The following is a 57,671-nucleotide window of genomic DNA, read 5'->3' as shown; positions in this document are numbered from 1 at the left end:
AGTACTTGATGGTCTCGTCGATCGCGGCGAGGAACGCCTCCTCGGACCCGAGGTCGTCGACGGTGACCTTGTTGGCGCTCGAGGTGGCCTCGATGCTGCTCGTCATGTGGACTGTTGCTCCGAACGGATGGTGTCGCGGGGACCTGCTGCGCACACGGACCGGCCGTCGGGCACAGCTCTGCCATCGTCGATGATCCGCGAGATGTGTCCGCCGACCGCGGACCTGCTCCCTGCCGAGGTCACAATCCGCGAGTGCATCGACTAGCTTACCGTGCGCATTACCACAGCGTGCAAGCCCTACCGGGGCCAGATGTGCGCGTGTCAACAATCACCAAAAATGTCCCAATAAACCTTTTCCAACCTCCCGCACCGTCCGCCGCCCACCGGGCGGGACGCGCCACGCCGTCCCGGTTGAACGGGGTTCGACCCCGGCGGCCCCGACTACTGTGACCTCCGTGATCGACGAGGACACTCGCGTCGGCCGCCAGCCGGTGACCGAGGCCGAGGCCCGCCGCGCCAACCGTGGCTGGTGGGACGGCGACGCCGACAGCTACCAGGCCGAGCACGGCGCGTTCCTCGGCGAGGCGGACTTCGTGTGGTGCCCCGAGGGCCTCCGCGAGGCCGACGCCCACCTGCTCGGCGACGTCGCCGGCCGCCGCGTGCTCGAGGTGGGCTGCGGCGCCGCGGCCGCCGCCCGCTGGCTCGCCACCGAGGGCGCCGACGTGGTCGCCGTCGACCTCTCCGCGGGCATGTTGCGGCACGCCGTGGCCGGCGCGCGGGCCTCCGGGGTACGGGTACCGCTGCTCCAGGCCGACGCACTGGCGCTGCCGTTCCGCGACGGCGCGTTCGAGGTGGCCTGCACCGCCTTCGGCGCGGTGCCGTTCGTGGCCGACTCGGGCGCCCTGATGCGCGAGGTCGCCCGCGTGCTCCGCCCCGGCGGGCGCTGGGTCTTTTCCGTCACACATCCGATGCGTTGGATTTTCCTGGACGACCCGGGCGAGCGCGGCCTCCTCGCCGTCCACTCGTACTTCGACCGCTCCCCCTACGTGGAGCGGGACGAGGGAGGCGTCCCCACGTACGTCGAGCAGCACCGCACCCTCGGCGACCGGATTCGTGAGCTGGTGGCGGCGGGGTTCGAGCTGCGCGACCTGGTGGAGCCGGAGTGGCCGGCCGGGCACGAGCAGGTGTGGGGCCAGTGGAGCCCGATGCGCGGCCGGCTCTTCCCCGGCACCGCCATCTTCAGTTGCGTGAAGCGCTAGCCGCCGGTCGTGTGGACGCGGAGGGCGCGGCCGCGGGAGCGGCGGTCTCGACCACGGCGGGCGCCGCGGTAGCCCAATCTCTCTCTTGGGTCTCCGGGACCGGACCGCTCACGGCGGGCACGGCCCCGTCGTGCACTAGCCGCGGCCCAGCGGCGGCCGGTCGGCGACCTGCTCGACCCCCTTCGCCCCGTTGGTGGTCGGATCGTCGCTGCGGTGCTGGCCGGCCGGCGGGCGGTTGGTGGGCCAGCGGTCCGGCGCGGGGCGGGGTTCGCCCCCGGCGCCGCGGTAGTAGCCAGATGCCATCTCCCCCGCTTGCGTGTCGCCGGGACGGCCGACGCGGGCCGTGGCCACCGCCCAGATCACGAACACGGCGAGCGCGATCATGGCCAGCGACCAGAGCGGGTAGTACGGCAGGAAGACGAAGTTGTTGATCGCCACCAGTGCGGCCAGGGCGATGCCCACCGCGCGGGCCCAGGCAGCGCCCGTGAACAGGAAGAATCCCGCCACGACGGCGAGCACGCCGAGGGCGAGGTGGATCCAGCCCCAGGCGGTGGTGTCGAGGTTGTACGTGTAGTTGGGGCCCACGACGAAGAACTGGTCGTTGACGATCGCGGCGATGCCGACGAAGACCTCCCAGATCCCCAGCAGGATCATCACGGTGGCGGCGAAGACGAGCCCGCCGACCGCCCACGCGCGGGACGTGCTTGATTTGGCCATGACTTCCTCGCTTCCTCCTTCGATCCCCTCACCATAGGTACGCAGACCGAGGCAATAAGGGCGAAAGGCAAACTAGGCTGCGGAGCGTGGTCTGTCCGCGTGTGGGGCCGCCTGCCACCTCGACTGCCGGGATGGCCTCGTCGTATCCGCGCTTCACCCGCAAATTGCGCGTACCGGCGCGTAACCGGCAGCCGGAGGGTCACGATGCGTGAGGAATACTCACGAAAGGGTGATCACATGAGTGACCTCATCGCCATCGGCTACCCCGACACGCGGACGGCCGAAGCGGCCCTCGCCCAGCTCGGCGACCTCCAGAAGCAGATGCTCATCCAGCTCGACGACGCCGTGGTGGTGGAGCACCGCGACGGCGGGAAGATCAAGCTGCACCAGACCAACGGCGCGGTCGGCACCGCCGCGGCCGGCGGGGCGCTCTGGGGCGGGCTGATTCGGTCTGCTCTTCCTCGCCCCGCTGCTCGGCATGGCGATCGGCGCCGGCACCGGCGCGGTCGTCGGCGCAACGGCCGACAACGGCATGCAAAGCGCGGGGAGGCCAAGCGGCGTCAGTGGTCGGCGCTGTTCCAATCCTGGCCGACGCCGACCGAGACCTCAAGCGGCACCGACAGCGGGTAGGCGTTGCCCATCTCGGTGCGGACCAGCTCCTCGACCCGCTCGCGCTCGCCCGCCGCCACCTCGAACACCAGCTCGTCGTGCACTTGGAGCAGCATCCGCGAGCGCAGGCCAGAGGCGCGGAGGGCACGGTCGACGTGGAGCATCGCCACCTTGATGATGTCGGCCGCCGAGCCCTGGATCGGGGCGTTGAGCGCCATCCGCTCGGCCATCTCGCGCCGCTGGCGGTTGTCGCTGATCAGGTCGGGCAGGTAGCGCCGGCGGCCCAGGATGGTCTGCGTGTAGCCGTCCTGCCGGGCCTGCGCCACGACCGCCTGGAGGTAGTCGCGCACGCCGCCGAAGCGCTCGAAGTACTCGTCCATGAGCGCCCGCGCCTCGTCGGTCGGGATGTTGAGCTGCTGGGAGAGGCCGTAGACGGAGAGGCCGTACGCGAGGCCGTAGTTCATCGCCTTGATCTTGCGGCGGTGATCAGCGGTGACCTCCTCGATCGGGATGCCGAAGACCGACGAGGCGGTGGCCGCGTGGAAGTCGGCCCCCGAGTTGAACGCGTCGATCAGCGCCTCGTCCTTGGAGAGGTCGGCCATGATGCGCATCTCGATCTGGCTGTAGTCGGCGCTCATCAGGCACTCGAAGCCGTCGCCCACCACGAACGCCCGCCGGATCCGCCGCCCCTCCTCGGTGCGGATCGGGATGTTCTGCAGGTTGGGGTCGGTGGACGAGAGGCGCCCGGTGGCCGCGACCGTCTGGAAGTACGTCGTGTGGATGCGCCCGTCGTCGGAGACCGACTTGAGCAGCCCGTCGACGGTCGACTTGAGCTTGGCCACGTCGCGGTGGCGCAACAGGTGCTCCAGCAGCGGGTGACCGGTCTGCGCGAAGAGCCCTTGCAACGCGTCGGCGTCGGTCGTGTAGCCGCTCTTGATCCGCTTGGTCTTCGGCAGGCCCAGCTCGTTGAAGAGGATCTCCTGGAGCTGCTTGGGCGAGCCGAGGTTGAACTCGCGCCCCACCACCGCGTACGCCGCCTGGGCCGCCGCCTTCACCTCGGCCGCGAACTTGCTCTCCAGGTCGGAGAGGTAGTCGGTGTCGGCCGTGATGCCGGTGCGCTCCATCTCGGCCAGCACCTCGACCAGCGGCAGCTCGACGTCGGCCATCAGCCGCGCGGAGAGCTCGCCGTCGCGGGCCAGCTCGGCGTCGATCGCGTCGGCGAGGTCAAGCGTGGCGCGGGCGCGGAGCATCAGGTTTTGCTCGACCGCCTCGCTCTCGCCGCCCAGCCCTTCGATCGTGAGCTGGCCGTTGTCGGGCGCGTCGACCCGCAGCTCGCGGTGCAGGTAGCGCAGGGCGAGGTCGGTCAGGTCGTAGGTGCGCTGGTCGGGGCGGGCCAGGTAGGCCGCGATCGCGGTGTCGCGGGAGACGCCGCGCAGCTCCCAGCCGCGGGCCCGGAACGCGAGCAGCGCCGGCTTGCTGTCGTGGATCACCTTGGGGCGCTTGGCGTCGGCCAGCCAGGCGGCCACCGCGACCTCGTCGCCCTCCGCCAGCTCGGCCGGGTCGAACCAGGCGGCCGGGCCGTCCGCGGTGGCCAGCGCGACGCCGGTCAGCTCGCCCGTGCCGCGGCCGAACCGCCCGGCCACCGCCATGCCGATCGGGGCGCCGGCCGGCGCGTGCGACTCCAGCCAACCGGCCACCTCACCGCCGGCCAGCACCGAGCCGTCGAGCTCGAAACCGGCCTCGGCCTCCGGCTCGACGGCCTCGAGGTACTGGTACAGCCGCTCGCGCAGCACGCGGAACTCGAGCGCGTCGAAGACCTGGTGCACGGCCTCGCGATCCCAGCCGGGCCAGCGGGCGTCTTCGGGGCGCAGCGGCAGCTCCAGGTCGCAGACCAGCTGGTTGATCTCGTAGTTGCGGATCACGTCGGCCAGGTGGGCGCGGAGGTTGTCGCCGGCCTTGCCCTTGATCTTGTCGGCGTTGGCGATGACGCCTTCGAGCCCGCCGTACTCCTTGATCCACTTGGCCGCGGTCTTGTCGCCCACGCCGGGCACGCCGGGCAGGTTGTCACTCGTCTCGCCGACCAGCGCCGCCTTGTCGCGGTATCGCGCCGGGGGCACGAAGTATTTCGCCTCGACCGCCGCCGGGTCCATCCGCCAGACCTCGGAGACGCCACGCACCGGGTAGAGCACCGTCACGTGCTCGTCGACAAGCTGGAACGCGTCGCGGTCGCCGGTGCTGATCACCACCTCCATGCCGGCCTCGCGCCCCTGCTGGGTCAGCGTGCCGATCACGTCGTCGGCCTCGTAGCCCGGCTTTTCCACCACCGGGATGCGCAGCGCCTCCAGCACCTCCTTGACCAGGCTCACCTGACCCTGGAACGGCGCCGGCGTCTCCGAGCGGCCGGCCTTGTACTCCGCGTATTTCTCCGTGCGGAAAGACTGCCGTGACACGTCGAACGACACGATGATGTGCGTGGGCCGCTCGTCGCGCAGCATGTTGATCAGCATCGACGTGAAGCCGAAGACCGCGTTGGTCGGCTGCCCCGTGGCCGTCGAGAAGTTTTCCACGGGCAGGGCAAAGAATGCCCGGTATGCGAGCGAATGCCCGTCGAGCAGGAGCAGGCGCGGCGTTGACTCTGTCACAGAAAGCGACTCTAGCCCGCACCCCCGACAGTCCTGGAGCGGGCACGCGCGACGGTCCGCCAACCCGTAAGGTGATGCGCCGACAGGCATGCAGTCGTCGAGGAGGCGAAGCGATGGAGCGGCCGGCTTGGGCGCCACCGGAGGTCGACCTGGAGCGGCCGAGCACCGCCCGGATCTACGACTACATGCTCGGTGGCCTGCACAATTTCGCGATCGACCGGCAGATGGCCGAGCAGGTGCTCGCGGTGGGCCCGCAGATCCGGCTGGCCGCCCACGCCAACCGGGGCTTCCTGCGGCGCGCGGTCGAGTACCTGGCGGGCGCGGGCATCCGCCAGTTCCTCGACCTGGGCTCGGGCATCCCCACCGTGGGTAACGTGCACGAGGCGGCCCACCGGGTCGCGCCGGACGCCAAGGTGGTCTACGTCGACGTCGACCCCGTGGCGGTCGCGCACAGCGTCGCCATCGTCGAGGGCGACGAGCGCGTCACGGTCGTGCAGGCCGACATCCGCGACGCCGACGCGCTCCTCAAGGACCCGCGGGTCACCGGCGCGCTCGACTTCACGCAGCCGGTCGCCGTGCTGATCGTGGCGGTGCTGCACTTCGTGCCCGACGACGCCGACCCGGCCGGCATCCTGGCCCGGCTGCGCGACGCGATCGCGCCGGGGAGCTACATCGGGATCTCGCAGGTGGCCACGTTCCCCTACGAGCTGTCGGCGGAGCAGCAGGAGGTCGCCGACCGCTACACGCGGGCCAACGCGGTGGCGCTGCGCACGCGCGAGCAGATCGCCACCTTCTTCGACGGGCTGGAGCTGGTCGAGCCGGGCCTGGTCGACCCGGCCAAGTGGCGCGCCGACGACGACATCACCGAGATGGTTCCCTCGTACGCGGGCGTCGGCCGCAAACCCTGACCGATTTGGGCTACCGCGATGCCCGTCGCGGTCCAGACCGCCGCTCCCGCAGCCTCGCCCTCCGCGGTCCACAACCCCACCGCCCCGCCCAGCCTGGTCGAGGCGGCTCACCGCGGCGGGTCAGGTGCCCGGTCGGGCGCGGGGCACGCTGCGCGACCGCCGGGTTCGGTGGGATGCCGGTCGCGATCCGCCGCCGTCCGTGGGAGGCAAGAGCTTTCGAGGTGAAGGTCAACGTTTGTCTACGATGTCCCGCGTAGCCCGGCCGCCATTCGGGAACCGGATGCACCTGATGTCACCCTCGGTAGCAACCTAGCCAGTGCGGGCGCCGGAACCTTCGAGATCAGGACGAGTTGTGGTTGCCGGGGGCGCCATGAGTCGTCCTGATCTCGATTTCCACGCCGGATAGCGACACGGAAAGTCACTGGACCCGCCCCGCCATGTTCGCGCCTCGGGGCGAGGGCCGCGGGCAGCCGCACACCTGCGGACCCAGCGTGGGTCGCCAGCCGTCACAGGCCGGCGACCCACGTCGACACGCGAGAGCGTCAGGCGACGCCCAGGTATGCCTCCTTGACCGCGGGGTCGTGGAGGAGGTCCTGGCCGCTGCCCTCCTTGACGATCGACCCGGTCTCCAGCACGTAGCCACGGTGCGCGCGGGAGAGCGCCTGCTGGGCGTTCTGCTCCACGAGCAGCACCGTGGTGCCCTGCTCGTTGATCCGGGTGATGATCTCGAAGATCTGCTGGATCAGCATCGGCGCGAGCCCCATCGAGGGCTCGTCGAGCAGCAGCAGCTTGGGCCGGGTCATCATCGCCCGCCCCACCGCCAGCATCTGCTGCTCACCGCCGGAGAGCGTGCCGCCGGCCTGCCGCTCCCGCTCCTTGAGGCGCGGGAAGAGGTCGAACACCATCGCCAGGTCCTGCGCGATGCCGCCCCGGTCACGGCGCGTGTAGGCGCCCATCTCCAGGTTTTCCCGCACCGTCATGCCCGGGAAGACGCCCCGGCCCTCGGGTGACTGGCCGATGCCCCGGATCACCCGCAGGTCGGCCCGCATCTTGGTGACGTCGTCGCCGTTGAAGATGATCTTCCCGCTGGCCACCGGGCGCAGGCCCGAGATGGCCCGCATGGTGGTGGTCTTGCCGGCGCCGTTGGCCCCGATGAGCGCCACCACCTCGCCCTCGTCGACGTGCATGCTGATGCCGTGCAGCGCCTGGATGCGCCCGTACAGCAGGGTGAGGTCCTTGATCTCAAGAAGCATCGGTCGGCACCCCCAGGTACGCGGCGATGACCGCGGGGTTTTCCCGGACCTCGGCGGGCAGGCCCTCGGCGATCTTCTTGCCGAACTCCAGCACCACGATCCGGTCGGTGACGCCCATGACCAGCCGCATGTCGTGCTCGATCAGCAGCACCGTCACGCCGGTGTCGCGGATCTTGCGGATGAGCGCGAGCAGCGAGTCCTTCTCCGCCGGGTTGAAGCCGGCGGCCGGCTCGTCCAGGCAGAGCAGGGTGGGGCTGGTGGCCAGCGCCCGGGCGATCTCCAGGCGCCGCTGCTCCCCGTACGAGAGGTTGCGGGCCAACTCGCCGGGGCGCTCGACGCCCACGAAGCGGAGCAGGTCGTGCGCCCGGTCGCGACCGGTCCGCTCCTCCCGCCAGAAGCGCGGGAGCCGGAACAGCGCCGAGATCACGCTGGTCTTGTGGTGCGCGTCGGCACCGACCATGACGTTTTCCAGCGCCGTCATCTCCGGGAAGAGCCGGATGTTCTGGAACGTGCGGGCGATGCCCATCTTGGTGATCTTGTGTCGGGCCCGGCCACTCACCCGCTGGCCGTTGAACCGGATCTCCCCCTGGGTCGGGACGTAGACGCCGGTCATCGCGTTGAAGCAGGTGGTCTTGCCGGCGCCGTTGGGCCCGATCAGACCCAGGATCTCCCCCTTGTACAGGGTGAAGTTGACGTCGTTGAGGGCGACCACGCCACCGAAGCGGAGCGTGACGTGGTCGACCTCCAGCAGCGCCTCCCGCGTGGGAGCGGGAGCCTCGGCCGATGTGCTGATCTCGGGGGCTGTCTCGGTCATGCGCTCGTCTCCGTCGGTACGGCCTCCTTGCGCCGGTCGGCGAACTCCGCCGCCCGTCGCCTGTTGGGAATGATCCCTTGCGGCCGGAAGATCATCATCACGATGATCACCAGACCGAAGATCAGGATCCGGTACTCGGCGATGTTGACCTCGAGACCGAGGGTGCCACCGATGCCCCGCAGCCACTCCGGCAGGTACCAGGTGATGAACGCCCCCACGATCGCGCCGGCGATGTTGCCCGCCCCACCGAGGATGACCGCCGCGAGGACGAGGATCGAGTTTTCCAGCAGGAAGCTGTCGGAGTTGATGAAGTTCTGCTTCCCCGCGAATATCGCGCCGGAGAGGCCGCCGACCGCCGCGCCGATCGCGAACGCCCACAGCTTGTACTTGAACGTGGGCACGCCCATGATCTGCGCCGCGTCCTCGTCCTCACGGATCGACACCCAGGCCCGTCCGACCCGGCTGCGACTGAGGTTTCGCATGCCGAGGATCACGATGATGATGAGCGTGAGGACCAGCCAGTAGTACGGCCGCGCGTCGAAGGCGAACCACGAATCCCCGTCCGGCCCCTTGATCTCGGGGACCGGGTGCGGGATCTGCGGGATGCCCCGCTGGCCGTTGGCGATGCCGGAGTTTTGCTGCGCGTACAGCCGGATCATCTCGGCGAAGCCGAGCGTGACGATGGCCAGATAGTCGCCGCGCAATCGGAGGGTCGGGCCGCCGATGATCAGGCCCGAGATCATGGTGACGATGATGGCAACCGGCAGGGCCAGCAGCCACGGCCAGCCGACGTCGAACCGGCTCTCCGGTGACGTGAGGATCGCCACCGTGTACGCGCCGACCGCGAAGAAGCCGTAGTAACCGAGGTCGAGCAGGCCGGCGAAGCCGACCACGACGTTGAGCCCCACCGCCAGCAGGACGAAGACCGCGGTGTCGAACAGCACCGTGGCCATGTCCGACTCCATGGTGCGGAAGTACCACAGATTGATGTAGAACCAGCGGTTGGGCAGCAGGTAGAGGAAGATGATCAGCGCGATGATCGCTGCCCACCGGAACTGCTTGGGCATGTTCGACCAGCGCGAACGCATGGCTTGGCCGCGCGCGCGCACCTTCTCGACGTGTGAGTTCATGCGCGCGCCCTCCCCAACGACTCGCCTAGCAGACCGGTCGGCCGGAACATCAGCAGCACGATCAGCACGAAGAAGGCGGTGAAGTGCTTCCACTCGGTGCCGAACAGACCCGAGGCGTAATTCTCCACGATGCCGAGCAGCAGCCCGCCGAGAAGGGCCCCACGCAGGTTGCCGATGCCGCCGAGGACCGCCGCCGCGAACGCCTTGAGGCCGATGAGGAAGCCGACGTTGAACCGGCTGTAGCCGTAGGTGAGGTTCCACAGCAGGGCCGCCGCACCCGCCATGATGCCGCCGATCACGAAGACCAGCATGATGACCCGGTCCTTGTTGACGCCCATCAGGGCGGCGGTGTCCGCGTCCTGGGCAACCGCGCGGATGCCCCGGCCGAGGCGGCTGCGGTTGATGAACATGTCAAGCGCGATGAGCATCAGGATCGCCGAGACGACGACGACGATCTGGGTGTTGGTGATCTCCCAACCGCCCAGGCTGACGACGACGTCTGACTTGATCACGTCGACCATGCCGAACGGCGCCCGCTGCCCGCCAATGCCGAGGTCGTCACTGAAGAGGCCGATGAACTCGGCGAGCACGAACGACGCGCCGATCGCGGTGATGAGGAACGCGAGGGGTGGTGCGTTCCTGCGCCGCAGCGGCCGGTACGCCACCCGTTCGACCAGCACCGCCGTGACGGTGGAGCCGATCACGGCGGCTATCAGCCCCGTGAAGATCAGCACGAGTACGATGCCGAACCCGTTGACCGCCGAGTTCTGGTCGAACCCGATCACCTGCCACATCGCCATGGCGGAGACCGTGCCGATCATGAAGACCTCGGAGTGGGCAAAATTGATGAGGCGCAGAACGCCGTAAACCAGCGTGTAGCCGAGGGCCACCAGGGCATAGATGGCGCCCTGCTCCAGCCCTGTGGTGGTCAGCTGCGGAAAATCCCGCAGCAAGCCGTCGAAGTCCAAGTAGCGCTCCAGGGAAAAGTCTCATGCAAAGTCAGGTGCGGCCGGGAGCGCCTTGCTCCCGGCCGCACCCGATGGCTCGGTGTCCCGATCCGGCCGTCAGGCCTTCGGGATCTCCACGTCCGGAACCACCTTGCCGGCCTGCACCTTGAACGCCCAGACGATCACCTGGGTCGGGTCAAGCTCACCGGTGCCGTCGAACTTGTAGGTAACACCGGTCGCGGTGCCCGCCTTGTTGTAGCCCTTGATCCAGGCGAGCATGTCGGCGCGGGTCGCCTTGCCATCCTTGAGGCCCTCAAGAACGATCTTGGTGATGTCGTACGACACGTCGGCGTAGGTGCCCGGGTCGGCGTTGTCGAACGCGGCCTTGTAGTCGGTCACGAACGTGCCCTTGGCGGCCGTCGCCGGCGCGCACGGGCAGGTCAGGATCGTGCCCTCGGCTACGTCCTGGCCGGCGACCGAGATGAAGTTGGCGTCGTTGACACCGTCGCCGGCGATCATCGTGCCCTGCCAGCCGGCGCCCTTGAGCTGCTTGAGCAGCAGGCCCGCCTCGGTGTAGTAGCCACCGAAGAAGAGTGCGGTCGCGCCACTGCTGCGGATCTTCGTGACGACCGCGGAGAAGTTGGTGTCCTTGACCGCGACCTTGTCCTCACCGACGACGCTGGCGCCGATGACCTTCTTGACCTCGTCGGCAAGACCCGCGCCGTACGCCGACTGGTCGTCGACGATGTAGACCTTCTCGGCCTTCAGCACGTTCTGGATGTACCGACCGGCGGCCGGGCCCTGCGAGGTGTCGTTGCCGACGCCCCGGTGGAAGACCGACCAGCCCTTGGTGCTCAGGCTGGGGCGGGTCGCCGACGGGGTGATGATGGGCAGACCGGCGTCCTGGAAGGTCGGGACAGCCACCTCGGACTCACCGGAGAAGGCGGGGCCGATGACGGCGATGACCTTCTGGTCGTTGACCGCCTGCGTCGCGAGGGCCGGGGCCTTGGCCGGGTCGCCCTGCGAGTCGTACTCCTGGAGCTCGAAGGTGCAGTCGGCGTTTTCCTTGTTGAACTGGTCGATGGCCAGCTTTGTGCCGTTGCGCATGTGAATGCCAAGGCCCGCCGAGTCACCGGTGAGCGCACCGAAGAAGCCGATCTTCAGGCCACACGCGGCGTTGTCGCCGTTGCCGCTGTCGCCGCCGTCCTCTTCCCCGGCCTGGCACGCGGCGCCACTAAATACGAGCGCGGCGATGACGACGCCACCGAACGCCCGCGCGAGCTTCTGCCTCAAGGCTCGAACCCTCCTCCATCAAATGGCCCGAACCACCCACCGCCGATTGGCTCTTGCGGGACAGACGAGCCCGACCGCTATCTCGGTCTGCGCCGGGACGTTATCCCAACAGGCGGGCAGCCCGTAAGGGCTTGACGCCGCAGTTGACGAAACCGTTACGTAGCGTGCTCAGTCTGACGGTAACGCTGTCATAAAGCTCTACTGTTTTGCCTGGTCAGCGCCTTCGCCCGGAGTCTCCGTCAAGATCCGCTCGGCGACCTCGCGCATGGTCATCCGGTGGTCCATGGCGGTGCGCTGGATCCACTTGAAAGCCTGCGGCTCGGTCATGCCGTAAGTGGTCATCAGCGTCCCCTTCGCCCGCTCCACGGCCTTGCGGGTCTCCAGGCGGTCGGTCAGCCCGGCCACCTCGGACTCCAGGGCGGCGATCTCCTGGTAGCGGGAGAGGGCGATCTCGATCGCCGGCACCAGGTCGCTCTTCTGGAACGGCTTGACCAGGTAGGCCATCGCGCCGGCCGCCCGGGCCCGCTCCACCAGGTCACGCTGGCTGAACGCGGTGAGGATGACCACCGGCGCCACGCGCTCGCCGGCGATCCGCTCGGCGGCCGCCAACCCATCCATGATCGGCATCTTGATGTCGAGGATGACCAGGTCGGGCTTGAGGTCAAGGGCGAGCCGCACCGCGGTCTCACCATCGCCGGCCTCGCCGACCACGTCGTAGCCCTCTTCGACCAGCATCTCGGCCAGATCCAGGCGAATCAGCGCCTCGTCCTCGGCGATCAGCACCCGCCTGCGCTCGGCACCCGCCTGCGTGTCGGCCACGAACCCCTACCCCTCACTTGCTCCCGACACTCCGACCGGCCGGGTGCCGCCGCCCTCAGCGTAGTGGGTAGGCTGATCCCGGTCAGTTCCCGACCCGACCGACGTCCCCGTATCCCAACCGGCAGAGGAACGGAGCTCAAACCTCCGACAGTGTGGGTTCGAATCCCACCGGGGGCACGTCACAGAACTGCAAAACCGGAACATGACTGGTCGATCACTGATTGTGGAGGCCGGTTTCGCATTCGAGTAGGCGATCGAGGATGCCCCGGGCCGTTCGGCCGGGGGCATCCTCGCGTTAACCCGAGGTACGGTGCCGGCCCGCAACGCACGTGGTGGCGGGTGACCGGCTTAGACGCGCGTCTTGATGCCGTGATGCCCTACCCCTCAAGGCGGAGCCATCACGGCGTGGCAGGCAGCGGATGCCCTCATTCGTGGCCGTCGGCGAGGCGCCTCGCCGCGATCGCACGCAACGCAGTGCATCGTCGTCGGCCCTGCGCTTGGGCGGGCTGGTACCGGGGATCACGTCGACGGCGGTGGCGTTGTGGTCGGTCACGACGCCGACCCGAAGACGGGGCCGTCGCCCCAGGCTCCGATTGACTTTCCTGGGCCGGCCGGGCGAGCAGAACATCGCCCGCTGCTTCGCCAAAGACACCAAACGAGCCGGCTGAAGGCCGGGCCTACCTGCCGACCTGCGATCACCTGGGGCGGGTGTTCGACAGCCGAAAACCGTCCAGCCCGAAGGCCAGCAGGCGTTCGCCCTGATGTTCAGAGCTCTGCTCCCCCGCCCACGCCGCAGCGTTGACCAGCGCATACAGGTCTGGGGCGGTGACGTCCGGCCGCACCTCACCAGCCGCCCGGGCTCGCGCCACCAACCCTTCCCCGGCGGTGAGCACTGCCATGCACGCCGCGTGCAGCTCGGAGGTTTCGTCCTCGACAGCCTGCATCAACATCATGCCCAGCCCTCGGTAGGTCCGTGTGTGGGCCATCGCCGCGTGCGCCCAGGCGGTCAGGCCCTCGACGGGCGAGGGCTGGGTAAGCAGTTCCTCACCGGTCGCGGCCAGCGCCCGCATCCGATCACCCAGCAGCGCTTCGAGCAGTACCCGCCGGTTGGTGAAGTGGGCGTAGAGCGTGCCGTTGGCCACACCGGCACGGCGAGCAATCTCGTCGAGTGAGAAGTCGGCGCCGTGCTCGGCGAACGCAGCCGCCGCCTCGGCCAGCAGCCGTTCGTAGTTGCGGCGTGCGTCCGCACGCATGCGGCGCCGGGGCGCCGGGGTGTCGGTGTCCATGGCAGACCTCACTAGAGAACTTGGGACTGTCCCGATATAGTTTCTCGGGACAGTCCCATATTAATCCGACCGGAGGACCCACCGCATGACCACCCCCGTGGAGCGTTCGACCTCATCCGCAACCGCCCCGAACAGGGCCGACAAGCCCATTGTCGTGATCGGCGCCACCGGCCAGCAGGGCGGTGCCACCGCCGCGCGCCTACTGGCCGACGGCTGGCCCGTCCGCGTCCTGGTCCGCGACCCCGCCGCCGCGGCCGTCCGCGACCTGGCCGCGGCGGGCGCGGAGCCACTCCGCGGTGACTTCGACGATCTCGACAGCCTCAAGGCGGCCATGGCCGGCGCCCACGGCGTGTTCGCCGTCACCCCCAACGACCTGGACAGCGAACGCGAGATCCGGCACGGCCGGCACCTGGCCGACGCCGCGGCCGGCGCCAATGTCGCTCACCTGGTTTTCAGCTCCGTCGGCGGCGCCGACCGGGACACCGGCATCTCCTTCTGGGAGAGCAAATGGGCCATCGAGCGACACATCGCCGATCTCGGGCTGCCAGCCACCGTGTTGCGACCGGTGCGCTTCATGGAGAACCACGCCATTCCTATGCTGGGCGGCATCTCCGCCGATGGAGTTCTGCGCCACCTCTTCGCCCCCGATGTCCCCGTGCAACTCATCGCCGTGACCGACATCGGCGCGTTCGCCGCCCTCGCCTTCGCCGACCCCGACACGTACCTCGGCCAAGCCATCGAACTGGCCGGCGACGAGCTCACCCCCGACGCCACCGTGCGCCTGATCAGCCAGCGCCTCGGGCGCCAGATCACCTACCAGCAGGTCGCCACCAAGGAGATGAACGTGGACGAGGACACCGCACGCGTCTACACCAGCAACGGGCTGTGGCGCGCCGACATCCCCGCCCTACGCCGCCGCCACCCCGACCTCCTGAACTTCCCCGCCTGGCTCGACCGCGGCGGCGCCGACGCGATCGCCGCACTCCTCGCTGCCTAACACCCTCGACAACTGAGGCCCAGGGCGTCGTTGAACAGCGGCGGTTTTGTCGAAGAGTGCGGGCCGAACGCTTCGGTGGCGACATCGCCGCCAGTCCGCTCGCCGGCCACCCGGCCGAGCGCCGCCGGGAGGCGGTCAGCGCCGAGCGCGACGGACTAGCCGGTGGCTGAGCCGTGGGCACTCATCTACAGCAACCTGACCGGCGGCGACCGCGTCGCCTTTGCCGCGCTACCGCAGCAGCAGCCTGAGGGGTCGCCTCGGCTGTCGTGCCGCAGCATGGCGCGCCTACCAGGGCACCAACCTGCGCCGCAACTGAAGCCTCGTCAACAAAGCCGAACTAGCAAACGACCAGCTCAGAGGCTCGATCGCCAGACGGAGGAGCGCAGACTTGTCTTCGCCCGGGGGCACCACCCGCGAAGGCAACCCCAGACGTCCGCAGCGGTCGAGGCCGGGCACGCCTGTCGATCCTGGCGATGCCCTGGCTCTCCCGCTGTGCCGGGTTACCGCACTGATACCCCGTTTCACGCCCAGCCAAGCGCGCGGGCTCAGCGCCGGTGCTGATGGCGGTCGGTGTCGCGGTGGACGACCGGTGGTGCCGTGGCGACCTACGGTGCGCTCGATCCCGCGCCGTGGGCGTGGGCGGACGCAAGGGAAGGTGCCATGTCCACACTCGCCGATCCGGTCCGGTTCCGACGCCTGGCCGCCGGACTCTGCCTCATCGCCGCGCCGCTGGTGTACGTGGCCGGTCTGGTCGCCGACCCGGCGCTGCGGGCCGGAGCCGACGCCGATGGCGCGTACGGCCGCCACCCCGGCTGGGTCTCGCTCAGCGCGTCGCTGCTGCACTGGAGCTGGGTACTCCTCGTGCCCGGCATCGTGGGGATGGTGCACCTGATCCGCCATCGCGGGGTCGTCTTCGGCCACCTCGCCGGCGGGCTGGCGCTGCTCGGCATCGTCAACTTCTCCGCCCTCATGCTCGGCGACTTCTTCTACTCCCAGTTGGAAGCCGAACTGGGCGCCGCGGAGGGGTCCCGGATCGGGGACGCGGCGTACGAGATGCCGGGCGCGGCGTTCGGCTTCCAGATCCCCGGCCCGGCTCGCGCGGGCGTGCTTGAGCACGTTGGTCAGCGCCGGGCCCGCGAACGTGACCGCCGGGTCGGCCACCAACTCGTCGACGACGCCGAGGAAGGCGACCACCGCCGCCCGGAGCTGCTCCGCGGCGGTCACCACCACGTCGTTGAACGCGGTGAACGACCGGCCGGCCGCGCATACGTCCAGGCCGCTGTGCGGTTCGAGCGCGTAGTCGCCGGCCACCATCCGGTCGAGCGCGGCGGCCAGCCCGGCGGGCGGCACCTCCACGAGGAAGCCGAGGTTGCCGTGGTTGACGCCGAGGATCGGCGTGCGCCGCCCGACGAGGAGCCGCATGGCGCCCAGCATCGTGCCGTCACCGCCCAGGCTCACCACGCCGTCGACCCGGGCGGCGAAGGCTTCCGCGGTGACCACCTCCACGCCTGGCCCGACCCGTGCCGCGTCCACCTCGCGCACCAGCACGCTGCCACCGTGCTGGCGGGCGAAGCCCATGATGACCTCCACCGACTCCCGGACCGGCCGGGTCGGGTGGACCACCAGACCGATCGCGTACCGCACGTCGCCCATGCCCCCATCCTGCCCCCGCGACCGGCCCGGGCGAGGGCAGTCGCGGTAGGCCAGCGCACACCGCGCGCGGGCTCGCGGCCTCGGGTCAGACGGCGGGGGCGGCGGCCACTCCGCCGAGGGCGGCGGCGACCACCTTGTGCACCTCCTTGCCGGACTCGGCGTTGGTCAGCACGACGCAGCCCGCGCCGGAGCCGAGCCGGATCGCGGTCATCGCGCGGTATCCCGGCGTCTCGCCGTTGTGCCCCACCTCGGGGTCGGCCCGTGTGTAGTCGACGACCGTGCCGAGCCCGTAGAAGCTGCCCGGATGCGCCTCGGTCAGCATCACGCGCGCCGCGGGCGCGGAGAGCAGCGTGGACTCGCCGCGCTGGGCCCGCCGCACCTCGACGGCGAGCTGGGCCAGGTCGCCGGCGGTGGACCACAGGCCGCTGCCGGCCACCGCGGTGCGCAGGCGGTAGCCGCCGTCGAGCGGACGGCCCCGCTCGTCGTGGCCGGCGGCGTACGCGGGGGGCAGCTCGAAGCCGCTGTCCCGCATCCCGAGCGGGGCGAAGACAAGCCGCCGGGCCAGGTCGGCGTACGGCTCGCCGGTCACGTCGGTCAGCAACTGCTGGAGCACCGCCCACTGCCCGCCGGACTTGCGGAACTCCGTGCCGGGCGGATGCGCGAGTCCGAGCCCGTCGAGCAGGTCGGCGAGGGGCGGCACCGGCGCGGTCGGGAGGTACCAGGTGGCCGGCGTCTCGGCGATGCCGGAGAGGTTGGCCAGGCAGTGCCGCGGCGTCGCCGTCCAGCCGCTGCCGGCCGGCACCGCGAGCGGGCGGGCCAGGTAGTCGTTGACGTCGCGGTCGAGCCCGAGCGTGCCCTCGTCCACCAGCCGCAGCACCATCAGCGCGGTGACGTGCTTGCTGATCGAGCCGGCCTGGAACGGCGTCCGCATGGTCACCGGCAGCGGCGCGACAGCGGATCGACTGCCGTAGTTCTGGACGCCGGTGACCTCGCCGTCCTCGATGAGCGCCACCGCCGCCCCGGGCACCGCGTGCAGCTCCATGGCGACCGAGACGGCCCGCGCCAGGTCGAACGAGGAGCCGCGCCGCTGCGCCGGGACCCGGACGGCCGTGGAGACGGGCGCCGGCGCGTCCCCGCAGGCGACCGCCAGCTCCTCGATGGTCTCGTTGTCCAGCAGCATCCGCAGCGTCAGCGGCAGCCCCGCCTCGCGGGCGGCGGCGAGCACGTGCACGATGCGCATCGAGTCGGCGCCGAGGTCGGCGAGGCGGTCACGCACGCCCACCTGGGCCACGCCGAGCACCCGTACGCAGACGTCCACCATGGCCTTCTCGGTGGAGGTGCGCGGCGGCACGTACTCCCGGTCGGCGACCAGCGCGGACCGCTCCGGCGCGGGCAGCGCCCGGCGGTCCACCTTGCCGGCGGCGTTCAGCGGCAGCGCGTCCAGCACGACGAACGCGGCCGGCACCATGTACGGCGGCAGCGCCTCGGCGAGGAAGTCGCGCAACCGGCCCTGCTCGACCTGCTTGCCCTCGTGCCCGACCACGTACGCGGCCAGCCACTTCTCCCCCGACCCGTCCTCCCGGGCGACGACCACCGCGTCGCGCACGTCGGGCTGGCGCAGCAGTTGCTCCTCGATCTCGCCGAGCTCGATCCGGTACCCCCGGATCTTCACCTGGTGGTCGGCCCGCCCGAGGTACTCCAGCTCGCCGTCCGGGCGGAAGCGCACGAGGTCGCCGGTGCGGTACATGCGGCCGCCCGGGTTCGGCCCGTACGCCTCCGGCAGGAAGCGCTCGGCGGTCAGGTCGGGGCGCCCCACGTAGCCACGGGCCACGCCGTCGCCGGCGATGAACAGCTCCCCCACCACGCCGACCGCGACCGGCTGGAGGTTGCCGTCCAGCACGTACACGCGCGTGTTGTGGATCGGGCGTCCGATGGGGACGGTCGCGATGTCGCCCTCCACGTCCCAGCCGGTCGACCAGATCGTGGTCTCGGTGGGGCCGTACAGGTCGACGAGCGTGTCGACCCGGGCTCGCAGGTCGCGGGCGAGGTTGGGCGGGCACGCCTCGCCCGTGGTGACCGCCACGACCGGCCGCCGGTCGAAGCCCGCCTCGATCAGCAGCTTCCAGCCGGCCGGCGTGGCCTGTACGTGGGTCACGCCGTGCCCGTCGACGAGCCGCAGCATCGCCGCGCCGTCGCCCGCCTCCGCGTCGGAGGCGAGCACGATCCGGCCGCCGCTGACCAGCGGCAGGCACAGCTCGGCGAGGGAGATGTCGAACGACAGCGAGGTCGCCGCGAGCCAGGCGTGCGCGGGTGTGGCGCGGAAGCGTACCCGCATCGAGAAGAGCAGGTTGAGCAGTGACCGGTGGGACACCTGCACGCCCTTGGGCCGCCCGGTGGAGCCGGAGGTGAAGAGCGTGTACGCCAGCGCGCCCTGGTCGCCCGCCACCGCCGGCGCGGTCACCGGCCGGGCGGCGATCTCCGCTCGCTCCCGGTCGGTCAGCACGCAGCCGCCGTCGTACACATCGGACAGTCGGCCGGCGAGGGCGGTCTCGCTGACCACCGTCCGGGCGCCGGCCGTGGCGAGCACGTAGCCCAACCGCTCGGCCGGCAGCTCCGGGTCAAGCGGCAGGTACGCGCCGCCCGACCGCCACACGCCCAGCAGGATCGCGAGCGTGTCCGGGCCCCGGCTGGCCAGTACGCCCACCGTCGACTCAGGACCGACCCCGGCGGCACGCAGGTGGTGCGCGAGCTGGTTGGCGCGGGCGTCCAGTTCGCCGTAGCTGACCCGGACGCCGCCGGTCTCGATCGCGATCGCGTCCGGCTGGGCCGCCGCGACGGCGCCGAACACCTCGTGCACACACCTGCGTTCAGCCATGGCCTACCACTCCACCTCGGTGTCGTTCCAGTCCTCGAGGACCTGTGCCTTCTCGTGTTCGGACAGGTACGTGGCCCGGGCGTCGCCGTCCGGGTCGGCCGCCATCGCCTCCAGCACCGCCCGGTACATGCCGGCCAGCCGTTCGGCCGCGGCCCGGTTGAGCCCCGTGCTGATCGCCCGCAGCACCAGGTGGCCCGGCTGCGTCGCGATCGTCAGCGTGAACTCGTTGGTGCCCTCGCCGGCCCCGCCCCGCACGTCCACGCGGCCGGTGTCGACTTGGTGGAAGTCCTGGTAGCGGAACATGATGTCGAAGAGCCGGTGGCCGCCGGCCTGCCGCTGGATCGCCGGCAGCGGGTAGCGGCGGTGCGCGTACACCTCCGCCTCCCGGTCGAAGACCTGCCGGACCAGGTCGCGCCAGCTCTTCGCGACGGCGGTGTCGTGGGCGAACGGCAGCGTGTTGAGGTACATGCCGTAGACCCGCTCGGCGCCGGGCGCCTCGGGCCGGGCGCTGTAGAGCACACCGGTGTGGAACGCCGGCTCGTTGATGACCGTGCTCAGCACCTTCATGTGCGCGGCCAGCAGCACCGCCTTGAACGACGTGCCCGTGTCGGCGGCGAGCGCCCGCAGCGGCTCCTCGATGTCCCGGAAGACGATCGGGAGCTTGAGGTCCTGGCGCGGCGCCTCCGGCCCGTCGCCCCAGTCCGGCGGCAGGACGCACGGGGCGAACCGGTCCACCACGTTCTGCCAGTAGCCCTGGTCCTCCGCCGACTCCAGCGACGCCAGCTCGGCCGCGATGAAGTCGGCGTACCGGACGGCCGGCGCCTCGTACGCTGCCGGCTCCCCGCCCTCGGCGAACCGCCGGTAGAGGTCGAGCACCTCCATCAGCAGCGAGTGCTGGCTCCAGCCCTCGGTGATCGCGTGGCAGTGCGTGAAGCCGAGCCGCCACGCCTCGTCGCTCTCCACCAGCGCGGAGATCCGCAGCAGCGGCGGGCGGGACAGGTCGAAGAGGTTGGCCCGCTCCCGCGCGATGTGCTCGCGCACCGCCGCCTCCACGCCCTCGGCGTCCAGGCCGCGCAGGTCGTGCACGGTCACCGGCAGCTCCACGCCCTCCGGATGGACGAGCTGGAGCGGCACGCCGTACCGGTCGAGGTCGAACGAGGTCCGCAGCATCTCGTGCCGGGCGACCACCGTACGGGCCGCCGCACGCAGCGCCGCGGCGTCGAACGGGCGGCCGTCGCGGATGAGGAACGTCGCGGAGTTGTGGTACCGCGCCGCCCGCTCGTCCGCGAGCATCTCGACCAGCATGCCGAGCTGCACCTGCGACAGCGGGTACGCGTCGGCGACGTTCTCGGGGAGCCGTTCCCGCACGTCCGCGGAGACGAGCGCGAAGGGCGCGACCCCGGCGGGCTCGGCGGCCGGTCCGTCGGCGCCGGGCAGCGCGGCGGCGAGCGCGGCGACCGTACGGTGCGTGAACACGTCCCGCACGCCCGCGTCGAAGCCGGCCGCCCGGAGCGCGCCGACCAGCGCGATGGCCCGGATCGAGTGGCCGCCGATGTCGAAGAAGCTGTCCTCGACGGAGACCCGCTCCGCGCCGAGCACCTCGCACCAGATGGCCGCGATCCGCTCCTCGCTGGCGGTGCGGGGCGCGACGTAAGCCCGCTCGTCGGCGAGGCCGTCCGGGTCGGGCAGCGCCCGACGGTCGACCTTCCCGTTGGCGTTCAACGGGATCCGCTCCACCGCGATCACCGTGGCCGGCACCATGTACTCGGGCAGCGTCCGTCCACAGTGGTCCTTGACCTCGGTCGAACCGACCACGTACGCCACGATCCGGTCCTCGTGCACGACCACGGCCGCGTCCCGCACCCCGGGGTGGTCGAGCAGCACGGCCCGGATCTCGCCCAGCTCCACGCGGTACCCGCGGATCTTGACCTGGTCGTCGATCCGGCCGAGGAACTCGATGGCGCCCTCGGTGGACCAGCGCACGAGGTCGCCGGTGCGGTAGAGGCGGCCGCCGACCGACCCGAACGGGTCGGGCAGGAACTTCTCGGCGGTCAGCTCGGGGCGGTTGACGTAGCCCCGGGCCACACCGGTGCCGCCCACGTACAGCTCGCCGACCACGCCGGCGGGGACCGGCCGCAGGTTGGCGTCGAGCACGAACATCGTCATGTTGGGCAGCGGACGGCCGATCGGCACCACCTCGACGCCCTGCGGCCCCGAGACCGGGAAGATACAGGTACCGACACTCGCCTCGGTCGGACCGTACTCGTTGATCAGATTGCCGTCACCGAGCACCTGGCGCCACTTGTCAGCGACCGGCCCCGGCAACGCCTCCCCCGCCACCACGATCACCGGCGCGTAGTCCGGCGACGGCTCAAGGATCTCCAGATGCCCCGGCGTCAGCTTGATGAAGCTGAACGGCGCGGCGTCCGCCAGTTCCTGGGACAGGGCGTCCAACTCGGCGGAGGGCGACAGCATCCACAGCCGCTGCCCGGAGACCAGCGGCGCCCACAGGTTCGGCACCACCAGGTCGAACGCCACCGACGAGAACAACGGCGCACCGCCCGTACCCCGCGACGCCAACACCTCGGCCGCCCACTGCACATGGTTGGCCAGCCCTCGGTGCGTCACCGCCACGCCCTTGGGACGGCCGGTCGAGCCGGAGGTGAAGATGACGTACGCGAGGCGGTCCAGGTCGTCCACGCGCTCGGGCGCGGTCGCCGGCTGGTCGGAGGCGTCCGGCAGCACGGTCTCGACGGCGAACCGGTCGGTGTAGGCGGCCTGGGTCACCGCGACCCGCACGCCGGCGTCGGCGAGCATCCGGTCGATCCGCTCGGCCGGGAAGGCCGGGTCCAGCGGCACGTACGCGCCGCCCGCCTTCCAGACCGCCAGCAGCGACACCACCAGGTCGGGGACCCGGTCGAGCAGCACCGCCACGAGCGACTCCGGCCCCACGCCCCGCTCGCGCAGGTGGTGGGCGAGCCGGTTGGCGCGGGCGTCCAGGTCGGCGTACGTGACCCGGGTCGTGCCCACCTCGACGGCAAGCGCGCCGGGCGACGTGGCCGCCCGCTCCTCGACCATCTCCAGCACCGAGCGGAACACCGTGGCGCCGGGGTTGTGGCTCCACTCCATCAGCAGGTGGTCGCGCTCGCCGGCCGGCAGGTACGTCTCCCGCGCGTCACCGTCGAGGTCGGCGGCGATCGCCTCCAGGACCGCCCGGTACATCCGGCCGATCCGCTCGGCGTTGGTGGGGCTCAGCGTGTGCGTGTCCACGGTGAGCACCAGCCCGCTTCCCCGGGCCGCGACCGCGAGGCCGAACTCGGTGGCGCCCTCGCCCACGCCCGACTCGGCGTCGACCACGTCGGTCTCAGCCTGGGCCTGCTGGAGGTCGAGGTAGCTGAAGCGGACGTCGAGCAGGCGGGCACCGTCGCCGAGGTCGCGCTGGATCACCGGCATCGGGAAGCGGCGGTGCGGCCAGAGCTCGCCCTCCCGGTCGTACGCCTGCCGGACCGCCTCGCGCCAGGTGGCGGCGGTGCCGTCGTACGCGAACGGGAGCGTGTTGAGGTACATGCCGTACACGCGCTCGGCGCCGGCGACCTCGGGGCGACCGCTGGACACCAGGCCGGTGTAGAAGGCCGGCTCGTCGGTGAGCTGGCTCATCACCTTCAGGTGCGCGGCGTGCAGCACCGCCTTGAGCGAGGCGCCCGCCTCGCTCGCCCGGGCCCGCAGCGCGTCGCCCAGGTCGGCGAGGGGCACGTTGACCGTGTACGCCCGGCGCGGCGTGTCGCCGTCGTCGCCCCAGCCGGCGGGCAGGTGGAAGCGGGCGTACCGGTCCACGATGCCCTGCCAGTACGACCGGTCCTCAGTGGACTCGACCGCGGCGATCTCGGCGGCCACGAAGTCGGCGTACCGCAGCGCGGGCACCGCCCGCTCCGGAGGGACACCGCCGCCGCGGACGCCGAGGTACGCCTCGACAAGCTCCATCAGCAGCGAGCGGTGGCTCCAGCCCTCGGTGATCGGATGGCAGACGCTGACCGACATCCACCACGCCTCGTCGCTCTCCACGTGCGCGGCGACCCGCAGCAGCGGCGCCCGGGTCAGGTCGAAGAGCGTGGCCCGCTCCCGCGCGGTGAAGTCACGGATCGCCTGGCGCAGCCCGTCCGCGTCGAGGCCGCGCAGGTCGCGCACCTCGATCGGGATCGTGGCCGTACCGTGCACGAGCTGCATCGGCACGCTCAGCCCGTCCAGGTCGAACGAGGTCCGCAGCATCTCGTGCCGGGCGACCACCGCGGCCGCCGCCGCGCGCAGCGCCTCGACGTCGAACGGGCGGCCGTCGCGGATCCGGAACGTCGTGGTGTTGTGGTACTTGTTCACGCTGTCGTCGGCCAGCATCTCCACGAGCATGCCGAGCTGCACCTGGGCCAGCGGGTACGCGTCGACCAGCCCGCCCGGCAGGGCCGCCCGGTCGGCCGCGTCGATGAGCGCGAACGGCTTCACCGGCTCTTCGTCGGCGGTCCCCTCGGCGCTCGGCAGTGCGGCGGCGAGCGCGGCGACCGTACGGTGCGTGAACACGTCCCGCACGCCCGCGTCGAAGCCGGCCGCCCGGAGCGCACCGACCAGCGCGATGGCCCGGATCGAGTGGCCGCCGATGTCGAAGAAGCTGTCCTCGACGGAGACCCGCTCCGCGCCGAGCACCTCGCACCAGAGCGCGGCAATGCGCTCCTCGACCGGGTTGCGCGGGGCCACGTACGCCCGCTCGTCGGCGAGGCCGTCCGGGTCGGGCAGCGCCCGCCGGTCGACCTTCCCGTTGGCGTTCAACGGGATCCGCTCGACCGCGACGAAGACCGACGGCACCATGTACTCGGGCAGCGTCCGTCCACAGTGGTCCTTGACCTCGGTCGAACCGACCACGTACGCCACGATCCGGTCCTCGTGCACGACCACGGCCGCGTCCCGCACGCCGGGGTGGTCGAGCAGGACCGCGCGGATCTCGCCCAACTCCACGCGGTACCCGCGGATCTTGACCTGGTCGTCGATCCGGCCGAGGAACTCGATGTTGCCGTCCACGGACCAGCGCACCAGGTCGCCCGTGCGGTACATCCGCGCGCCCGGCGACCAGGGGTCGGGCAGGAACTTCTCGGCGGTCAGCTCGGGGCGGTTGACGTAACCGCGGGCCACACCGGTGCCGCCCACGTACAGCTCACCGACGACACCGACCGGCACCGGCCGCAGGTTGGCGTCCAGCACGCGCATCGTCATGTTGGGCAGCGGACGGCCGATCGGCACCACCTCGACGCCCTGCGGCCCCGAGACCGGGAAGATACACGTGCCGACACTCGCCTCGGTCGGACCGTACTCGTTGATCAGATTGCCGTCACCGAGCACCTGGCGCCACTTCTCCGCGACCGGCCCCGGCAACGCCTCCCCCGCCACCACGATCACCGGCGCGTAGCCAGCCGACGGCTCAAGGATCTCCAGATGCCCCGGCGTCAGCTTGATGAAGCTGAACGGCGCGGCATCCGCCAACTCCCGCGACAGCGCATCCAGCTCCGCCTCCGGCGGAAGCATCCACAACCGCTGCCCCGACACCAGCGGCGCCCACAGGTTCGGCACCACCAGGTCGAACGCCACCGACGAGAACAACGGCGCACCACCCGTACCCCGCGACGCCAACACCTCAGCCGCCCACTGCACATGGTTGGCCAGCCCTCGATGCGTCACCGCCACGCCCTTGGGACGGCCGGTCGAACCGGAGGTGAAGATCGCGTACGCGAGGCGGTCGGGGTCGTCGGCACGGTCCGGGGCGGTCGACGGGGCGCGGGCGATCAGCCGGCGGTCCCGGTCCACCACCATCACGTCACCGGTGAACCGGTCCGCGTACGCCTCCTGCGTGATCACGGCCCGGGCGCCGGCGTCGGCCATCATCGCGCCGATCCGGTCGGCCGGGAACGCCGGGTCCAGCGGCACGTACGCGCCGCCCGCCTTCCAGACGCCGAGCAGGGCGGCCGGCAGGTCGAGCCCGCGCTCCAGCAGGATGCCGACCAGCGACTCCGGCCCCACGCCCAGCTCGCGCAGGTGGTGCGCGTACCGGTTGGCGCGGGCGTCCAACTGCTCGTAGGTCAGCTCCGCCGTGCCGCAGCGCACCGCGGTCGCGGCCGGCGTGACGGCCGCCTGCCGCTCGAACAGCTCCAGCACCGACGCCTCGGCGAACGTGGCGGCCGAGTCGTTCCAGTCCCGGACCACGCGGCGCAGCTCGCCCTCGGGCAGGTACGTGGCCGCGGCGTCGCCCTCCGGGTCGGCCGCCATCGCCTCCAGCACCGCGCGGTACATGGCCGCGACACGGTCCACGTTGGACCGGCTGAGGAAGTGGTTGTTGGCGGTCAGCACGCAGAATCCGGCCCGGGTCGAGACGCCCAGCGGAAATTCGGTCGGGCTGTCGTCGATCGTCGCCGCGTAGTCGACCACGTCCGCGTCGACCTGGCGGAAGTCCTGGTAGCTGAAGCGGACGTCGACCAGCCGCTCGCCACCGCCGAACTCGCGCTGCATCGCGGCGAGCGGGAAGCGGCGGTGCGGCCACACCTCGATCTCCCGGGCGAAAACGCCCCGCACCAGCTCCCGCCAGGTGCGCGCGCCACGGTCGAAGCCGAACGGCAGCGGGTTGAGGTACACGCCGGCGACCCGGTCGGCGCCGGTCGCCTCGGGCCGGGCGTTGGTGACGAGTCCGGTGTGGAACGCCGGCTCGTCGGTGAGCTGGCTCATCACCTTGAGGTGGGCGGCGTGCAGCACCGCCTTGATGGGCACCTCGACGGTGGAGGCCAGCGCGCGCAGGCGCTCCTCCAGGTCGCGGTACGGGACCCACGCCTTGTGCACGCCGCGCGGGGTCGAGGGGTCGTCGCCCCAGCCGGCCGGGAGGGTGAACTTCGCGTACCGCTCGACCGTGCCCTGCCAGTGCGCCCGGTCCGCCGGGTCGTCCAACGCGGACAGTTCGGCGGCGACGAAGTCGGCGTACCGCACGGCGGCCGGCACTGCGGGCTCCGGCTCGCGCCCGTCCCGGTACGCCCTGTACGCGCCGACGAGCTCCATCAGCAGCGAGTGGTGGCTCCAGCCCTCCAGTACCGCGTGGCACTCGGTGAGCGTCAGCCACCAGCCGTCGCCGGTGGTGTGCGCGTGGAAGCGGACCAACGGCGGCTGGGCGAGGTCGAAGAGCTGGGCCCGCTCCGCCGCCATGAACGCGCGCAGCGACCGCTCCAGCTCCTCGCCGGCCAGGCCGGCCAGGTCTCGCGCGCCGACCGCCGGCTTGGCGACGCCGTGCACGAGCTGGAGCGGCGTCGAGTACGCGTCCAGCGCGAACGAGGTCCGCAGCACCTCGTGCCGGTCGACGACGAGCTGGGTCGCCCGGACGAACGCGGGCAGCGCGAACGGCTCGCTGTCGACGATCCGGAACGAGGTCGAGTTGTGGTAGTGGTGCCGGCCGTCGTCGGCGAGCATCTCCACCACCATGCCGAGCTGCACCTGGGCCAGCGGGTACGCGTCCACCACGCCCTCCGGCAGTGCGGCCCGGTCCGCGGCGGAGACGAGCGCGAACGGCCGTACCCCCTCGGCCGGCGCGGTGGCCGCCACCGGGCCGGACTGGCCGAGGAACGCGGTCAGCCGCGCCACCGTACGGTGTGCGAAGACGTCCCGGACGGCCACGTCGTAGCCGGCCTCGCGCAGCGCCCCGACGAGCGCCACCGCGCGGATCGAGTCACCGCCGAGGTCGAAGAAGCCGTCGTCCACACCGACCCGGTCGACGCCGATGACCTCGCGCCAGACCGCGGCGACCCGCTCCTCCTCCGGGGTACGCGGGGCCACGTAGGCGCGGTCGGCGGAGAGCGCCGTCCGGTCCACACTGGGCAGTGCGGCCCGGTCCAGCTTGCCGTTGGCGGTCAGCGGGATCTTCCCGAGCGGCACGAACGCCGACGGGATCATGTACTCGGGCAGCGTGCGGGCGAGCAGCGCGCGCAGCTCCCCCGGTGACGGCACGGCGTCCCGGGCCGGCACGCAGTAGCCGACCAGCCGCTTGTCGCCGGGCTTGTCCTCGCGGACCACGACCACCGCATCCCGTACCTGCGGGTGCGCCGCGATCGCCGTCTCGATCTCGCCCAGCTCGATCCGGAAGCCGCGGATCTTCACCTGGTGGTCGATCCGGCCGAGGAACGACAGGCTGCCGTCCGGCTCCCGTCGGGCCAGGTCGCCGCTCTTGTAGAGGCGGGCGCCGGGCGGGCCGAACGGGTCGGGCACGAAACGTTCGGCGGTCAGCTCGGGCCGGTGGAGGTAGCCGCGGGCCACGCCCGGGCCGCCGACGTGGATCTCGCCCGGCACGCCGATCGGCGCCACGTTGCCGTCCGCGTCGAGCAGGTAGACCTGGATGTCGCGGAGCGGATGCCCGACCGGGTTGGGCGCGCCGGGCACCAGGTCGGCGGCGACCAGCCGGTAGTAGGTGGTGTGCACGGTCGTCTCGGTGATGCCGTACATGTTCAGCAGCAGCGTGCGGTCCAGGCCGCGGCGGGCGACCCAGGGCGCCAGCTCCTGCACCTCCAGCTTCTCGCCGGCGAAGACCACGGCCCGCAGCGCGAGTGCGTCGATCCGCCGGTCGCCCTCGCCGGCCAGCGCCACCAGGCCGCGGAACGCCGAGGGGGTCTGGTTGAGCACCGTGACCCGGTGGGCGACGAGCAGGTCGAGGAAGTCCTCCGGCGACCGGGTCACCGCCTGCGGCACGACGACCAGCTTGCCGCCGTAGAGCAGCGAGCCCCACAGCTCCCAGACCGAGACGTCGAAGGCGTACGAGTGGAACAGCGGCCACACGTCGGTCTCGCCGAACGCGTAGTGCTCCTCGGCCGTGGTGAGCAGCCGCAGCACGTTGGCGTGCGTCAGGCAGACGCCCTTGGGGCGGCCGGTCGAGCCGGAGGTGTAGATGACGTAGATGAGGTTGTCCGGAGTGGACACCGGCACGGGGTCGGTCACCGGGCGCTCGGCGAGGACGGCGGCGTCGGTCTCCCCGTCCAGCACCACGAACCGTCCAGAGTGGATCGCGCTGAGCTTCTCGACGTGCGCGGCCGTGGTGACGACGACCGGCGCGGCGGTGTCGGAGAGCATGAAGGCGAGGCGGTCGGCCGGGTACGCGGGGTCGAGCGGCAGGTACGCGGCGCCCGACTTGAGCACGCCGAGCAGCGTGGGCACCAGGTCGATGCCGCGCTCGAGCGAGACGCCGACCAGCGTCTCCGGTCCGGCGCCGAGGTCCCGCAGGTGGTGGGCGAGGCGGTTGGCGCGCGCGTTCAGCTCGGCGTACGTGAGGCTCTCGTCACCGAATACCACCGCCACCGAGTCGGGGCAGGTCGCCGCGCGCCGCTCGAACGCCTCGTGCACGCACACGTCCGGCGGCGTGAGGAGCTGGATGGGCGGCGCGACGATCGCCAGCTCGCCCGCGTCCAGCATCACGTGGTGGGACATCGGCACGTCCGGCTCCGCCGTGGCGCGGTCGAGCAGCCGCATCAGGTGCCAGGTCATACGTTCCACAGTGGAGCGGTCGAAGAGCGCCTTGACGTACTCCAGGTTGCCGCGCAGCGTGCCGTCGGCGGCCTCCTCCACCTGTAGGGTCACGTCGAAGCGGGCCACGCGGGACGGCGCGGTGAGCGCCTCGACCGCCAGGCCGGGCAGGTCGAAGCCGGCGGCGCGCTCCTCGTGCATGGTGAACGCGGCCTGGAAGAGCGGGGTGCGGGACATGTCGCGCTGCGGCTGGAGCTCGTCGACCAGCCGGGCGAACGGCACCTCCTGGTGGTCGAAGGCGGCCAGCACGGTCGCCCGGGTCCGCCCCAGCAGTTCGGCGAAGGTGGGGTCGCCCTCGCCGCGCCCGCGCATTACGAGGCTGTTGATGCCGTACCCGATGAGGCGCTGGACCTCCGGGCGGGTCCGCCCGGAGACGACCGTGCCCACCGGGACGTCGGTCCGGCCCGTGTACCGCCCCAGCAGCGTCTGGTACGCGGCGAGCAGCGTCATGAAGAGCGTGGTGTCGTGCTCGGCGCTCACCTTGCGCAGCCGCTCGGTCAGCGCCGCCGGGAACGCGAACGGCACCGCGTCCCCTTCCCAGCTCCGCGTCGGCGGGCGCGGGCGGTCGGTGGGAAGCTCCAGCGGCGGTACGCCTTCGAGCTGTCCCCGCCAGTGGTCGAGGTGGCGCTGGAGCACGCTCCCGGTGAGGTGTGCGCGCTCCCACGCGGCGTAGTCCGCGAACTGCACGGGCAGCGGCGCCAGCGCGGCGTCGGTGCCGTCCAGCGCGGCCCGGTAGCCCGCGCCCAACTCCTCCGCGAAGACCCGCACCGACCAGGCGTCGCAGGCCACGTGGTGGAAGACGACGACCAGGATGTGGTCGTCGGCGGCGAGCCGGAGCAGGCGGGCCCGCACCGGATGCTCCTCGGCCAGGTCGAAGGGCTCGCCCGGCGCGCTCGCCGCCAGCTCGGCGGCCCGCCGCTCACGCTCCACTGTGGGCAGTGCGGCCAGGTCCTCGACCGGCAGGGCGAACGGCGCCGGCGGGTCGATCACCTGCACCGGCTCCTTGCCGGCCAGCGCGTACCGGGTCCGCAGGATCTCGTGCCGCGCCACGACCCCGCCGAACGCGCCCCGCAGCGCGTCGACGTCGAGCCGGCCGCGCAGCCGCAGGGCGACCGGGACCACGTACTCCCAGCTGTCCGGCTCCAGCCGGCTGAGGAACCACATCTGCTGCTGCCCGTACGACAGAGGCAGCGGACCGGTGCGGTCCACCGGCTCCAGGCGGAGGCGCTGCTCGGTACGCCCGCCCCCGCCGGCCAGCCTGGCCCGGATCAGCTCCTCGCGGAGCGCGTCCGCACGCTCGGTCGTCCGCACGCCACCGCCGCTCATGGCCGTCCTCGCTTCGCCGCGGGCGGGCATGAGGCTCCACACGCGCTGTGTCCTGTTGTTCGCTCGCTGCGCTCGCTCACGGCTTCGCGTCCTCCGTCGGTCGTCTGCTGGCGTTCGCCCGGGCGGCCGTCAGGCCGCCTGCTCCATCCGGCGCCGCAGGCTCAGCGGGCGCATGTCGGTCCACACCTCGGCGATCCGCGCGAGGCACTCCTGCTTGGTTCCCTTGGTGCCCTCGGCACGCCAGCCGGCGGGCAGCTCGCGGTCGGCCGCCCAGATCGAGTACTGCTCCTCGTCGTTGACGACCACGCGATAGGTCAGCTCATCACTCATGCGGTGAGCATCGCGGGAGCCGCTATATCTGCCCTATAACGGCGATCAGACCCTAACGGCGATCAGACCCTAACGGCGATCAGGACCCTAACGGCGATCAGGGAGCGGCCACGGGGGTGGGCCGCTCCCTGATCGGGATGAGGAACGTCTATTCGCGCGCTGTGGTGAGCGCCACCGCGCTGGCGCGCAGCGAGGCGGAGGTCGGCAGGACCGCGCCGAGGACGGCCAGCAGGGCCGCCACCGCCGCGATGGCGGCGACGATCCCGACGGGTACGACGACCGGCGTGGCACCGAAGAGCCCGCTCAGCGCGACCCACAGCCCGGCCAGGTTGAGCGCGGACGCCATCAGCGCCAGCACCACGCCGATCCCGGCCACCAGCAACGACTCCGCCGCGAAGAGCGCCACCACCTGCCGCGGGGTCGTCCCGGCCAGCCGCAGCACCGCCAGGTCGCGGCGGCGGTCGGCGGTCGCCATCAGCAGCGTGTTGACGATCGCGATGAAGCAGAACACGACCACGATGACCGCGACCGAGCGCTGCCGCACGTTGGTCAGCTGGCGGGCGGCGGCCGCCTCGGTCGCCACGAGCCGCTCGGTCGTGAGCACCTGCGCGCCGAGCCCGCTCACCGCCGTCCGCATGGCCGCGGCCGCCGCCTCCGGGTCGGTGCCCGGCTCCAGCGACACGTACGCCCGGCGGGCCAGCCCGTTGCGGGCGTACGCCCCGGTGCCGGCGTACTTCTGCGTCAGGTAGCCGATGTCCTGCCCGCGCAGTGCCTCGTAGATGGCGGCCACGCGCAGGGACACGGTCGTGCCGTCGGCCATGAAGACCTCGACCGGCTGGCCCAGCTCGTACCCCCACGACTTTGCGACCACGATGCTGTCGTCGTTGAGGTCGGCGAGCGAGCCCTCCACCACGGGCAGGTCCAGCGTGCTGGAGAGGGCGGCCGGCTCGACCGCGTAGCCGTCGTTCTCCTGGATCCGGTCACCGTCCATCGTGTACAGCGTGGTGAGCACCGGCGCGACGACCGCCACGCCGGGTACCGCGTCGACCCGCTCGACGGCCGCGCGGCCGATGCCCGGGCTCCCGTCCGGGGTGAGCACGAAGTCCGCCGTCACCTGGTTGCGCAGCCCGCTGTCGCGCGCCTCGTTGATGGTGTCGGTCGCGCCGAGCAGCGAGATCGCCAGCCCGACGGTGAGCAGCACCGGTACGGCCGTCGCCGCGGTACGCCGCCGGGCGGTGAGCGCGCTCTCCCGCACGACCATCGCCCCGGCGCCCTTGGCCCCGCCGAACGGCGCCATCAGCAGCCGGGTCAGCGGGCCGACGAGCACCGGTGCCAGCAGCGCGAAGGCGCCGATCGGCACGAGCAGCGTGGGCACGTACTTGTTGGGCACGAGGGTCATCTCCGGCGCGGCGAAGGCCACGTATCCGACCATGCCGACCCCGGCGGCGAGCCCGCCGACGCCGAGCAGCCAACGACCGGAGGTCATCGGCCGGTCCACGGTGGCGTCCCGGAGCGCCTCGATCGGGCGGACCCGTCCGGCCCGCCAGGAGGCGGCGGCCGCGCCGCAGAGCGCGACCAGCACGCCGGTGAGGAACGCGCCGGCGATCGGCAACAGCACGGCCGGCGCGAGCGACGGGCTGACCCCGAACCACGAGGGCGAGAGGCCGAGGCTGATCAGCCAGCGGGCGAGCAGCCGGGCGCCGAGCAGCCCCAGCGCGCAGCCGGCCGCCGACGCGACCGCCCCGACGAGCACGGCCTCGGCGAGCACCATGCGGCGTACCTGCTTGGGCGTGGCGCCGACCGTGCGCAGCAGCGCGACCTCCCGGCGGCGCTGCACCACCGCGAACGCGAACGTGGACGCCACCACGAAGATGGCCGTCGAGCCGGCCACGCTCGCCGTGATCGGCAGCAGCGTGACGGTGTTGTCCAGCGCCTCCCGGTCGCGGTCCTCGCTGACGTCCACGCGGTGCCGGTCGCCGCCGACCAGTACCTCCACAGTGGAGCTGGACACGGCCGAGCGGACCGCGTCCAGCGGCCCCATCGCCACGACCGACTCGACCCGCGGCGAGATGCGGGCCGCCTCGGAGTCGGTGAAGAAGACCGCGTGCTCGTAGTCGACCGGCGCGGTCACGCCGACCACCTGGTACGGCCGCGCCGCCTCCGCGGTGAGGACCACGGCCTGTTGCCCGACCGCAACGCCGGCGCCGCCACCGCCCACCACGATCTCGGTGTCGCTGGTCGGCGCGCGCCCTTCCGCCAGCTCGTACCCGCCGAACCGGGCCACCGACCACGGATGGCCGACCTGGTCCGCCCGGCCGCCCTGGACCTGCGCGTAGAACGCCCGGTCGAGGACCACCTCGCCGGTCTCGGCGAGCCGCCGCACCACGTCGTCGGGCACGCCTTTCGCCTCGGCGAGCGAGCGTACGCCCAGGTCGTGGTGGGCCGGGTTCCACTCCGGGTCGGTGCCGAACACCACGGCCGGCGCGGTCGCGAACCGCTGCGGCGGCCGGTCCGGCAGGTCGAGCAGCGCGCCCAGCAGCAGCCCCATGGCGGTGACCTGGGCCACGCCGAGCACCAGCGCGACCGCGGTGCCGGCGAACGAGACCCACCGGGCTCGCAACGTCTGCACGGCGATGCCCATCATGCTGTCCTCCTCGGGTTCGTTCGCTCAGGCGGCGCCGAAGGCTCACTCACGCCGCCACCTCCAGGTGGACCATGCGCGCGGCGACCGCGTCGGCGGTCGGGTCCTCGATCTCGCCGACGAGCTTGCCGTCGGCGAGGAAGACCACGCGGTGGGCGTACGAGGCGACCACCGGGTCGTGCGTGACCATCACGATCGTGCGGATCCCGGAGCCGCCGCCGGCCGCCCGGTCGACCAGCCCGCGCAGGGTACGCAGGAGGTCGCGGCTGGTCATCGTGTCGAGCGCGCCGGTCGGCTCGTCGGCGAAGAGCACCGCCGGCTTGGTCACCAGCGCGCGGGCGATCGCGACCCGCTGCTGCTGGCCGCCGGAGAGTTCGCCCGGCCGGTGGTTGGCGCGGCCTTCGAGCCCGACCTGGCGCAGCGCCTGGCTGATCGTCTCCGGGTCGGGGCGCACGCCGGCGAGGCGCAGCGGCAGGGCCACGTTCTGCGCGGCGGTCAGCGACGGCAGCAGGTTGAACGACTGGAACACGAAACCGATCCGGTCCCGCCGCAGCAGCGTGAGCGCGGTCTCGTCGAGCACGCTGAGGTCCGTGTCGGCGACGATCACCCGACCGCCGCTCGGCCGGTCCAGCCCGGCGGCGCACTGCAACAGCGTCGACTTGCCGGAACCAGACGGTCCCATGATCGCGGTGAAGCTGCCGGGCGGGAATTCGAGGGTCACGCCGCGTAGCGCCGTCACGGCGTTGTCGCCGGCGCCGTACGTCTTGGTCAACGCCTCGAGGCGCACGGTCTCGTCCATCGATCCCCCAAAGAGATTCGTGGTTGCGGAGTGTGAGGGGCGGCTGGGGCCCTAGGTGGTGTACTGGATCGTGACGTCGCCGGCGCTGGTGCGCGCGGTGACGGCGGAGGTTGCGGCCGGGTCGGTGGTGACGCCGACCCGCTCGTCGCCGGAGGCCGCCTCGGCGGTGACCTTGTACGCCCCGGCGGGCAGCGCGATCACCACGTCTCCGGCGCTGGCCACCGCGCTGACGCTGGGCGGCGCCTCGGCGTACGACAGCTCCACGTCACCGGAGTCGATCTCGACGTCGGTGGTGTCCGACCGGAGCCCGGTGCCGGTGATCTGGCCGCTGTCGGCGCGCGCCCAGAGCGGGCCGGAGACGTTCTCGGCGGTGATGTCGCCGGCGGACGCGGCCAGCCGCATCTCGCCGGTGAGGTCGCTGACCCGTACGCTGCCGGCCTCGGTGCGCAGGTCGAGGGTCACGTCCGGCGGCACGGTCAGCACGTAGTCCATCGTGCAGTCGCTGCCCAGCCCGAACTTGAGGCCGGTGCGCGGGCAGCGCCCGGTGATCGTCAGCGTGTCGCCGCTCCAGGTCCGCTCGACGGTCGGCTTGCGCAGCGAGCTCCAGGCCAGCCTGTGCTCGACCGTGACCACGCCCGGCTCCCCCGGCGACACCGTGATGTCGCCGGCGTTGCTGTCCAGGTGCACGCGGGCGACCGCCTGCCGGTAGCTCTGCCGGTCTTCGTCGGTGCGCTTGGGGCTCAGCCAGGTCCACGCCACGGCACCGGCGAAGAGGAGCACGACGACCGTCGCCGCGGTGCCCAGCGTCATCCACGCCGTCCGCTTCTCCACGACAAGTCTGGACACGATCTCTCCTCAGCCCTTCAGGAACTGCAGCACGGCGAGCACACGGCGGTGGTCGTTGTCTTCCATCGCGATGTCGAGCTTGGTGAAGATGCTGTTGACGTGCTTGGCGACCGCGCTCTCGCTGACCACGAGGGCGGCGGCGATGCCGGAGTTGGAGCGCCCCTCGGCCATGAGGCCGAGCACCTGCGACTCGCGCGGGGTGAGCCGCTCCAGCGGGTCGCTGCGGTGCCGGACGAGCAGCTGGGAGACCACCTCGGGGTCGAGCACGGTCGCGCCGTCGGCCACGCGCCGCAGCGCGTCGACGAACTCGGCGACGTCGGCGACCCGGTCCTTGAGCAGGTAGCCGACCCGGCTGTCCGGGCGGGACAGCAACTCGGTGGCGTAGCGCTCCTCGACGTACTGCGAGAGGACCAGGACCGCGACGGACGGCCACTTCTGCCGCAGGCTCAAGGCGGCCCGCAGCCCCTCGTCGGTGAAGGTCGGCGGCATGCGGACGTCGGCCACGACGATGTCCGGCTGGTCCTTGGCCACCGCGTCGAGCAGCGCGTCGGCGTCGGACACCGCCGCGACGACCTCCATGCCGGATGCCTCCAGCAGCCGGACCAGGCCCTCCCGCAGCAGCACAGAGTCTTCGGCGATCATGACCCGCATGGCAACTCCACCGCGATGGTCGTCGGTCCCCCGTCCGGGCTGTCGATGTTCAGCGTGCCATCGACGGAAGCCACCCGCTGTGCCAACCCCCGCAGCCCGGTGCCGCCCTCGGGACGGGCGCCGCCCCGCCCGTCGTCGGCGACCACGACCCGCAGCCGGTCGCCCCCCTCGGGCAGCACGACGGTGACCTCGACCCGGCGGGCGCCGGAGTGCTTGGCGACGTTGGAGAGCGCCTCGGAGACGACGAAGTAGGCCACCGCCTCGATCGCCACCGGCGGCCGGTGGGCCAGGTCGACCCGGAGCCGGGCCGGCACGGGCGAGCGGGCCACGACGCCGGAGAGCGCCGCGTCCAGCCCCAGGTTGTCCAGGATCGCCGGGTACAGGCCGCGGACCACGTCGCGCAGCTCGCTCAGCGCCAGCTTGGCGTCGTCGTGGGAACGGGCGATCGCGTCGCGGAGCGGGTCGGGGGCGTCCGGGAAGGAGGCCCGGGCCAGCCCCAGGTTCATGGCCAGCGAGACCAGCCGCTGCTGCATGCCGTCGTGCAGGTCACGCTCGATCCGGCGGCGCTCGGCGTCGGCGGCCTCGACCAGCTCGGCCCGGCTGCGGGCGAGCAGCGCGACCCGCTGGGCCAGCTCGGCGCCCCGGCTCGGGCCGAGCAGCGCCCGGCCGGCCAGCAGGTCGACGGCGGCGACCCCGCGGGCCAGCCACGGCGCCGCGAAGAGCAGCGCCACGCCGGCGGCGGTGGCGAGGACGATCCCCAGCGGGCCGGCGGGGTCGGTGGCGAAGAGCCAGCTGTGCAGCGGGGCGGTGACCAGCAGCAGGCCACCGGCCCAGGCCAGCGCCACGACCGCGGCGCTGGCGGTGCCGACGACCAGGGCGAACAGGTGGTACGCGAGCTGCCGCCAGAGCGTCTCCGAACGGATCTCGCCGGCCAGCCGCTGCGCCCAGCCGCCGTACGGATGGACGGGCGGCGCGGGGATCGTCTCGCCCAGGAACGCCTCGAACCGGGAGCGCTGGAACGCGGCGAACGCGTGCACGCAGGCGAAGAGCGCCAGCCCGGTGCCGAGCGCGAACACGACCGTGACCGAGAGAATGGCGGTGGCCAGCGCCAGGGTCAGCACCAGCCCGCCGGTGACCAGGCCGACGACCCCGCCCACCAGCACGTGGGCGGTGATCTGCCAGGCGCGCGGCGACCACGGCGGGTGTCCCAGCCGCTCGGTGGCGACGAGCCGGTTCGAAGTCACACCATGACCGTAGAGAAGACGCCCCCGGGTAAACCAGGACACAGGTACCCGTGTTCGCCCTGCACCTAGCACCACCTCCCCGTCCTCGGGCGCAACGGACGAAGGGCTCCCCTGGTGGGGAGCCCTTCCGCCGATCTTCATGGAACCGTCATCCGCCGGACGGCTCGGCCATCGCGACGGCGATCTTGCGGGGTCCGGTGTACGGCTCCCGCCCGTGCGCCGCGAGCATGTTGTCGACCACGAGCACGTCGTCGTACTGCCAGTCGTACCGGGTCGACGCCTGCCGGTAGCACGCGCGCAGGTGGTCCATCACGTCGTCCGGGATGGTGCCGCCGTCGCCGTAGTACGTGTTGCTGGGCAACTCCTCCGGCGCGAAGATCTCCAGCAGCCCCTCCCGCACGTCCCGGGCCTGCGTGGTGATGTGGAAGAACGTCGCGTGGTTGAACCACACCTTCTCGCCGGTGACCGGATGCCGGTGCACCGGCTCGCGGACCGCCCGCGTCCGCAGCCCGTCGCCGTCCAGCCACTCCAGCTGGATGCCACGCTCGGTCGCGTACGCCTCGACGTCCAGCCGGTCCTCCGTGTTGAACGCGTGCTGCCACGAGCTGCCGAAGTCGGGGTGGAAGTTGCGCACGACCATCCACTTGCGGCGCACGAACTCCTCGCGCACGGCCGGGTCGATCCCCGCGTAGACGCGGCGGATGTCGGCCAGCGGCGTGGCGCCCTGGGTCCGCGGCGCCTGGAGGCAGTGGAAGTACAGCGTCAGCGGCCACACGGCCTGGTACGAGTTCTCGTTGTGCAGGAAGATCTCCTCGTCCGGCGGGTAGTCCGTCGAGGTGTAGACCTGCCCTTTGATGGTGCTGCGCGGCGAGGAGCGCTCGGCGTACGTCAGCGGCGCCCCGGAGAGCGCCCGGACCACCTGGTCGAAGCCGTCCACGCCGCCGATGTCGAAGCCGCGCAGCAGCAACGCGCCGTGCTCGACGAGCAGGCCGCGCAGCTTCTGGCGGTCGCTGGCGATGTGCTCGATCACGCCGATGCCCGAGCCGTCCGCCTCGACGGTGAAGGGAAGCACGCGGTCCATGGCCATCTCCCTCCGCCCGCTCAGTCCGACATCGCGACCAGGATGCGCCGCTGGCCGCTGAACGGCCGGCGCCCGTGGCCCACGAGCAGGTTGTCGATGAGCAGCAGGTCGCCCTCGACCCAGTCGACGTCGACCGCGTTCTCCAGCCCGCGGTCGCGGACCTGGATGGCGTAGTCGCCGGGGATCGGCGTGCCGTCCGCGAAGCTCACCGACTGCGGCAGGTCCTCCTCCGGCATGATCTGGGCGAGCGCCTTGATCTCGTCGCCGAGCGCGGCCACGTGCCACTGGTCGGACTGGTTGAACCAGACCTCGGCGCCGGTCACCGGATGCGCGATGGTCGAGGGGCGCACCTGGCTGACCCGGAGCGTGCCGTCCGAGCGCCACTGCCAGGTCGCGCCGGCGTTGGCCAGGAACGACTCGACCTCGTCCCGGTTGTCCGTCTCGAACGTGTCCTGCCAGCTCTTGCCGAGCCCGAGGCCGTCGTGCAGGTTCTGCGTGTACCGGACCCCGTCGGCGTACGCGGCGCGCACCTCGGGGTCGAGCGAATCCAGCCACAGCGCCGCGTCGACGACCGGCGTGGCACCGCCGGTGGTGGCCGCCTTCTCGCAGTAGAACAGCAGGCGGGAGGGCCACGACGAGGCGTACGACAGCTCGTTGTGCATCGAGATGGTGAACTCGGGCGGGTACTCGGTCGAGGTGTACACGTTCTTGCCGACCTTCGTGCGCGGCGAGTTGCCGTGCACGTACGCCAGGCGGTTCGGCAGCAGCAGGTCCATCACGCCGTCCAGCTCGCCGGGCGCCACGTTGAACCCGCGGAACACCAGCGCCTTCTCCTGGACCAGCAGGTCGTCCAGACCCGCGGCGCCGCGCAGGTAGCTGACCAGCCCGGCGGCACTGGCCTCGGCGCCGATGCTGGCCGGATCGATCTCCAGCGGCTTCCAACTGTCAGACATCACACGCTCCCCGGCGCTTTCGATTTTCGGACGGTGCAAGCATCGGATGTAGCCCTATAGATTTCCCATACCGTCAGTAGCCTTCTCGTCCTCGGCCGCTTTCCGGCCGAGGAAGGTGAGGGCGGTGACCACCGCGAGCAGTCCCATCACCGCGGCCATGACGGTGAACGCCTGCCTGGTGCTGACCGCCTCCAGCAGGAAGCCGGTGCCGAGCGCCCCCATCGAGCTGGCGCCCGAGGTGAGCAGAAGCACGACGCTGCCGACCCGGCCCTGCATGTTGTCCGGCGTGATCCGCAACTGGTACACCATGCCGGCGACCGTGGTGGCGGCGCCGATCAGCGAGGTGGTGAAGAAGAGCCCGCCGAACGCCACCGGTTGGCTGGTGAAGATCAGCGCGGGCATCACCAGCGCCCACGCCAGGTGCGCGACGACCATGATGTGGCGCATCGCCATCCGGCGTACCCACCAGCCGCCGACGACCGCACCGACCAGGCCGCCCACGCTCCCGGCGGCCATGATGAGGCCGACGATCGCGGACGAGCGGTCCTGCTCCTTGATCACCACCTGGAGGGTCAGGATCATGCCCTGGAAGAGCAGGTTGCTGCCCGCGATCAGCAGCAGCGCGGTGCGGAAGTACCGCCGCTGCCAGACCCACCGCAGTCCGGCCCCGACGCCGGAGCCCTTCCGCTTCCCGGGCGCCTGTGCCGGCGTACGCAGCCGCAGCATCGCGACCAGCGACGCGAGGTAGAACACCGTGCTGGTCAGGAACGGCGCGTACGCGGTCAGCCCGAAGAGCACGCCGCCGGTCGGATGGCCGACGAAGTTGGCGCCCCGCCCACGGGCCTCGTTCTGCGCCATGGCCGCGGGCAGTTGCGAGCCGGGCACCACCGAGCGGACCGTGGCCCGCTCGGCGAGCTGGTAGAAGACCGTCATGCTGCCCTGCGCGAAGGCGACCACCGCCAGGTGCGGGATCCACACGCGGTCGGCCGCGACGGCGGCGGTGACGCTCGCGATGCCGACCAGCCGGCCGGCGACGCAGACGAGCATCACGCGCCGCCGGTTCCAGCGGTCGACCAGCACCCCGGCCGGCAACTGCACCAGGAGCATGGGCAGCAGCGCCGCGAACGCCACCAGGCCCGCGGAGACCTTCGAGCCGCCGGACCAGATCACCACGAGCGTGAACGCCATGGCGGAGAAGCGCTCGGCCAGGATGGACAGTGCCGACCCGGCCCAGAGGAACTGGAAGTTGCGGTTGCGCCGGAGCGGTACCTCCTCCGTCTTCGGCGCCGCCTCGGCCAGCGTCATCGTCCGGCCCAGCACCACTCCAGCGCCGCCATCGCGCTGTGCAGCTTGTTCTCCGCCTGGGCGAAGGCGATGCTGGCCGGGCCGTCGAGCACCTCCGCGGTGACCTCCTCGCCCCGGTGCGCCGGCAGGTCGTGCATGAACACGGCCTTCGGGCTGCCGGTCCAGAGCGCCTGCGTGACCTGGAACGGGGCGAACACCTCGCGCCAGTCCGGCGTCGGCTTGCTGGTGCCGGTGGTCTGCCAGCGGGTCGTGTAGATGACGTCGAAGTCCTCCGGCGGGTCGGCCATGTCGTGCCGCTCGGCGAAGACCGCGCCGGTCCGCTCCGCCTGCGCGGTGGCGGTCGCGACGACGTCCGGCTGGAGGCCGTACCCGGTCGGGGTCCGCAGCTCCAGCGTCGTGCCCGGATAGCGGGTGAGCGCCAGGGCCAGCGCGGAGGCGGTGTTGTTGCCCTCGCCGACGTACAGCAGGCGCAGCCCCTCGACCCGCCCGAAGTGGCGCACGAGCGTGGTCAGGTCAGCCAGGGCCTGGGTCGGATGCTCCTCCGCGCTCATCGCGTTGACCACCGACATCGGCCCGGCCGCCGCCCACGACCGCAGCTCGGCGGTGGCGTCGGCGGTACGGGCCACGAGCAGGTCGAGCATTCCGGACAGGACCCGTCCGGTGTCCTCGGTGCTCTCGCCGGTGTTGAGCTGGAGGTCGTCCGGCCCGAACGTGATGATCTGCGCGCCGAGCCGCAGCGCGCCGGCCGAGAAGGCGGTCCGGGTCCGGGTCGAGGTCCGGCGGAAGTAGATGCCGGCGATCGCCCCCTCCAGGGGACGGCCCGCCACGCCGCCGGTGCCGAACCGGGCCGCGCGGGCCACGATCCCGTGCAGGTCGTCGTCGGTCAGGTCGCTGATCGAGATGAGATGGTGCATGGTTTTGTCCCCTCACATCTGGTGGGCGCCGGCCGGCGCGATCACGCCTTGTCGGCGCCGGCCGGCGCGGCGAGCAGCTCGGCGTCGGAGAGCGCGGCGATCTCGGCCCGGATCCGCGCCTCGACCTCCTCGCCCAGGTGCGCGATGGTGGGCCGCTCGAACACCACGCGGACCGGCAGGGTCACCTCGAACTCGGCCTGGATACGGGCGATCAGCCGGACCGCGAGGATCGAGTGGCCGCCCAGCGCGAAGAAGCTCTGGTGCACCCCGGCGCGGACGCCGAGCAGCTCCTCCCAGATGTCGGCGATCCGCTCCTCGGCCACCGTGCGCGGCGCGACGACCTCCTCGGCGACGGCGGCCTCTCCCGGGTCGGGCAGGGCCCGCCGGTCCACCTTGCCGTTGGCGTTGAGCGGGATCCGCTCCACCGCGACGACCGTCGCCGGCACCATGTACTCCGGCAGCGAGCGCTCGCAGTGCTCACGGATGTCGGTCGTCCCGACGACGTACGCCACGATCCGCTGCTCGTGCGCGATGACCGCGGCGTCCCGCACCTCGGGATGGTCGAGCAGCACGGCGCGGATCTCGCCCAGCTCCACGCGGTACCCGCGGATCTTGACCTGGTCGTCGACCCGGCCGAGGAACTCCACGTTGCCCTCGGCGGACCAGCGGGCGAGGTCACCGGTGCGGTACATCCGCGCGCCGGCCGACCACGGGTCGGGCAGGAACCTCTCGGCGGTCAGCTCGGGCCGGTTGACGTAGCCACGGGCCACACCGGTGCCGCCCACGTACAGCTCGCCGACCACGCCCACCGGCACCGGCCGGAGGTTGCCGTCGAGCACGCGCATGGTCATGTTGGGCAGCGGGCGGCCGATCGGCACCACGCCGGTCTTCTGCGGCCCGACGACGGGGTAGACGCAGGTGCCGACGCTCGCCTCGGTCGGGCCGTACTCGTTGACCAGGTTGCCGTCGCCGAGCACGCCGCGCCACTTCTCCGCCACCGCGCCGGGCAGCGCCTCGCCGGCGACCACGACGACCGGGGCGAACGCCCGCGGCGGGTCGAGGATCTCCAGGTGCCCCGGGGTCAGCTTGATGAAGCTGAACGGCGCCGCCTTCGCCAGCTCCGCGCCGAGTTGGGACAGCTCCACGTCCGGCGGGAGCAGCCACAGCCGCTGCCCGGTCACCAGCGGCGCCCAGAGGTTCGGCACCACCAGGTCGAACGCCACCGAGGAGAAGAGCGGCGCGCCGCCCGTACCCCGGGAGGCGAGCGTGTCGGCCGCCCACCGCACGTGGTTGGCGAGGCCCCGGTGGGTCACCGCGACGCCCTTGGGGCGGCCGGTCGAGCCGGAGGTGAAGATGACGTACGCGGTCGCGTCCTGGTCGGTCTCGCGGGACAGCGGCGTGGCCGCCCGCTCGGCGATCTCGAAGCGCTCGGCGTCGACCAGCACGCACTCCACGCCGCTGAACCGGTCGGCGTACCGGGACCGGGTGAGCACCAGCGTCGCCCCGCAGTCGGCCATCATCGCGCCGAGCCGGTCGGCCGGGAAGGCCGGATCCAGCGGCACGTACGCGCCGCCCGCCTTCCAGACCGCCAGCAGCGAGACGATCAGGTCGGCGCCGCGGTCGAGCAGCACGCCCACCGTCGACTCCCGCCGCACACCCCGCTCGCGCAGGTGGTGGGCGAGGCGCGTGGCCCGCTCCTCCAGCTCGCCGTACGTCAGCCGCAGCTCACCGATCTCCAGCGCGACCGCGTCCGGGGTCGCAAGCGCCCGCGCCCGCACCAAGTCCGGCACCGCGGCGGTGGGGAGCGGCGCGGCGGTGTCGTTCCACTGCGCCATGACCCGCCGCTCGTGTATCGACGAGAAGTCCACTGTGGACAGTTGCGCCTCGGGGTCGGCGACGACCGCCTCCAGCAGCCGCACCAGGTGGTCGGCCATGCGCTGCACGGTCGACTCGTCGAAGAGCGAGGTGGCGTACTCCAGCGCGCCGGTGAGCGAGCCGTCCTCCTGCCGCCACATGAAGAGCGTCAGGTCGGTCTTGGCCACGCGCCACGAGCGCTGGAACGCGTCCATCAGCGCGCCGTCCGCCGCGACCGTCGTGAAGCCCTCGTCCTGGAGGTCGAACGCCACCTGGTACAGCGGCGTGCGGGACAGGTCGCGGACCGGCTGGAGCTCGTCCACCAGCCGCTCGAACGGCAGCTCCTGGTGCGCGAAGCCGGTCATGCTCGCGGCCCGCACGCGCTCCAGCGCCTGGACGAACGTGGGGTCGCCGGTCAGGTCGCAGCGGAGCACGAGCGAGTTGAGGAAGAAGCCGACGACCCCCTCCACCTCGGGGCGGGTCCGCCCGGCCACCGGCGTGCCGATGCCGAGGTCGTCCTGCCCGCTGTACCGGGACAGCAGCGCCGCGTACGCGGTCAGCAGCGTGACGAACGGGGTCGCCCCGTGCCGCCGGCCGAGCGCGGTGAGCGCGTCGGTGAGCCGGGCCGAGAGGGACAGCCGTACGCCGGCCCCGCGCGGGTCGCGCTCGGGCGGCCTCGGCCGGTCGGTGGGAAGCTCCAGCGCGGGCAGCCCGGCGAGCGCCGGCCGCCAGTGGTCCAGCTCCCGCTCGATCACCTCGTCGGTGAGGCGGGCACGCTGCCAGGCGGCGTAGTCGGCGTACTGCACCGGCAGCTCGGGCAGCGCCGCCGCCCGCCCCTCGACCGCGGCCGCGCACAGCTCACGCAGCTCCCGTTCGAGGACCACGGTGGACCATCCGTCGGTCGCGATGTGGTGCACGGTGACCAGGAGGACCGGGCCGGCCCCCTCGGACCGCACCAGCATGGCCCTCCAGAGTGGACCGTCGATGAGGTCGAAGCCGCGGGCGAACTGCTCGGCGAAGAGCAGCTCGAGGTCCGTTGGGTGCCGCTCGTCGGGTCGCGTGCCCGCGACGCGACGAGCGGCACCGGAAAAGCTGTCGCCCTCGCCGGCGTCGACGACGCGCAGCTCCACCGGCCGTGGGGCGACGACCACCTGGCGCGGCTCGTCGTCCACCGTGACGTACCGCGTGCGCAGCGCCTCGTGCCGGGCCTCCAGCGCGTCCAGCGCGGCGTGCACGTGGTGCGCCCCGGTCCCCACGGGCAGGCGCAGGAAGAGCGGCGCGACCCACTCCGGGCTGCCGGGGTGCATCTGGTTGAGGAACCAGAGCCGGTGCTGGCCGGTGGAGAGCGGCAGCGGCTCGTCGCGCGGTACCGGCGTCACCGCGGGCACCGCCTGCCGGCCGCCGGCGATCAGCTTGGCCTGCGCCTCCACCGTCGCGGCGCCGAAGAGGCCGCGCAGCTGCACCTCGCCGCCGGAGGCCTTGCGCAGCGCGTTCGCCAGCCGGGTCAGCACCAGCGAGGAGCCGCCGAGCGCGAAGAAGTCGTCGTGCGCGCCGACCCGCTCGACGCCGAGCAACTGCTCCCACACCTGGGCGACCAGCCGCTCCTCGGGCGTACGCGGGGCGACGTGGCCGGCGCCCCGCTCGGCGGCCACGACGGCCGGGTCGGGCAGCGCGCCACGGTCCACCTTGCCGCTGGTGGTCAGCGGGAACGCGTCCATCGGCACGAAGACCGAGGGGATCAGCGGCTCGGGCAGCCGCTCCCGCAGGAACGTGCGCAGCTCGTCGCCGGGCACCTGGCGGCGGGCGACCAGGTACGCCACGAGCTGCTTGCCCGCGCCGCCCTCGCGGGCCACCACCACCGCGTCCCGGACGTCCGGATGCGCCTGGAGCCCGGCCTCCACCTCGGCCGGCTCGATGCGTACGCCGTTGACCTTCACCTGCTGGTCGCCACGGCCGAGGAACTCGAGCGTGCCGTCTGCCCGCCACCGGGCCAGGTCGCCGGTGTGGTAGAGGCGGGCGCCGGACGCGCCGAACGGGTCCGGCACGAAGCGCTCGGCGGTCAGGTCGGGGCGGCCCAGGTAGCCGCGGCCCACGCCGACGCCGGCCGCGTACAGCTCGCCGACGACCCCGATCGGCACCGGGTCGCCCTCCTCGTCGAGGACGAAGACGCGCATGTTCTCGATCGGGCGGCCGATCGGCACCGGGCCGGCCTCCTGCGCCGGGTCGTACGGCTGCGCGGTCACGTCGATCGAGCACTCGGTCGGGCCGTACGTGTTCCACACCTGGGCGCCGGTCGGCTCGGCGAGCCGGCGGGCCAGCTCGGCGCTGAGCGTCTCGCCGGCGGAGAAGACCAGCCGCAGCGTGGTGCACTCCGTCCAGCCGGGCTCGTCGGCGAGCAGGCGCAGCACGGACGGCACGCCCTGGAGCACGGTGATCCGGCCCGCCGCGACGGCGCGTACCAGGGTCGCCGGCTCGCGCTCCGCGCCGGGCGGGGCCATCACCACGACACCGCCGCTGACCAGCGGGGCGAAGACCTCCCAGCCGGCCGCGTCGAAGCTCAGCGAGGTCTTCTGGAGTACCCGGTCGGTCTCGGTGAGCTTGTGCTCCCCCACCGTCCACATGACCCGGTTGGCGATGCCCGCGTGGTCGACGACGACGCCCTTGGGGCGCCCGGTGGAGCCGGAGGTGTAGATGACGTACGCGGCGCGGGCCGGGTCGGCCGGTACCGCCGGCGCGGTGTCCGGCAGGGCGTCCCGCTCGGCGGCCGCGAGGTCGATCGCGAGCGCCTCGGCGCCGGTACCGTCGACCAGCCCGACCAGGCTCTCCTCGGTCACCACCACGGGCGCGGCCGTGTCGGCCAGGACCCAGCCGATCCGGTCCCGGGGGTGGCCGGGGTCGAGCGGCACGTACGCCGCGCCGGCCCGCCAGACGCCGAGCAGCACCGCGGCCAGCTCGACGCCACGCGGCAGGCAGACCGCGACCAGCGACTCCGGGCCGATCCCCCGGGCGCGCAGCAGGTGTGCCGTGCGGTTGGCCCGGTGGTCCAGCTCGGCGTACGTGATCTCCTGCCGCTCGTCCGCGACGGCGACCGCGTCGGGGGTACGCGCGGCCTGCCGCGCGACGAGCTCGTGCAGAGGGACGGTCATCGTTGCTCCTCGACGTGGTGCGCGGGTGCGGGCAGGAAGTCGTCCACCGCGGTGCCGAGCCCTCGGCGGGCGGCCTCGTCGCGGACGTAGCGGGCGAGGGCGAGGTCGAGCACGCCGAGGCCGAACGGCGAGTACACGAGCGGCCGCCCCGGCTCGGGCCGGAGCGTGGCGGTGCCGCGCAGCAGCGCGCCGACGCTCGCGTCCACGAAGTCGCGGTGGCCGGTCTCCTGCTCGGCCAGGTGCAGCGAGGTGCGCTCGCGCAGCGCGTGGTCGACGTCGTCGACGACGTTGTGGCTGGCCAGGATCGCCGGGACGGTCAGGTCGCGGAGCGAGATGTGCAGCACCACCGCGCCCGGCCGGGTCGCGGCCAGGTCCATGTGCGGGGTCGCCGCGGTGGTCGCGATCGAGACCAGGTCGTGCGCGCCGACCGCCTCGGCCAGCCCGGCCGCGGCCGTCACCGCCGCGTCGGGCGCGATCTCCGCGCAGCCGGCGGCGAACGCCTCGGCGCGGCGCGGGTCGGTGTCGAAGACGGTGACCGAGGCGAGCTTCGGGTTGTCGGCGGCGAGGAAGCGCAGGATCTCGGCGTTGATGACGCCGCAGCCGATCAGCGTCACCCCGGTCGGGGTACGGTCGCCGGCGAGCAGCCGGGCGCCGAGCGCCGCGCTGGCCGCGGTGCGTTTGGCCGAGATCAGCGACCCTTCGAGGAACGCCTCGGGCCGCCCGTCCGCCAGCGAGTTGAGGATGATCGAGGCGCTCGCCCGGGCGATGCCATGGTCGATGTTGCCGGGGAAGGAGGCGATCCACTTGATGCCGGCGACCGCGTCGTGACCGCCTTCGCCGCCGAGGAAGCCGGGCAGGCCGATGATGCGGTCCCGCGGCTGCTCCGGGAAGCGCAGGAAGACCGAGTGGGGCAGCGCCGACAGGCCCTCGTCGTGGCGGCGGTACGCGTCCGCGACGAGTTCGATCAGCTCCCGCTCCCGCCCCGCCAGCAGGTCCCGTACGGTGTCGTGGCCGATGATCCTCAAAGTCCGGACTCCTCCTGTTTCCAGAGGTGGGAGACCTCGCCGAAGTGCGAGATGACCCACTCGTCGTTGTAGATCGTGTCGAGGTACCGGTCGCCGCCGTCCGGGAAGACCAGCACGCAGGTGCTGCCGCGCGGGATCCGTGGGGCGAGCTTCTCCAGCGCCGCCACGGTCGCGCCGGACGAGCCGCCGGCCAGGATCGCCTCCCGGATCGTCAGCGTCCGGCAGGCGACCACGCACTCGAGGTCGCTGACGTACACCGCCTCGTGCGCCACGGACGGGTCGTGCACCTCGGGCTTGACCGCGGCGCCGTGCCCCGGGATGAGCCGCTTGCCGGACGGGCCGCCGAAGAGCACGCTGCCGACCGCGTCCACGCCGACGATCCGCGTGGCGAGGCCGTGCTCGCGGATGTACGTGGCCGCGCCGCGCAGCGTGCCGCCGGTGCTGGCCGAGCAGAACAGGAAGTCGACCCGGCCGTCCAGCGCCTCGGCGATCTCCCGCATCGTGCGCTCGTGCGCCCGGGGGTTGAGCAGGTTGGCGTACTGGTTGGGCCAGTACGCGTCGGGCAGCTCGGCGACGAGCTCGCGCACGCGTCGCAGGCGGACCGGCAGGTACTCGCCGGTGACCGGGTCGGGGTCGGTGACCACCTCGACGATCGCCTGGTACGCCCGCAGGATCGCGAGGTTCTGCTGGGTCGTCTTGGCGTCCACGACGCAGACGAACCGGAGCCCGAAGTAGCGGCAGATCTGGGCGATGCCGATGGCGAGGTTGCCGGAGCTGGATTCGACCACTGTGGAGCGTCCCGGGCGCAGCTCGCCCGAGCGGATCTTGCCGAGCAGCATCGAGAGCGCCGACCGGTCCTTGACGCTGCCGCCCGGGTTGAAGCGTTCGAGCTTCGCGTACACGCGCGCGTTGAGCGTGGGGAACAGTCCCTCCAGCTCGACCAGGTGAGTGTTGCCGATCGTCTCGAGAATGCCCTTGAGCGGCGCGCGCGCCATGGTGCCCTCCCCCTCAGGTCCCCATCGCCAGCAGTCGTTGCCGTTCCGCGGCGCTGACCAGCGGCGCCTTCGCGATCTTCGTGAGCGGGTCGGTGACGCCGGCCTCGACCAGCCGGACGAAGTGCTCCAGGAGCCGGTCCACGGTCGCCCGCTCGAACAGGTCGGTGTCGTAGCGGAAGACGACGAGGAGGGCCGAGGCGTCCTGGGTGAACTCCACCGTGAGGTCGCACTGGCCTTCCATGTGCGGAAGCTCCATATAGGACATCTTCACCCCGGCCACGTGCATGACCTCGCCGGCGACGGCCCGCTCCAGCGTGGCGCCGAACCGGTCGGCGGCCACCATCGTCACCGAGATGCGGAAGAGCGGTCCGGCCGCCTCCCGGGCCACCAGCGGGTACGGGTACGCCGCGCTCGCCATCCCCTGCCGCACCTGGTGGTTGGCGGCGACCGCCGCGTCCGCGAAGGTGGTGGCCCGGGCGAACCGGGCGCGCAGCAGGATCGGGTTGACGTAGTAGCCGACCACCTCCCGGGCCGCGGCCCGGCGGGTCGAGGCGGGGCAGCCGACGGTGAAGTCCGGCTGGCCGGTGTGCCGGTACAGCAGCCCTTGGAACGTGCCGAGCAGGAACGCGAACGGCGAGACGCCGACCCGCGCGGCGGTCGCCCGCACGCCCTCGGCCACCTCGTCGGGGAGGCGGCTGGCCACGCTCGCGCCCTGGAACGACTGGAACGGCGGGCGGGGCCGGTCGGTCGGCAGCTCGGCGGCGACCGAGCCGGCGCGGACCTCACGCCAGTGGCCGGCCATCCGCTGCCCACTCGGCGAGTCGAGCAGGCGCGCCTCCCGGGCCACGTGGTCGTCGTAGCTGGCCCGGACGGGCGCCATGTCCGGCTCGGCGCCGGTGGCGTACGCCTCGTACGCCGCGATCAGGTCCCGCCACAGCAGCCACTGCGAGGTGGCGTCGGTGACGAGGTGGTGCGTGACCATCAGGAACACGGCGTCCTCGCGGCGGCGCAGCAGCACCGCGCGGAACGGGGTCGCCGGCCCGTCGCCGGCTCGGGTCCCGGTCAGCGCGAACGGCTCCCGGGTCACCTCCAGCACCAGCTCCCAGAGCCGCTCGTCGTCGACCTCCGGCACGTCGCGTACGTCCAGCGTGTTGGCCTCCGGCGGCAGCACGGCCCGGCGGGGCCGCCCGTCCGCCTCGACGAAGACGGACCGGAGCCCGTCGTGCCGGGCGGACAGGGCCCGCACCGCGCGCGCCAGCACGGGCACGTCCGGCGCGGGCGCCATCCGGGCGCCTCCCGCGAGGTTGTACGCCGCGCTGTCCGGGGCCAGCTTGTGCAGGAGCCACAGCGACTCCTGCCCCACCGACAGCGGCCTGGTCTCGTCCATGGTCAGACGGCTGCCTTGCTGGTGGCGAGGAAGTCGGTCAGGTCGCGCACCCGCAGCAGCGAGGCGACGGCGTCGTCCGGCACCTCCAGGCCGAACGACCGCTCCACGGCGGCGAGCAGGTCGACCCGGGTGAGCGAGTCCATGCCCAGCTCCTCGAACTTCGAGTCCGGCGTGATGTCGCCCTCCACGTCCGGCATCTCCTGCCGGATCAGGCGCACGATCTCGGTGGTGATCTCTTCCTGGCTCATCTGTGGTCGGTTCCTCTCGGATTGGGCGGACGGGCGGTGGAGCCCGTGTTACGGCATGCGGATGATCTGGCCGGCGTACGTGAGGCCGGCGCCGAAGCCGAGCAGCAGCACGCGGTCGCCGGGGCTGGTGCGGCCGGTCTCGTACAGCCGGGACAGCGCCAGCGGCACCGAGGCGGCCGAGGTGTTGCCGGTGTCCACGACGTCGAACATGACCCGGTCCTTCGGGAAGTTCAGCGTGCGGGTGAGCGTGTCGATGATGCGGCGGTTGGCCTGGTGCGGCACGAACCAGTCCACATCGGAGAGTGAGATGCCGGCGGCGGCGCAGGCGCGCTCGGCGACGCCCGGCATGGTCGCGGTCGACCACTTGTAGACCAGCGGGCCGTCCATCGTGACGAACTCGCGGCCGTCCGGCATCTCGGTCAGCCCGAGCACCTTGTGCCGCCCGCCGTCACTGCCCCACACCGTAGGGCCGATCTCGTCCTCGGTGGACCGGGAGACGACCACCGCGCCGGCGCCGTCGCCGAAGATGACGAACGTGTCCGGGTCCTCCGGGTTGATCCAGTCGCTGGTGCGCTCCACGCCGACCACGAGCACGTTGCGTGCGTCGCCGACGCGCACCGCGTTCGAGGCCATCGAGACCGAGTACGTGAAGCCGGCGCAGACCGCGTTCAGGTCGTACGCGCCGGAGGCGGGCAGGCCGATGCGGGTCGCCACCTGCGGGCCGATGCCGGGCATCCGCTGGCGGCGGGTCGCCGTCGCCACGATGGTGAGGTCGATCTCGGCCGGGTCCACGTTGGCCATCGCGATCGCCTTCTGGCCGGCGTCGGCGGACATGGTGACCATGTCCTCCTCGTCGGTGGCGTGGTACCGCGTCTTGATGCCGGTGCGCGACTCGATCCACTCGGGATCGACCGTGGTGCGCTCGGCGAGCTCAACGTTGGAGACGAGGTTGGTCGGCCGGTAGGCGGCGATCCCGGTGATCGCCGAACCGTACATCTGCTGCATGTCGCTCCCTACAAGTCAGGTGGTGATGCCGCCGTCGACGCGGAATACCTGTCCGGTCACATAGGACGACCGCGGCGAGGCGAGGAAGGAGACCAGGTTGGCGACCTCCTCGGCCGTGCCGAAGCGGCCCAGCAGGATGCGACCGAGCAACTCGGCGGCGACCTTCTCGGGCAGTTGCGTCGTCATGTCGGTGTCGATCAGTCCCGGCGCCACCACGTTGGCGCGGATGCCGTACCGGCCGACCTCCCGGGCCAGCGACTGCGTGAAGCCGATGATGCCGGCCTTGGACGCCGCGTAGTTGGTCTGGTTGGCGTTGCCGGACGCGGCGACCGACGACACCGTGATGACCGAGCCGGCCCGGCGGCGCATGAGCCGGCGGACCAGTGCCCGGCAGATGTGGTATGTGCCGTCCAGGTTGGTGCGCAGTACCGCGTCCCAGTCCTCGTCCGCCATGAGGGCGAGCGGGCGGTCGCGGGTGATGCCGGCGCTGGTGACCACGGCGTGGACCGGACCCAGCTCCTGCTCGGTCTCCTCCACGAACGCGTGAGCCCCGTCCCGCTCGGCCACGTCGACCCGGCGGGCCAGGACGCGCGCCCCCAACTCCTGGCACTCCTTGGCCAGCAGCTCGGCGGCCTCCGCGTTGGACCGGTAGCAGAAGCTGACGTCGAAGCCGTCCTCGGCGAGGCGGCGCACCACGGCACGTCCGATACCGCGCGAGCCCCCCGTGACGAGCGCGACCGGACGATCGTTGTCGGACATGGCCCAAAGGCTGCCGGGGTGGCCTATACCTTCTCTATAGGGCACCTCTACCGGCGCCGACTGTCTGACCGCTCAGGAAGCCAGGTCCATCGCGTCGGAGCGCACGAGTTCGCAGATGAAGAAGCCGCTCAAGGTGTCACGCAGATGGATGTAGCCCACCGAGGGGCGCACGAAGACGCGGGCGATCGCCGGCTCCAGCTCGGCGAAGGACGTCGGCCGCTCCTCGGTGATGAGCTCGCGACCGGCCCCGTACCCGTCGAGCGTCATCGGCAGGTCGGCCAGCTCGGCGGGGACGGCGTGTCCGGTGTAGACGCTGCACGCGTTCTCGTGGATCTGCACCGGGCTGGGCAACGGGAACGAGCGGTGACGGCGGAACGGGTCGTAGGTGAACAGGATGCGCCGCTCCACCCCGACCCGGAACGGGCGCAGGCAGACCCGGCACGGGCCCAGCGCGTCGGCGATGTCGACGTACGCCGGATGGCGGTATCCGGGCGCTCGCAGGCTACCGCGCACCGTCCAGGCGAGCTCCTCGTCGAGCGGAATGACGCGATAGGCGGTCACCGAGCTGCTCCTCACGCGAAACCAGCCGTTTGGACGCGGTCACGCTATTCGCTGCGGCCCGGCCGACACCAGGACGTAAGTGCCCGGATCGGACTGCACCTAGCACCACCCCCGAGTCGGGCACCAGCGCTACTGACTTCCGTCCGGCGACCCGGCACCCTGGTGGCATGTGCAGCCTCGCGCCCCCACCGGGCGCCTGGCCGCGGCGCTGCGCGTCCGACCCGTCCGGCGCGCTGAGCAGCGGCTCAGGCGCGCGGAAGCGGCGCGGCGCTCAGCCGGCCGGCGACGTCGGCCACGAGCGCGGGCTCGCACGCCACCAGATAGAAGTGGTCGCCGGGGAAGACCCGCTGGGCGAAGCCGCCGGTGGTCAGCTCCGCCCACGCCGGCAGAGCGCGCAGCCCGCACGCCGGGTCGCGGTCGCCGCCGTAGGCGACGATCCCCGCGCGCACCGCACGCCGGGCGAAGTCATGGGTCTCCAGCAGCCGGTAGTCGTCGCGCAGCGCGGGCAGCACCAGCGCCCGCAGCTCGGGGTCGGCGAAGACGAGCGGGTCGGGGTTGCCCAGCCGCTCGACCTCGGCCAGCAGCCCCGCCTCGTCCGCCAGGTGCAGGCTGCACGGCGCCGCCCGGTGCGGGGCCGGCCGGCCGGAGACGAGGAGCCGCGCCGGCGAGACGCCGTGCCGCTCCTCCAGGCGGCTGGTCACCTCGAAGGCGAGCAGCGCGCCCATGCTGTGCCCGAAGAACGCGACCGGCGTGTCGAGCAGCGGCACCAGGGCGGCGGTCACCTCGTCGGCCAGCTCGGCCAGCGACCCGGGAAACGGGTCGGCGAGCCGGTCCTGCCGTCCGGCGTACCGGATGGCCAGCACCTCGACGCCGGGTAGGCGGTCGGCCCAGGTCCGGAAGAAGGTTGCCGTGCCGCCCGCGTGCGGGAAGCACACCAGGCGAACGGAGGGAGCCCGCAGGGGTCGGAACACCCGGTAGGACCGGTCATCCACCTCGTACATCTCCTTCGATGAGACTTCTGCCACAATTTCTTGGCGCCATTTTCGGGCGCCCAATTTGGCGACCCCATAAAAGCACGCTGGAAGATGCGTCGCAACAAATGGAAATTGCAGATTACACGGGCCGGTACGCACCACGCGTGCCGGCCCGCGATGCGTGCGCCCACATCCGTGATACGTCGGGCTTCCGACGCTTATCAAATCGCATGGATTACTGCTCGGTACATAAATACGAGCCGGTTTCGCGTCCCGATTATTGGTCGGGAGTCCGACGGTATTCGTCACGCCATAAAGCGCCGTTTTTTGGACAATGCACACAGATAGACCAGACAAAGTAGACCGATTTGACGGTTAAAAGTCCATATTTCATCGACCTCTCGAGTGACTCCACATGTCCAGCGTGTTACCTCAAGCTTCTGTGTGTTCCGTTGACACTGCGCAAGCCCGCAACATACATTCTTCGCGGGGAGCCAGATCAAAACCGGGGGACACTTGTGTTAAGAAGCATCGTTGACCTTCATTTATTGCAGGGGCAACGTTTCGACAGATGTCATCGGCTATTCAATCTGAGCCGCCATCCCAGAGTCTGACACCGACGCTCCAACATGGAGGGAGGCCAGATGGAGCTTCGCATTCTCGGGCCGGTCGAGATTTGGACCGATGACGACCGCAACTCGCTGGACGGCTCGAAGCAGCGCACGGTGCTCGCCGCACTGCTACTCGCCCGTGAGCGGATGATCTCCGACCACCAGCTCAGCGCCCTGCTCTGGGGCGCCGAGCCACCAGCGACCATGAACGCACAGATTTACACGTACATCTCGCGCCTGCGCAAGCTGCTCGGCGAGGGCGCGTCGATCGTCCGGCAACGCCCCGGCTATCTGCTGCGGATCGGCACGGCGCGCTTCGACTTCGCGGAGTTCGAGCGCCTCACCCAGCTCGGCCAGGCGGCACTCAAGGAGAGGCGGCACGCCGAGGCCGCGGGGCACTTCCGCTCCGGGCTGACGCTGTGGCGCGGGCCGGCGCTGACCGACGTGACCGAGTTCCTCGCCGACGTGGAGCTGCCACGGCTGGAGGAGGCCCGGATGGCCGCGCTGGAGAGCCGCATCGAGGCCGACCTGGCGCTCGGCCGGCACGCCCAGCTCGTGGCCGAGCTGACCGGCCTGGTGGCGGCCTACCCGCTCGCCGAGCGGCTGCGCGCGCAGCTGATGATCGCGCTCTACCGCTCCGACCGGCAGGCCGACGCGCTCGCCGTGTACCAGACCGGCCGCCGCATCCTCGCCGACGAGCTGGGCGTCGACCCCGGCCCCGCCCTCTCCAAGGCGCACCTCGAGGTGCTGGTCGGCGAGATGCCTCCGCCGGCCGCGGCGCCGCGGCCGGCGGAGGCCGTGACCACCACGTGGACCCGGCCCCGCCCGGCGATGCTCCCGCCCGACATCGCCGACTTCACCGGGCGCGAGGCCGAGGTGGAGCGGCTGCGCGGGCTCGTCGGCGACGAGCGGCCGGACGGTGCCGGGCGCCCCGCCGTCGCGGTGGTGCACGGGATGCCCGGCGTGGGCAAGAGCGCGCTGGCGGTGCACGCGCTGCACGGGCTGGTCGACGACTTCCCGGACGGGCAGCTCTACGCCGACCTCGGCGGCTCCACGAGCCGCCCGGCCGAGCCCGCCGAGGTGCTCGCCGGCTTCCTCGCCGCGCTCGGCGTGCTGCCGGAGGCGATCCCGCCCGACGAGGCGGGCCGCGTGCAGCTCTACCGCAGCCAGCTCGCCGGCCGGAGGGTCCTCGTGCTGCTCGACAACGCCGAGGGGGGCCGCCAGGTCCGGGCGCTGCTCCCGGGCGGCGCGAAGTGCGCGGTGGTGATCACCAGCCGGTCCCGCCTCACCACGCTCGCCGGGACCCGCTCGGTGCACCTGGCGCCGCTGTCCCCGGCCGCCGCCGAGAGGCTCGTGCGCGCGGCCGTGCAGCCGGAGCGGGCCGCCGGCCAGGGCTGCGCGCTGCACCGCGTCGTCCAGCTCTGCGGCGGGCTCCCGCTCGCGCTGCGCGCCGCCACGGCCCGGCTGGTCAGCCGTCCACATTGGCCACTGGCCCGCCTCGCCGACCGCCTCGCCGACCAGGAGCGCGCCCTCGACGAGCTGCGGGTCGGCGAGATCGACGTACGCGGCAGCCTGGAGAGCGGCTACCGCGGGCTGAGCGGGCATGCCCGCACCGCGCTGCGCCGGCTGGCCCTGCTCGACGTCGACGCGCTGCCGGCCTGGGTCTCCGCGGCCGTGCTCGGCGTCGCCGAAGACCGCGGGGAGGACGCCACCGCCGAGCTCGTCGAGGCCAACCTGCTCGACGTCGAGGCCAGTGCCGACGGCCCCCGATACCGGCTGCATCCGCTCGTGCGGTGGTTCGCCCGGGAGCGCGCGCTCGCCGACGACCCGCCCGCCGAGCGCGTCGCTTCGGTCGACCGCGCCCTCGGCGCCTGGCTCTGGCTGGCGGGCGAGGCCGACCGGCGGCTTCCCGACCGGGAGGCGCCCACCGAGCGGCGTCCCCGGCTCGCCACCGGCGGCACCGCGCGCTGGCGGATCGGCGCCCGGCTGGCGAAGGCGGTCGGCGCCGCGCCGCTGGACTGGTTCGTGGCCGAGAGCCCGACGCTGCGCGACCTCGTCCAGCAGGCCGCCGACGACGGCCGCCCGCACGCCGCCTGGGAGATCGCCCACGCGGCGGTCAACTTCTTCGAGATCGGCGGCCGCTACGAGGAGTGGCAGGGCACGCACCAGCGGGCGCTGGCGGCGGTGCGGGCCGAGGGCGAGGTGTTCGGCGAGGCGGTGGTGCTGCTCGGCCTGGCCCGCCTCTCCGCCGCGCTCGACGACGTCGGCGCCCGGCTCACCTACGCCGACCGCGCGGCCCGGCTCTTCCACGCCACCGGCGACCGCGGCCGGGAGGCCGAGGCCCTCGCGCACGCCGGTGCCGCGTACCGGCTGACCGGCCACTTCGACCGCGCCGACGGCCACGTGCGGCGCGCGGTCGATCTCGCCGAGGCGGCCGGCACCCCGGGCGCGCGGGCGGTCGCGTACAAAGCGCTCGGCGACCTCCACTTCGACCAGGAGGAGCTGCCGGCCGCGGCCGAGTGGTACGCGCACGCGCTGTGCCTCTGGCGCGGCCTGGGCGACCGGCGCCGGATCGCGGGCGTGCTGCGCCGGCTCAGCAAGGTCGACCGGGAGCGCGGGCACCTCGACGAGGCGGCGGCGCACTTCGCCGAGGCGGCCGACCTGGCCGCGGCGATGGGCGACCGGGCGCTGGCGGCGGCGGTACAGGTCGGCCAGGGCCAGCTCGCCCAGTCCACCGGGCGGGCCAGCGCGGCCCGGCAGTCGTACACGCAGGCGATCCGGGCGTTCGACACGCTCGGCCTGGCCCGCCGCTCCGGCCACGCGGCCGCGCTGCACGGGCTCGGCGAGCTGGCGCTGGTCGAGGGGCGGGTCGCGACCGCGGTGCAGATGCTCACCGACGCGGCCGACGTGTGGGGCTGCCTGGCGATGCCGCTCCGGCAGGCCCGTACGCTCGCCACGCTCGGCGACGCGCAGGTGGCGTGCGGTCACTTCGAGGACGCGGTGGCGACCTGGCAGACCGTCAGCGACCTGCGCGAGCGCGCGGTGCTCGCCAACTCACGCACATCCTGAGCGGGCGGCCGGGAGCGGCCGTACCGCCGGCCGGCCCGGCGCGCGGCGGCTCGGCTCGACCCGCCAATGTGGATCGGCAGCGCGCCGCCGCCATGTGGTTTGGGGTAGCAGCACAGGTCGTCGACGTCGAAGAACTCGCCGTGGAAGCTCACCCCCTCCGGGCCGCCGCTCCATAGCAGGCGCAGCAGGTCGATCGCCTCGTCGGCCCGCCGGCCGCGGCTGGCGAAGTCGACGCCGACCGCGCGCCTCGCCGGGCAGCGTGCCGAGGCCGACGGTGAGCATCCGCATCCGCCCCCGGGAGAGCACGTCGATGGTGGCGAGGCGCTTGGCGAGGACGACCGGGTCGAGGTGGTCGCGTGGCTGGGCCGCGTTCGGACCACGTGTCGTCTGTGGGAGAAGCTGTCGAGCTGGGCGCGCCGGTGCGCCCAACCGCCGGGATGGTCGCCGGATGCTGGGGCTGGTGGTGTGGATGCCGGGTCCGGTGGGCCAGCCGCGCCGGACCCGCGGGGTGTGGACGTTGTCGGGGACATAGCCCTTTCAAACCGGCCGCAAGGATCTATGTCCCTGACATAGCCCCCCTTTTGCGAAGGCGACCAGGCCCGGCGGCGGCGTGGCAACAGGGCCGGTGTGGGCACGCGCGAGCGCGCTGACCGGGCGTTCGATGTGGAGGCCCGGCCATCAGGCCGCACGCCGGCGCGGCGAGCCAGCGCCCCACACGCCAGTGAACACAGCGAGCCTGCCGGATCTAGACGACCTGTGGCGTCATAGTAGCCATAACTCGTCTTGATCCAGGGCTTGCCCTGCCCGGTGGGCGGACCGAGCGCCGCCGGGCCAACGAACTATCCCGACCTATCGCGCAACTGAGGGAGCGTGCCGGCGATTGGGCGTGTTGGTGCGCCCAGCTCGACAGCTCTGTTGAACGCGGACCCGACCTGCCGCCCGGGACCGAGGCGCGCCCGCGCTGGGCCAGGTCGGGATCTTGCGGACGCGGAGGGTGCGGCTGCGGGAGCAGCGGCCCGGAGCGCGACGGGCATCGCGGCAGCTCCCCTCAGTCACGCCGGAATCGAACCGCGACGCAAAGCGCGAACCTCGACCGCGAAAGATCTCTAACTCGAAAATCGACGGTGACCGGACGCGCGGCAGCGTCCCGCGTCGCGAAGCGG

37 protein-coding genes and 1 tRNA gene (1 of these 38 running past the window's edge) are annotated in these 57,671 nt (G+C 72.2%); 5 read left to right on the top strand and 33 right to left on the bottom strand.

Annotated features, from left to right (window positions below; translation table 11 throughout):
• Nucleotides 1-106: the beginning of a 30S ribosomal protein S1 gene (rpsA, locus tag ACFFIA_RS11975; protein WP_377249843.1), read on the bottom strand. Its footprint begins 1,388 nt before the window's first position; the window shows 106 of its 1,494 coding nt (coding positions 1-106); its start codon is at nucleotides 104-106; its stop codon lies off the left edge, out of view.
• 352 nt (nucleotides 107-458) lie between these two features.
• Between rpsA and ACFFIA_RS11970 the strand changes: the two genes are divergently transcribed.
• Nucleotides 459-1,259, top strand: coding sequence for a class I SAM-dependent methyltransferase (locus ACFFIA_RS11970; protein ID WP_377250274.1), 801 nt, complete (start codon nucleotides 459-461; stop codon nucleotides 1,257-1,259).
• 135 nt (nucleotides 1,260-1,394) lie between these two features.
• On the opposite strand, the gene ACFFIA_RS11965 is transcribed toward ACFFIA_RS11970, so the two are convergent.
• A complete protein-coding gene (locus ACFFIA_RS11965) occupies nucleotides 1,395-1,976 on the bottom strand; it encodes a DUF7144 family membrane protein (RefSeq protein ID WP_377249840.1) in 582 nt (193 codons plus the stop codon).
• Between the two features lie 560 nt (nucleotides 1,977-2,536).
• A complete protein-coding gene (polA, locus tag ACFFIA_RS11960) occupies nucleotides 2,537-5,227 on the bottom strand; it encodes a DNA polymerase I (RefSeq protein ID WP_377249838.1) in 2,691 nt (896 codons plus the stop codon).
• A 113-nt stretch (nucleotides 5,228-5,340) separates the two neighbouring features.
• Here polA and ACFFIA_RS11955 point away from each other — a divergent pair, with 113 nt between their 5' ends.
• Nucleotides 5,341-6,135 (top strand): SAM-dependent methyltransferase, encoded by a 795-nt coding sequence (locus tag ACFFIA_RS11955; RefSeq protein WP_377249836.1) that lies wholly within the window; start codon nucleotides 5,341-5,343, stop codon nucleotides 6,133-6,135.
• Between the two features lie 542 nt (nucleotides 6,136-6,677).
• Here ACFFIA_RS11955 and ACFFIA_RS11950 read toward each other — a convergent pair.
• The 6 genes from ACFFIA_RS11950 to ACFFIA_RS11925 form a co-directional block, all read right to left on the bottom strand.
• A complete protein-coding gene (locus ACFFIA_RS11950; RefSeq protein ID WP_377249834.1) occupies nucleotides 6,678-7,388 on the bottom strand; it encodes an ABC transporter ATP-binding protein in 711 nt (236 codons plus the stop codon).
• Nucleotides 7,378-8,202 carry an ABC transporter ATP-binding protein gene (locus ACFFIA_RS11945; RefSeq protein ID WP_377249832.1) on the bottom strand — a complete coding sequence of 275 codons (825 nt, stop codon included), beginning with the start codon at nucleotides 8,200-8,202 and terminating at the stop codon, nucleotides 7,378-7,380. The genes ACFFIA_RS11950 and ACFFIA_RS11945 overlap by 11 nt, the downstream gene beginning before the upstream one ends.
• Nucleotides 8,199-9,290: a branched-chain amino acid ABC transporter permease gene (locus ACFFIA_RS11940; RefSeq protein ID WP_377250272.1), complete on the bottom strand. Its 1,092-nt coding sequence runs from the start codon at nucleotides 9,288-9,290 to the stop codon at nucleotides 8,199-8,201. Before ACFFIA_RS11940 ends, ACFFIA_RS11945 begins: the two co-directional genes overlap by 4 nt.
• Nucleotides 9,291-9,328: 38 nt before the next feature.
• A complete protein-coding gene (locus ACFFIA_RS11935; RefSeq protein WP_377249830.1) occupies nucleotides 9,329-10,300 on the bottom strand; it encodes a branched-chain amino acid ABC transporter permease in 972 nt (323 codons plus the stop codon).
• 96 nt (nucleotides 10,301-10,396) lie between these two features.
• Nucleotides 10,397-11,572 (bottom strand): branched-chain amino acid ABC transporter substrate-binding protein, encoded by a 1,176-nt coding sequence (locus tag ACFFIA_RS11930; RefSeq protein ID WP_377249828.1) that lies wholly within the window; start codon nucleotides 11,570-11,572, stop codon nucleotides 10,397-10,399.
• Nucleotides 11,573-11,770: 198 nt separating this feature from the next.
• Nucleotides 11,771-12,391 carry an ANTAR domain-containing response regulator gene (locus ACFFIA_RS11925; protein WP_377249825.1) on the bottom strand — a complete coding sequence of 207 codons (621 nt, stop codon included), beginning with the start codon at nucleotides 12,389-12,391 and terminating at the stop codon, nucleotides 11,771-11,773.
• Nucleotides 12,392-12,494: 103 nt separating this feature from the next.
• On the opposite strand from ACFFIA_RS11925, the gene ACFFIA_RS11920 reads away from it, so the two are divergent.
• Nucleotides 12,495-12,568, top strand: a tRNA-Leu gene (locus ACFFIA_RS11920).
• A gap of 518 nt (nucleotides 12,569-13,086) precedes the next feature.
• On the opposite strand, the gene ACFFIA_RS11915 is transcribed toward ACFFIA_RS11920, so the two are convergent.
• Nucleotides 13,087-13,677, bottom strand: coding sequence for a TetR/AcrR family transcriptional regulator (locus tag ACFFIA_RS11915; protein WP_377249823.1), 591 nt, complete (start codon nucleotides 13,675-13,677; stop codon nucleotides 13,087-13,089).
• 85 nt (nucleotides 13,678-13,762) lie between these two features.
• Between ACFFIA_RS11915 and ACFFIA_RS11910 the strand changes: the two genes are divergently transcribed.
• Nucleotides 13,763-14,674, top strand: a complete 912-nt coding sequence (locus ACFFIA_RS11910; protein ID WP_377249820.1) for an NmrA/HSCARG family protein — start codon at nucleotides 13,763-13,765, stop codon at nucleotides 14,672-14,674.
• Nucleotides 14,675-14,959: 285 nt separating this feature from the next.
• On the opposite strand, the gene ACFFIA_RS11905 is transcribed toward ACFFIA_RS11910, so the two are convergent.
• The 22 genes from ACFFIA_RS11905 to ACFFIA_RS11800 all read right to left on the bottom strand — a co-directional run bounded on the left by ACFFIA_RS11905 (nucleotide 14,960) and on the right by ACFFIA_RS11800 (nucleotide 52,846).
• Nucleotides 14,960-16,327, bottom strand: coding sequence for an NAD(+)/NADH kinase (locus ACFFIA_RS11905; RefSeq protein ID WP_377249818.1), 1,368 nt, complete (start codon nucleotides 16,325-16,327; stop codon nucleotides 14,960-14,962).
• 85 nt (nucleotides 16,328-16,412) lie between these two features.
• Nucleotides 16,413-19,202 carry a non-ribosomal peptide synthetase gene (locus tag ACFFIA_RS11900; RefSeq protein WP_377249815.1) on the bottom strand — a complete coding sequence of 930 codons (2,790 nt, stop codon included), beginning with the start codon at nucleotides 19,200-19,202 and terminating at the stop codon, nucleotides 16,413-16,415.
• A 3-nt stretch (nucleotides 19,203-19,205) separates the two neighbouring features.
• Complete coding sequence (locus tag ACFFIA_RS11895; RefSeq protein ID WP_377249813.1) at nucleotides 19,206-30,110, bottom strand: non-ribosomal peptide synthetase; 10,905 nt, start codon at nucleotides 30,108-30,110, stop codon at nucleotides 19,206-19,208.
• 129 nt (nucleotides 30,111-30,239) lie between these two features.
• Nucleotides 30,240-30,440: an MbtH family protein gene (locus tag ACFFIA_RS11890; protein WP_377249811.1), complete on the bottom strand. Its 201-nt coding sequence runs from the start codon at nucleotides 30,438-30,440 to the stop codon at nucleotides 30,240-30,242.
• A gap of 148 nt (nucleotides 30,441-30,588) precedes the next feature.
• Nucleotides 30,589-33,084 carry an FtsX-like permease family protein gene (locus ACFFIA_RS11885; RefSeq protein ID WP_377249809.1) on the bottom strand — a complete coding sequence of 832 codons (2,496 nt, stop codon included), beginning with the start codon at nucleotides 33,082-33,084 and terminating at the stop codon, nucleotides 30,589-30,591.
• A gap of 46 nt (nucleotides 33,085-33,130) precedes the next feature.
• Nucleotides 33,131-33,880 (bottom strand): ABC transporter ATP-binding protein, encoded by a 750-nt coding sequence (locus ACFFIA_RS11880; protein ID WP_377249807.1) that lies wholly within the window; start codon nucleotides 33,878-33,880, stop codon nucleotides 33,131-33,133.
• Between the two features lie 51 nt (nucleotides 33,881-33,931).
• Entirely contained in the window at nucleotides 33,932-34,726 is a 795-nt protein-coding gene (locus ACFFIA_RS11875; RefSeq protein WP_377249805.1) for a DUF4097 family beta strand repeat-containing protein, read from the bottom strand.
• A gap of 9 nt (nucleotides 34,727-34,735) precedes the next feature.
• Nucleotides 34,736-35,377: a response regulator gene (locus ACFFIA_RS11870; protein ID WP_377249803.1), complete on the bottom strand. Its 642-nt coding sequence runs from the start codon at nucleotides 35,375-35,377 to the stop codon at nucleotides 34,736-34,738.
• Complete coding sequence (locus ACFFIA_RS11865; protein ID WP_377249801.1) at nucleotides 35,365-36,621, bottom strand: sensor histidine kinase; 1,257 nt, start codon at nucleotides 36,619-36,621, stop codon at nucleotides 35,365-35,367. The genes ACFFIA_RS11870 and ACFFIA_RS11865 overlap by 13 nt, the downstream gene beginning before the upstream one ends.
• 148 nt (nucleotides 36,622-36,769) lie before the next feature.
• On the bottom strand, nucleotides 36,770-37,702 hold the full coding sequence (locus ACFFIA_RS11860; RefSeq protein ID WP_377249799.1) for a TauD/TfdA family dioxygenase: 933 nt from the start codon (nucleotides 37,700-37,702) through the stop codon (nucleotides 36,770-36,772).
• A 20-nt stretch (nucleotides 37,703-37,722) separates the two neighbouring features.
• Nucleotides 37,723-38,655, bottom strand: coding sequence for a TauD/TfdA family dioxygenase (locus ACFFIA_RS11855; protein WP_377249797.1), 933 nt, complete (start codon nucleotides 38,653-38,655; stop codon nucleotides 37,723-37,725).
• Between the two features lie 54 nt (nucleotides 38,656-38,709).
• Nucleotides 38,710-39,975 (bottom strand): MFS transporter, encoded by a 1,266-nt coding sequence (locus ACFFIA_RS11850; RefSeq protein ID WP_377249794.1) that lies wholly within the window; start codon nucleotides 39,973-39,975, stop codon nucleotides 38,710-38,712.
• Nucleotides 39,957-40,874 carry an ornithine carbamoyltransferase gene (locus ACFFIA_RS11845; protein WP_377249792.1) on the bottom strand — a complete coding sequence of 306 codons (918 nt, stop codon included), beginning with the start codon at nucleotides 40,872-40,874 and terminating at the stop codon, nucleotides 39,957-39,959. The genes ACFFIA_RS11850 and ACFFIA_RS11845 overlap by 19 nt, the downstream gene beginning before the upstream one ends.
• Before the next feature lie 41 nt (nucleotides 40,875-40,915).
• Nucleotides 40,916-45,874, bottom strand: coding sequence for a non-ribosomal peptide synthetase (locus tag ACFFIA_RS11840; protein WP_377249790.1), 4,959 nt, complete (start codon nucleotides 45,872-45,874; stop codon nucleotides 40,916-40,918).
• A complete protein-coding gene (gene sbnB, locus ACFFIA_RS11835; RefSeq protein WP_377249787.1) occupies nucleotides 45,871-46,899 on the bottom strand; it encodes a 2,3-diaminopropionate biosynthesis protein SbnB in 1,029 nt (342 codons plus the stop codon). The genes ACFFIA_RS11840 and sbnB overlap by 4 nt, the downstream gene beginning before the upstream one ends.
• A complete protein-coding gene (gene sbnA, locus ACFFIA_RS11830; protein WP_377249784.1) occupies nucleotides 46,896-47,894 on the bottom strand; it encodes a 2,3-diaminopropionate biosynthesis protein SbnA in 999 nt (332 codons plus the stop codon). The genes sbnB and sbnA overlap by 4 nt, the downstream gene beginning before the upstream one ends.
• Nucleotides 47,895-47,907: 13 nt before the next feature.
• Complete coding sequence (locus ACFFIA_RS11825; RefSeq protein ID WP_377249782.1) at nucleotides 47,908-49,281, bottom strand: condensation domain-containing protein; 1,374 nt, start codon at nucleotides 49,279-49,281, stop codon at nucleotides 47,908-47,910.
• A gap of 2 nt (nucleotides 49,282-49,283) precedes the next feature.
• The gene (locus tag ACFFIA_RS11820; protein WP_377249780.1) at nucleotides 49,284-49,529 is read right to left on the bottom strand and encodes an acyl carrier protein; all 246 of its coding nucleotides are present in this window, start codon (nucleotides 49,527-49,529) and stop codon (nucleotides 49,284-49,286) included.
• Nucleotides 49,530-49,577: 48 nt separating this feature from the next.
• A complete protein-coding gene (locus tag ACFFIA_RS11815) occupies nucleotides 49,578-50,534 on the bottom strand; it encodes a beta-ketoacyl-ACP synthase III (protein ID WP_377249778.1) in 957 nt (318 codons plus the stop codon).
• A gap of 15 nt (nucleotides 50,535-50,549) precedes the next feature.
• The gene (gene fabG, locus ACFFIA_RS11810; protein WP_377249776.1) at nucleotides 50,550-51,293 is read right to left on the bottom strand and encodes a 3-oxoacyl-[acyl-carrier-protein] reductase; all 744 of its coding nucleotides are present in this window, start codon (nucleotides 51,291-51,293) and stop codon (nucleotides 50,550-50,552) included.
• 72 nt (nucleotides 51,294-51,365) lie between these two features.
• On the bottom strand, nucleotides 51,366-51,854 hold the full coding sequence (locus ACFFIA_RS11805; protein ID WP_377249774.1) for a DUF1203 domain-containing protein: 489 nt from the start codon (nucleotides 51,852-51,854) through the stop codon (nucleotides 51,366-51,368).
• 245 nt (nucleotides 51,855-52,099) lie between these two features.
• The gene (locus ACFFIA_RS11800) at nucleotides 52,100-52,846 is read right to left on the bottom strand and encodes a thioesterase II family protein (RefSeq protein ID WP_377249772.1); all 747 of its coding nucleotides are present in this window, start codon (nucleotides 52,844-52,846) and stop codon (nucleotides 52,100-52,102) included.
• A gap of 626 nt (nucleotides 52,847-53,472) precedes the next feature.
• Between ACFFIA_RS11800 and ACFFIA_RS11795 the strand changes: the two genes are divergently transcribed.
• Nucleotides 53,473-56,508, top strand: coding sequence for an AfsR/SARP family transcriptional regulator (locus ACFFIA_RS11795; RefSeq protein WP_377249770.1), 3,036 nt, complete (start codon nucleotides 53,473-53,475; stop codon nucleotides 56,506-56,508).
• On the opposite strand, the gene ACFFIA_RS11790 is transcribed toward ACFFIA_RS11795, so the two are convergent.
• A complete protein-coding gene (locus tag ACFFIA_RS11790; RefSeq protein WP_377249768.1) occupies nucleotides 56,424-57,038 on the bottom strand; it encodes an LLM class flavin-dependent oxidoreductase in 615 nt (204 codons plus the stop codon). The two genes, ACFFIA_RS11795 and ACFFIA_RS11790, sit on opposite strands and share 85 nt — an antisense overlap.
• Between the last annotated feature and the right edge of the window lie 633 nt (nucleotides 57,039-57,671).

It is taken from the genome of Phytohabitans kaempferiae (assembly GCF_042433955.1).
Lineage (GTDB): Bacteria > Actinomycetota > Actinomycetes > Mycobacteriales > Micromonosporaceae > Phytohabitans > Phytohabitans kaempferiae.
Note: the sequence above shows the minus strand (reverse complement) of the source record. Positions and strands in the feature narration are given on the sequence as shown.

Bases quoted from the DNA above. Each gene is read 5' to 3' on its own strand.
- ACFFIA_RS11965 (WP_377249840.1), bottom strand. From the start codon at position 1,976: ATGGCCAAATCAAGCACGTCCCGCGCGTGGGCGGTCGGCGGGCTCGTC.
- ACFFIA_RS11955 (WP_377249836.1), top strand. From the start codon at position 5,341: ATGGAGCGGCCGGCTTGGGCGCCACCGGAGGTCGACCTGGAGCGGCCG.
- ACFFIA_RS11950 (WP_377249834.1), bottom strand. From the start codon at position 7,388: ATGCTTCTTGAGATCAAGGACCTCACCCTGCTGTACGGGCGCATCCAG.
- ACFFIA_RS11945 (WP_377249832.1), bottom strand. From the start codon at position 8,202: ATGACCGAGACAGCCCCCGAGATCAGCACATCGGCCGAGGCTCCCGCT.
- ACFFIA_RS11940 (WP_377250272.1), bottom strand. From the start codon at position 9,290: ATGCGTTCGCGCTGGTCGAACATGCCCAAGCAGTTCCGGTGGGCAGCG.
- ACFFIA_RS11915 (WP_377249823.1), bottom strand. From the start codon at position 13,677: ATGGACACCGACACCCCGGCGCCCCGGCGCCGCATGCGTGCGGACGCA.
- ACFFIA_RS11910 (WP_377249820.1), top strand. From the start codon at position 13,763: ATGACCACCCCCGTGGAGCGTTCGACCTCATCCGCAACCGCCCCGAAC.
- ACFFIA_RS11905 (WP_377249818.1), bottom strand. From the start codon at position 16,327: ATGGGCGACGTGCGGTACGCGATCGGTCTGGTGGTCCACCCGACCCGG.
- ACFFIA_RS11900 (WP_377249815.1), bottom strand. From the start codon at position 19,202: ATGGCTGAACGCAGGTGTGTGCACGAGGTGTTCGGCGCCGTCGCGGCG.
- ACFFIA_RS11895 (WP_377249813.1), bottom strand. From the start codon at position 30,110: ATGAGCGGCGGTGGCGTGCGGACGACCGAGCGTGCGGACGCGCTCCGC.
- ACFFIA_RS11890 (WP_377249811.1), bottom strand. From the start codon at position 30,440: ATGAGTGATGAGCTGACCTATCGCGTGGTCGTCAACGACGAGGAGCAG.
- ACFFIA_RS11885 (WP_377249809.1), bottom strand. From the start codon at position 33,084: ATGATGGGCATCGCCGTGCAGACGTTGCGAGCCCGGTGGGTCTCGTTC.
- ACFFIA_RS11880 (WP_377249807.1), bottom strand. From the start codon at position 33,880: ATGGACGAGACCGTGCGCCTCGAGGCGTTGACCAAGACGTACGGCGCC.
- ACFFIA_RS11870 (WP_377249803.1), bottom strand. From the start codon at position 35,377: ATGCGGGTCATGATCGCCGAAGACTCTGTGCTGCTGCGGGAGGGCCTG.
- ACFFIA_RS11860 (WP_377249799.1), bottom strand. From the start codon at position 37,702: ATGGACCGCGTGCTTCCCTTCACCGTCGAGGCGGACGGCTCGGGCATC.
- ACFFIA_RS11855 (WP_377249797.1), bottom strand. From the start codon at position 38,655: ATGTCTGACAGTTGGAAGCCGCTGGAGATCGATCCGGCCAGCATCGGC.
- ACFFIA_RS11845 (WP_377249792.1), bottom strand. From the start codon at position 40,874: ATGCACCATCTCATCTCGATCAGCGACCTGACCGACGACGACCTGCAC.
- ACFFIA_RS11840 (WP_377249790.1), bottom strand. From the start codon at position 45,874: ATGACCGTCCCTCTGCACGAGCTCGTCGCGCGGCAGGCCGCGCGTACC.
- sbnA (WP_377249784.1), bottom strand. From the start codon at position 47,894: ATGGCGCGCGCGCCGCTCAAGGGCATTCTCGAGACGATCGGCAACACT.
- ACFFIA_RS11825 (WP_377249782.1), bottom strand. From the start codon at position 49,281: ATGGACGAGACCAGGCCGCTGTCGGTGGGGCAGGAGTCGCTGTGGCTC.
- ACFFIA_RS11820 (WP_377249780.1), bottom strand. From the start codon at position 49,529: ATGAGCCAGGAAGAGATCACCACCGAGATCGTGCGCCTGATCCGGCAG.
- ACFFIA_RS11815 (WP_377249778.1), bottom strand. From the start codon at position 50,534: ATGCAGCAGATGTACGGTTCGGCGATCACCGGGATCGCCGCCTACCGG.
- fabG (WP_377249776.1), bottom strand. From the start codon at position 51,293: ATGTCCGACAACGATCGTCCGGTCGCGCTCGTCACGGGGGGCTCGCGC.
- ACFFIA_RS11795 (WP_377249770.1), top strand. From the start codon at position 53,473: ATGGAGCTTCGCATTCTCGGGCCGGTCGAGATTTGGACCGATGACGAC.
- ACFFIA_RS11790 (WP_377249768.1), bottom strand. From the start codon at position 57,038: ATGTCCCCGACAACGTCCACACCCCGCGGGTCCGGCGCGGCTGGCCCA.